A 57,671-nucleotide genomic window follows, 5' to 3' on the forward strand; every position below is an offset into this window, starting at 1 on the left:
CTGTCCTGGGGGAATTACTATGGTGCTCTTTATTTTTTATTTATAAACACCCTCTAAGACCCAGAAGGAATAGATGAATAACATCGACTACAGTACTTATTTCTTGGAGTTCAGCATGTACAGTCTTGTAGAGCCGTATTAGATGCGTCTTGCCATTTGGTTTCCTACGAATGAGTTTTAAAACTTGAACGGGTAATATGCCCGATGAGCCCGCGTAAATTGTCTCTGGAAACCACTGAATTGATTCAATTTCATTGAGAAAATAGTCTTTCTTATAATGCCAGAACAGATAGGTATACTTGATTGTTAAAAGATGACTATTACAGTCAAAGATAATAGTTCTAACTGGGAGATGAAAGTCTGCAATCGTCATAGCGAATAGAAAGCACCCACAAATAATTAGTGCTATGGAACTAAAATAATAAAGCGCAGGAGAAGCTACGATCTGATATATTGATTCCACAGCTTTTTGACTCAGACCAAATATTGTCCATTTTTTTAATGTAGAGATTAATAAAAAGTAAATAGCAACATAAATAAAAAGGACTATTATTTTGGCATCAAAATTTCTTCTTTCTTCCTTGATGACAAGTCGATTGGGTGTTGTTTCTAAAATTTTCAACATTTTGACTGATAATTTCTTCTTCAATCCTGCTCTGAATCAATAATTCGTGGGAAAAAATAACCGCTACCTCTTGCTGTAATAATGAATTCTGGGTCGTTGGGATCGGATTCTACCTTTGTCCGCAATCGTGAAATATGCACATCTACCACACGGGTGTCTGTATTCATCTCTGGTACAAAGCCCCACAATTGCTGTAATATTTCAACCCTTGAAAAAATCTTTCCCGAATGATTCACTAACAACTCTAATAAGCTAAACTCCACACCTGTCAACCGAATGCGTTGCTCATTTTTATGAACTTGCCGCTTACTTGCATCGATTTTGAGATTGCCCACATGGATTATAAGAGAGTTAGAAATAATATTGATACTGGTTTTGTGGGAGCGCCGTTTTAGTACACAGGCAATTCGAGCTTCTAGTTCCTTGGGTGAGAAAGGTTTCGCCATATAGTCATCAGCACCTAGCTCCAGTCCAGTGATTCGGTCTGCTACATCTCCTAAAGCTGTGAGCATAATAATTGGCACATCTGACTCTTTCCGTAATTCTTGACAGACACCATAACCATCTAGTTTTGGCATCATTACATCCAAAACTATTAAGTCAGGAGTTTCTCGATGAAAGGCTGACAAAGCTTCTTCGCCATCACTAGCTGTAACTACACTGTAGCCAATCATCTCAAGACGCGTCTGTAAAATCCGGCGGATGCTGGCTTCGTCATCTACTACCAGGATTTTTCCTTTCTCACCTGATAAGTTTTTCAACGCTGTTCCTCCACAGCGAGAACTATTAACCATCCATTATCTGCTTATTAGGAGTCAAAAACGCAAAACAATCTTGAAGTACAGTCATGAGGAAAGAAGCGATCGCTTAATACTTGCATCTGTGCAACAGATTATGCTGGGGCATCTACCCGAAAACAAATTTGTACACAATTAATAAATTCTTCAATAAGGGACTCGTATTTCCCATAGATTTGGTGTACCTTGTTAATTCTGTGCAAATTATTAATACCTACCTTCCCCAACTTTAGCCATCCAAATTTTAAGCCAATGCCTTTGAGGGAACAGCCAATGAATACTTTTAATCATATAGATACCAAGAAGATCATCAAAAAATCCGACAAGCTTACCCTGAGACAGATGAAGTTAATTGAAGAAGCAGAAGACCAACTTCAAGAAGCTAATACTGTCAAATATACAGCTCCTGTGGTTGAAGAAAAACCAGTAATCGCTCCAGAGCCTAGAATTCCTGACTATATTCCATTCTTTGACAATCCTCCAGTACAATCTGTGGGCAACTCTGGCTGGCAGATTTCTGACATTTGGCGGGATATCCGGGTGGATGATTTTTGTGGGTGATACCAGGGCGAAGATAGGCGCAAAAGAATATATTTCTCTTGTGGTGTACGTAACATCTGCTTATACAGCAGGTTTCAAGTCTGCTTGTGCCAAATTTCGCAATTGTCGTTGGTTGATCGCTATTGGAATTTGCCGACCATTGGTCGGCACTTTTGAAGATTATCATAAACCACTCTTAAAGACACTACTTTTTAAAATGTGATTAGTTCACAACCAATTAGCAATTCGTTGTATACAGTTAGTTGCTGTGTTTTTAAGTGGTTTGGCAATGAATCGTCATCAAAGGTTAAAGTAACAATATGAGTATTTTTGAGACTAATAGATGATTTGCTGATATCGGTTATTGCCGCGCTCATGCCGCTTCGAGTACCGATCAGATACTTCACCGATTGCCCGATCTTTAACTCTGCTGCCGGAATAGCCATAAATGTTAAAAGTGTACTTCAAGAGTAGCCTGGTTGGATGCGACCGTTGCTCCCATGTTGGGCATGGGTTTTATTAAAGGCGCACAACTGCGTCAATTGCTGTATCAATAGTTCCCTTTACGGATAATGATTTTAAAAATTTTCAAGCCACATCAGAATTAACAGACTCCTTATAGGGAAAACCACAGTAAGGACAGAAGCGGAATTTCACCGACGTAATCGGTTCGTTACACCTGGCACAACTATTACGTAACCCAGTCCCGCACAGAAAACAGAACTTGGAGCGTGGCGACAACCAAATATCTTCAAGTGTTGTTCCAGGCTGCCAACAGTGGGGACAAAATTTGATCACATCTGATGTCCCAAGAGCAACCCCACGGACAACCGCATCCAGGTACTCAGATGGAACCTGCAATGCAATTGCTAACCCACGCTGACTTTTGCTATTAAGCTTAGTCGTCATCCCTCGTTCAATCTTACCTAAACTTTGAAGATGAATTCCGGCTTTTAGCGCCAGTTCAGTTTGACTTAATGAAAGGCTGGTGCGTATTCTTTTAACGTACTCTGCCAGCGATTCTTGGGGTTGAGGGGTATTGTCCATGATAAAGTATGTATTAAAATATGTGTTTATTTATTTTACTTAAATATTTTTTTTGAAATCGTACACTGCTTATAACCTAAAAAATAGTAAAATATGACAACTACATTAGCACAAGTTGCTACAGCATTCCTCTCACGAGATGGACTAGCTATTAGTACACTTAAATCTTACGAGCAAACGCTACTATCTTTGCTCAAAGAACACGGCAAAACACCTGTAGAATTAGTAGACCGTCAACTACTTAAGGATTATCTCCAAAGCTTAGATGATTTAAACTACACAACCCATAATCGTCATCAAGCGATAATCAGCGCTCTGTTTAACTTTGCTGTAGATGAAGGCTACATTCAATCCAACCCAGCCAGCCGTTTAAATCGGAGGAAACCAGAACGAGAACGGGGAGAACACAAGACAGACGAAGTAATACGCTATCTCACGCCATCACAGCTAGATATTTTATATCACTTAGTAAAAAAATCTAATGCCAGACTGGAGACGATAGTCCGCTTGCTGCATCGGAGTGGAGCCAGGATTGGAGAATTACTCTCCTTAGAGTTAGCACACATAAATATGGAGCAACGCAAGTTTCAAGTTGTAGGTAAAGGTAACAAACAACGCTGGTGTTTTTATAGTAAAGATGCAGAAATTGCTTTACAAGACTATATCAAATATTATCGCCACTTCGCATCTAGGGCATTATTTACCGCCCAGCACCCAACGACCAAAGTTATAACGCCAGTAAGTTATGAAGCAGTTCTGGCAGACTGGCGAAAAGTAATTAACCAAAGCCATGATTTGAAAGGCATTCGGCTGCATGACCTGCGGCATACCTTTGCCACTGAACGGGTTGGACTAATGGCGATTGAGGAGCTACGGGCGCTGATGGGGCATGAAAATATCCAAACTACCTTGCGCTACCAGAAAATCACATCGTCACGGGCGGAATCAGTAGCTAAGTCAGCTTTAGATAACTTGGTAAATAATATATAATTTGTTTTTTATTATGTGTAGCGATTGCTTAGTAAAGTATTGCTTATTTAAGTCATAACAGAGTATAGACAATACTCCGCATCAACAAAATCAGAGATCACGAAACAAAACTCATAAAATCTGTATTTTTGCAAGTTTTTTAATAAAACTTTGCATTTAGGAAAAAAGCTTTATGTTTAAAACCGTACTGCGTCCCGCTACGCGCTAACGCCTGCAAGTGGCGCGTACTCCTACGTCCAAGCAAGCTACGCGCTAGCGTCTCGTCAGAGAAACAGTTCTTGTATCCCAAGGTAGATAGAAACCCTCTGCCCGTTGTGTCGGGCTTGATCAAAAAGCGAATGGGCGAAAAAGCGAGCTTGTACTGAGCTTTTCCTGAGCGTAGTCGTTCGCGGTAGCGTCTTTGAAGGAGAAGGGCGCAGCCGAAGTATTGCAAATTGCTTTCATCCCCCGTTCTTGTTGGCGAATTTAAAATTCAATCAGGCGATCGCTATAAACCGGAAGTGAAAAATTGTTTTAACCCGTGTATTCCTCTTCTGAGTACCCTACGAGCGATCGGCGTTGAGGCAGACTCCACAATCCTTGCAGCGATAGCATTGTTTACCCCGACGATGCCCGTTTTTGGATAACTGTTGCGATTGGCAATCGGGGCATATCATTACTTTCATTACATGGCTCAACTGATTGTCCCCTATATACGATAAGAACCATTGGTTCCCAACAAATAAGCTGCACAACCAAGAGTTAGCTAGATTCTAGGAACCATTAGTTCCCAACAGATAAGCTACATAACCGAGAGTTAACTGGATTCTAGGAACCATTGGTTCCCAACAGATAGAAATTCCCCTCTCTGTGCCCCTCAAGGACTTCTGCACAAGTGCAATCCCTACCCTGCCTACCCTTCAGCTTCACAAGCGTGCCATTCAACAGTTATCAGTTACCAGTTTTACTGCACGAAAAGATAACTGTTCACTGTTCACTGATTCAATTCTGACTCCTGACTCAATTTCAGCTTATTCTAGAAATTACCCTCTTTAAATCAGTCAACAGTTATCAATTATCTGTTATCGCGGTTTCTGACTGATAACTGACAACTGACAACTGACAACTGACTAATGCTTGATTATTTGACAGCAAATATTGCCTTTTGGATGACTTTATTTGGAGTACAAGAGTCTTTGTTAGAATTACGCCTGGGTTATCTCGGTCGCTACTGGTTTCTTGCGATTAGCGCTAGCTTATTTATCGGCTTTTTGCTCTCTGCTCTGGTTACTGTGCCACTAATCATTAACTTGACAGTAGATCCCTTCACTTTCCCAGGTAATCTGATTCTGTCTGGAATTGCTGCTTTCATCTTTGGTGTGATTCTCACTTCTTCACAGTGGCTGATACTTCGTCAAACCGAGATGACACCGAGAGTTTTTGCACTAATCAATACAGTTGTTGGAATTTTTGTCTACTTTCTACTTGTGTGGATCAATGAAGGTACTTTGGAGTGGAGCGGTAATCCCATTCAGGGCTGGAAAACTGCCCTCGTCTTTTTAGCTGGTGGCGCAATTACCGGAGCAACGACAGGCAAGGCTTTGGATTTCTACTGTGGGCAAGTGGAGCGGCGATTAATTCAGCTTGAAAGAGACAGGGTAGAAAGAGAAACAAGAGAGAGAGAACGAATAGAAAGAGAACGAATAGAAAGAGAAAATCTTGAAAGAGACAATCTTGAAAGGGAAGCCCTAGAAAGAAAAAGGATCTCAAGAGAAATCGCTTTGGAGGAAGAAAGAAAGTGGTATGAAGAACATGGCGATGATGATTTCGATTATGAGGATGAAGACGAGGATTGAAGAATACCCTGTTTTACTTGCACTGTTAACGCTCTCCATTATCTGTGTTGGTACGAGTTCTGGCGGGAGCACTACTGACAAATATCGCAGGGCAAACAGACAACCAAAAGGCCCCATCAGTTATTTTCTTTCTGCCCAAGGAACTCCCTAAGCCTGGAGTCGGCTGGGAAATTACCACAACTTCCGCCAAGGCAAACAGGCATTAACTGAAATCTTAATTAAGATATCATGTTATTTGCTGGTTATAAAATATTTTTGTCTTTTGATGCCCACATTCAGGTACAGAGATTAAATATATCCCTGAAAACGACAATCTTCTTGGGCAAGATTGGGGTACTGCCGAGAGCCAATAGGGTTTTTTCTTGATATTTACTCTCACATTGCTTAAGTTCAATGTCAGAGGATGTTTGAAAAGTCTTCCAGCATGTGTTTCACTACCCTGGCTACCGAGAAATTGCTACGAGAGAATAGGAGTTTTGGGATTTGAGATCGTGCCCCTGAGTTCCACTTGAGGCTCAAGCTGACCCTTTTCAAACAACCTCTCATAACCCCGATCTTCACTGGCGTAGACTTTCCTCTTGTGAGAGTTTTTTCTTATAAAAAGAATCAATTTTTAGATTGGTCAGACATGAAGAATACATCAGCAAAGCAAATATTGCTCCGCAGCAATGCGTCGGAATCATTTTTCATGTCGTGTTTCAACAACTACTTGGAAGCAGTGGAAGAAGAATTTTTTCTATTGAATTATGAGGACTAACGAGTGTATTCTATTTTGATAAGTTCCCGATTGATGTTCCCCATTAATGACCGCTAACTTCCCTAGAAAAATTTCTGCTCTGGGACTATTTGTATTACTTAACAGTATAGTTTACAAACCATTAAAAGCACAGGTTCCAGCACGCCCTCCTACAATCCCTCAAGTTATCCCTAGAGATATCCAACCACCTTCGACTGCCCCTCTGCCAACACCACAACCACAGCGATTGCCTCCACCTCAACAAATACTCCCGCCTTCTAACTTAAGTCCTAATCCTGAAGAGCAGTTTCCTGACGCAACTAAAGAAACTTTCATCGTGAAACGGTTTGAAATTCTTGATGGCACAGTTTTTAGTCAAATTGAGCTAGATAAACTTCTTGAAGAATTCATCAATCGCCCGATCACACTCAATGATTTGTATCAGGCACGACAGAAAATTACTGATCTCTACATCAGTAAAGACTACATTTTGTGTGGTGCTTATATTCCACCTCAAAAAATCCGGTCTGGTATCGTTAAGATTCAAATTGTCGAAACTAAGCTCAGGGATATCGAAATCAAAGGTACACAACGCTTAAACAAGAGTTATATTCGTAGTCGTATAGCAGCAGCAAACAATGGCCCTCTCAATCAACAGCGTTTGCTAAAGTCATTGCAACTGTTAAAGCTCAATCCTTTAATTCAAAACTTATCTGCTAATTTACAACCTGGGAATCTTCCTGAGCAGATTAAGCTAGTTGTAGAAGTTGTTGAGGCAAAAACCTTTAGTACCCAAGTAATTCTTGACAATGGACGATCCCCTAGTGTTGGCAGTTTCCAGCGCCGAATACAACTAAATGAAGCTAACTTACTGGGACTAGGAGATAGTTTAAGTGTCGGTTACAGCAATACTGATGCTAGCAACTTTTTTTATGGCAGTTACACGCTACCCCTCAATCCCAAAAACGGAACCCTCTCTTTTAACTATGGAACTGGCAACAGCAGTGTTATCGAACATCCTTTCGATACCTTAAATATCAAATCTGCTTCCCGATATTATGAACTAATATTGCGCCAACCAATATTTCAATCCCCTACTGAAGAATTGACTTTGGGTTTAACTGCCTCTCGACGAGAAAGCGAGGCCGATTATGCTCCACTAGGAAAACAAATTCCTTTTCCTCAATTAGGAGCTAACGACCAAGGAAAGACCAGAGTATCCGCATTGCGATTTTTTCAAGAATGGATTACTCGTGGCAGTACTCAAGTCTTTGCAGTGCGATCGCAATTTAACTTGGGGGTAGATGCATTTAATGCCACAGTTAATCAAGATGCTCCTGATAGTCGTTTTTTTTCTTGGCAAGGGCAAGCGCAGTGGTTAAGATTATTAGCTCCTGACACCTTACTATTATTTGGTTTCAATACTCAATTAGCGACTAGATCCCTTGTACCTTTAGAACAGTTTAGTCTGGGTGGAATTGAAAGTGTACGTGGCTATCGTCAAGATTTACTGCTAGCTGATAATGGTATTTTCGCTTCGGCTGAGGTACAAATTCCAGTACTTCGCATACCTAAGATAAACGGGATGTTGCAACTTATTCCATTTACTGATTTTGGTGTAGTCTGGAATAATTCAGTAAGCACAACTGCTAACACCAATAGCCCTAATACTCTTGCTTCCATTGGACTGGGATTACGATGGTCGCAGGATGTCAACTTTACCGCTCGTATTGACTACGGCATTCCTCTTGTATCTGTTGACCAGCCAGATCAAACATGGCAGGAAAATGGACTGTATTTTTATTTCCAATACAATAATTTTTAAGCTTGATCCACACACATCCCTTAAATTCTCCAAAATTAATCTTGGCTAAAGTTACGGTTTTTAATCAGACCTATTGATTTACTTCTACATCTGAAATGAAACACAATAGCAACCTTCATAGTTATTTTAAAGACGTTAAAAGTTTACATCCTGATTTGGTTGAATGCACAAATAAAGATATTCCTAAAGAAATAAATTTAGATTCTATTAACGCACTCCAGTTACTACCATTTCAAAATTACTAGGAGGTACCATAAGAATTCCACGTCGAATAGGCTTAATAGGAGAGGTCGTAATTAACCTTAATTTCAAACGCGACAGCATAGTTGCCAATACGAGTTTAATCTCAAGCTGCGCTAAAGCTGCGCCAACACATCGGTGATTGCCACCACCAAAAGGCAAGTATTCGTAAGGAGAAAATTGACGCTCCAAAAAGCGTTCGGGATTAAAACGTTTGGGTTCTGGGTATACTTCTTTTCTTTGATGAGCTAAGTAAATTGAAACATTCACAATTGTTTGAGGTTCAAGCTGATAACCTCCAATCTCCATAGGCTTTTGTACAACCCGTGTAAAGGCATTTAAGGCAATTGGATAAAGACGCAATGTTTCAGAGCAAACTGCGCTGAGATAAGGTAGCCGAGAAATTTCGCTCTTATCTTTAGTAGAGGCGAAACAGTTAAGTTCAGATAAAAGGCTTCTTTGAACTTCTGGCAAGTAGTGACTCCAGTACAATGCCCAAGAAATAGCAGATGCAGTAGTTTCGTATCCAGCGAATATTAATGTCAATAAGCAATCACGAAGCTCAATGTCTGTCATTGATTTACCAAACTCGTCCTGTGCCTCCATAAGCATACTCAGAATGTCTTTATAGGGAGAATTATTTTGTATTGCCCGTTCAGCAATCAGAGTATACACCACTTGATCTAACTGCTCTATTTGATGCATTAAATTTGCCTGTGGACTCCATATTCCCGAATCCTTTTGAACTCTAGAGAACAATAGCATAAAAATAGAACTCAAAGGATTATCAAAAAGCTCAAACAGCGAGTTAAGCATCTCTCGCAGTTTATTGTAATATTTACCCGTTTGCAATCCAAACACAACATTAAGGATGACACGCAAAGAAATTTCCTTCATGACTGAGTGAACTACAAAAAACTTTCCGGGAGCTAACTGGCTTATTACTTCTTCAGTAATCTCACAAATAACCTGACTATACAGACGCATTCGTTCTGAATGAAAAGGAGGCAATAACATTCGTCTTTGATGTTGATGGCGTTCATTGCCAAGAAAAATAATAGAATTTTCTCCTAATAATAGTTTCATAAAATCACTATTTTGAATAGAACTAAGATCCTCTAGAGAGGATGTAAAAATTTTTTGAATGGCTTCTGGACTGCTAAAGTAAATAAGAGCAGGAAGTTCGTTTCCTCTAAGTCTAAAAACACTACCATAGTCCTCAGACCAGGCATCTAAAGTCTCTAATGGGCGAAGTAAAAACTGAATATTCTGTAATAAAGGTGAGGTTTTTGGGCCATCAGGTAGATACATAAAAATATATTTTAAATTTACAAAAAATATTTTATCATATAATTAGTAGCTTTATATGCTAATTTTTCATAACTGCCATTAATAGGCTTTAAACTTGATTATGAACATTTTTTCTATCCGTAACTTAATGGTATCTATTTTGATATTTCATCCTTTTTATTTACCTATTCTTTCTGTTTCAGCCCAAATAGTTCCAGACAAAACACTACCTGTTAATTCGCTTGTTACCCCTGAAGGAAGGAACAATATAATCGAAGGGGGAAGTCAGGCAGGAAGCAATTTATACCACAGCTTTGACCAGTTTTCTGTTCTTACTGGAGACACTGCTTTTTTCAATAATCCTGTAAATATTAAAAATATTATTACTCGTGTAACAGGTGGTTCCGCCTCGAAAATTGATGGATTAATTAAGGCTAATGGGAGTGCAAATTTATTCTTTATTAACCCCAATGGAATTTTCTTTGGTCACAATGCACATCTAATTATTGGTGGTTCTTTTATAGCCAGTACTGCCAACAGCATCAATTTTCCTAATGACATTCAATTTAGCGCTAAAACTCTTGAGAACACTCCACTATTAAGTGTGAATGTTCCTATAGGGTTAGAGTATGGTGGTAATTCATCAGGATCAATTAATGTCCAGGGTCCTGGACACAGCCAGGTTATATACGGTAATCAGGTAGCTGCTTCAATTACCTTATTAGGAGCAGGAGAAAGTCAAAATGGTCTGCGTTCACAACCTGGTAAAACTTTAGCTCTAATAGGAGGTGATGTTTTATTTGATGGTGGACTAGTAACTGCTCCTTCTGGACAAGTTGAAATAGGTGCTGTTGACACTGGGATAGTTAATTTTACTTTTAATAATTCGGGTTTAAATTTAGATTACAAAGGAATAAATGGCTTTAAAAATATTAATTTCATTAAGCAATCTTTGTTGGACGCTAGTGGTTTTCTGCCAGGATATATTTCTGTTCAAGGTAAAAATATAAATTTTACAGATGGTTCATTAGCTTTGATTGCAAATCTCGGAACTTTTAGTTCAGGAGCTATACGTGTAAAGGCAACTGACACTTTAGATTTAACAGGAATAACATCTTTTAATATACAACCTTTTCTCAGTGCGACAAGAATTAATCGAGGTATTATTACTTCAACTAATTCTGGCAGAGGAGCGGATATTATCATTTCAGCATCAAAAATAATTGCTCAAGACTCAGAAATAATTACTCCTCTAACTTTTGGTAATGGTAATAGTGGAAATTTAACTATAGATGCTTCCGAAAAAGTAGTAATTCGTAGTGTAGCAGTTAATGAAAGTTCTGGAGTTGCTTCTGCGTTAGGGACTATAACTTACGGTTCTGGGAACGCAGGCGATGTAATATTATCGACCAAAGAATTATTAATTGAAGATGGAGGAAGCTTAGAATCTTTGACTTTTGGTGATGGCAGAGGAGGTAAGGTAACTGTAAATGCTTCTGAGCTTTTAAAAATTTCCGGTGGTCATCCTAACTTCGTGTTACTAGCTTACGGAACACCACCTATTCCTACTTTTTCGGCAAGCAATATAACCTCTCTCTCCGTTTCTGCTGGTGATGCTGGTGATCTAAGTATTAATACAAGACGATTGATTGTTGAAAACGGAGCTGGAATTGCAGCATCGGGGCTAAAAAGTGGTAATTCTGGTACTGTAAATATTAATGCCCTTGAATCTGTTAATATTAATGGTTCAAGTTCAGTTAATCCTTCTTTAAACCGTAGCAAAATAACTTCCTCTGTAGGTACTGGCGACCCTTTTGTAAGCTACATATACAATCTCAAGCAACCATCTGATGCTTTGTCTGGAAACATTTTTATCAAAACAGGAAACTTAAATTTAGAAAATAATGCTCAAGTTGAAGTTAGAAATGATAGTACAAAAAATGCTGGGATAGTGACAGTTATTGCAAATTCTATTAGCTTAGATAATCAAGCAGGAATAACTGCTTCAACTAAAAATGGTCAAGGTGGTAATATCAATTTGCGAACTAAAGTTTTGAATTTATATGACAACAGCTTTATTTCTGCAACCGCAGGTGGTATCGGGAATGGGGGTAACATTACTACCAATGCAGATATTATAAATGTTTTGGAAAATAGTCGGATTACAGCTGATGCTTATAAGGGACGTGGTGGTAACATTCAGATTAATTCTCAAGGATTTTTTGCTTCTCGTGACAGCCAATTTACAGCCAGTTCCGAGTTAGGAATTAATGGCAATGTCCAATTTAACATTTTAAACGATAATATTGTACCTCCTAAAGCAGTAGCAGAAACAATTCAATTACCTCCTGAGATTATTTCAGCTTGCCAAGGAAATTCCCGCAACGCAGCTAGTAAGTTTGTAATTATTGGAACTGGTAATCTCCCACGTAGTTATAAAACCCAAGTATCTAACAATAGTGGATGGCACGCTAATTCTGCTGCTATAGCCCCAACTTCTAACAATTTAGACAAACAAAGCTTACCAAATAATGAAATTAAACCAATTGTAGAAGCACAATCAGTGTTGATAGAACCATCAGGGGAAGTCAATTTATTAGCGTCTAGCAATCAGGTTGCTGCTGTTGCTTCACAGTTGCCTAAAAGTGCTTGCTTTGCTATAAATTCTACATCCAAATTATTTCCATAAACCAGAGCGATAAGTGAAAATTACTAGACGTAGATATTTATTTTGCAGTGTTGCAGGTTTCCTTATTGCAGTCAGCAAACCATCTCGGCTGATGGCTCAAAATGTCAATAAAATCACCGAACAAGCAGAACTTTTGACTGAAAAGGGGCATGAGCTATTAAATCAAGGTAAGTATTTGGAGGCGCTGGAGGCTTGGAAAGAAGCCACTAACATTTATCGTCAACTCCACTTCGATGAAGGCATTGCTGGAAATTTAATCAACCAGAATCTTGCGCTACAAGGGTTAGGCTTGTATCTTAATGCTTGCGATGTGCTTTTATCAGCTTTAAAAATGGATACTTGGAGATATTTTCCAACACTTAATGCGCCTGATAAATCTAGCAAAAAAGCACTTTATACTGCAATCTATCAAGTTAAACCAACCCCAGTAAATTTGTTAGGATTACAAAACTTGGGAGATATTTTACGTTTGCTCGGTAAGTTAGATGAATCAGAAATAGTTTTAAAAGAAACTTTGTCAATGGCTCAACAGATGACACTCAATGCAGATATTAGTTCAATTCTTCTCTCATTGGGAGATACTAAACAGTCAATGTATGAACGTTCGATCGTAGAGTATAGGTGGATAGGAGAACTATTGTTCCAAAAAGACACTGTTACTAAAATTCAGAAAAATGCGTTAATATCGCTTGACTATTACCAACAGGTAAATAACACAACAAACGCTCCAATAGCTATAAAACTACAAGCTCGTCGGGTTTTGGCTTCCTGCTGCCACTCTTGCTTTCAATGACTCAATCGTTTCATTTAAAAGATTTCTTGCCATAAACACAGCATCTAAATCCCATATTGCAGCTTCATCTGGAGGTAAATTTAATTCTTTAATCTGCTTTATCCTTTCTGCGAAAGCATCTTGTTCTTCTTGCCTCAAAACACTAACTACTAACGTTTCAGAGGAACTAATGGGAGTATCGCCTACATTAGCAAGGACGGTAAATTTATAAGTATTAAAAAATTGCAATTCTTTTTGTTCTTTTGGATAGGGTAGTGCAGTAATAGTTTTATCTACTGTCTTCTCCCAGTAAAACTCATAACCGCTAACAACTACTGTGTAACTAGTAGCTTGAGGTACAGCATACCAAGAAATTACAGGTCTGGTACTCAACATTGAACTGCCATAGGGACTAATTAGCATTGGTACATTTGTTGGGCCTTTAATGCCGTCACATTCAGTTGGGTTCAATCCCGTACATAGCCTTACTCTGTCGTGCGGTAGCCTACATTTATCTTCAATATCGAAAATGCTACTTTGTTTAAAATCTAGAAATTCTCCGTTCAAGTAACATAAAGTATTAACTGTTCGTCCATTCATTGGAGTAATGCGATCTCCTGAACACAATAAGCTATTTACTCGCCAGCGAACATCGCTCACGCTAGTAACTCGACCAATAACCTTACACCTACGTTTTGCTTCTGGCTTTCCCTGACCCCACGCATTACTCCAACCGAGAAGAAGTATCGTTGAGGCAACTACTAAAATTTGGAAGATGTAGATTTTTCTCCCAATTTTGTTCTTTTGTCTGTGTGTACTCAGCATCAAAAATTTTATATAGCTATATGTAAGTTAATAGCATACAAGAATTAAAGAGATAAAAAAAGGTGTTTAGACTTTTAAGTTTGAATAATATTTTGTTACTATTGAAACCTATTAAATTCAAGAAGCTTAATCTTCAATTAAATTAGGAGCTTTTTGTCTAATTCTTTCTATTATTTCGGCTCGCCAGATGAAAACCTCTGGTTCTCTAGATTCAGTTAGCAAACAGGCTTCCCAGGAAAGCCAAGAGTTATCAAAATCACCTAAAACTCCCTGCACTTTTGCCAGCAAACAGTGGGTAGATGTTCTTTGGATATCTAATTCTTTCGCTTTCTCTAAATATCGCTTCGCCTCGCTATATTTCTTCTGTTCAAATTTTGCCCAACCTAAATTTTTATACAAAACTGCTTGCCATCTGGAATTTGTAGTTTTTTGTAGTCCTTGTTGGGCGAGAGAAATTGCTGTATTATAATCACCTTGTAGAATTTTTACTCTAGATAAATTATTGATAGCAATTATCGCTTGTCTATTAATTTTTATGGCTAACTGGTATTGTTGCTCCGCTAAATCATATTTCATTCGTTCATCGTAGTAAGTTCCCAATCCATAATGCCCTTCCCAATTATCAGAGGTTAACTTAAAAGCCTTTTCATAACTATCTATTACACACTGAGAATCTTGTAATTGTTTACACACAATGCCTAAATTATTATATGATTCTACATTTGTGTCATTATATTTAATTGCTAATTCATAGTATCTTTTAGCTAATTCTAGACTCTTCGTACTACGAAGTCCTTTTTCAAAATAAAATTTGGAAATTGTGTATCTGGCTTGAGGATTAATTTTTATAGCTGAGTCAAAAAACTCTTGTGCGGTCTGAAAATTATTTGCTGCCTCAGCCTTCTCCCCTTGAGACAGTAAATATTTAGCTCTTAGTGGTAATAATACTTTGAAAGTCACAAGGACTGTCAAAATCATAAATCCAATTACTGCGCTGACTCTGAACGTTTTAGACTTCGTTACTCTATAAATTTTATTTTGCTGAGGAAGTATTTTTAACCGTTGCAGGATAACTTCAGTACTTTGCGGACGTTGCCCTGGTAAAGGAGCCGTCAACTCATCAATAAAATCAGCAAAAGGTTTGTCAATTTGCGGTGCTTTGTTTCTCCATATTAATCTTCCTGTCTGTTTATCCGTAGGTAAATCGATTAGTTGAATTGCAGTAAGTAGATGGACAAAAGTACGACCCAAAGCATAAAAATCTGATTGCGGTACTGCCTGTCCATCAGTTTGTTCTGGCGGAGAGTAACGAGGTGTGCCAACAGATGTAATTTCATATTTTCCTCCTCTAGACGTGCTGTCTCCTCCACTTCCGCTTATTTTAGCTAAGTAAGTACTAGTCACTCGCCGTGCTACACCAAAATCCACTAACGCTAATTGACCATTTGACTGGAGAATTATATTAGAAGGTTTAATATCTCTATGAAAAAAATTAGCACGGTGTACTGCGGCAAGAATTTCAACTAATTCTTTTAGCCATTCTAATGCTTTAGATTGCAAAATACGCCCATTAGATTCTATCCATTGCTCTAAATTCTGTCCCTCGATTTTATCCATAACCAAGCAATGTAAGGTTAAAGAACTATTGACAGGAACAAAAGTGAAAAAGTCATCTAAGGTACTTTTGGGAATATTTGAATGATGGATTAGCCGTAAACTAAGAGATTCCCGCTCGATTAACTCAACCAGTTTCGGCGAGTTCAATTTCAGAACTTTCATGACTCGCTGCTTGCGGACGGGATTCCATTGAGTACCAGCGTCCTCCACTTCAAAAACTTCAGTATAGCTGAATGGATTTTCATTTAGCGGTCTTAATGGCTTAATCAAGCGGATACGGTTATTAATTAGCAGCGAAGTACCACAAAAAAGACATTCTTCAATGTCTTTAGGATTTTGACGTTGCTCGCATAGGGGATTTATACAGTAACTCACATTCGCAGGAGGATAGCCAGATATAAACTACCTACCCTAAATCTAGTCTTTCTTCCTATCAACGATAATGTAAGTGAAGATTTAAAATTTTGAGTAGTCATTTTCAATAAAGAAAGTATAGTTTCTATCTTATTAATAAAGAATAACTAGGAAAGTTGTTAATATTTGTGTATTGGTGGTAATTTAACAGCAGCATTTAAAGTAATTCATTTGATAACTGCTACTGTGATCTAGTGTAAGCGTTCAGGGGGTGCAAAAAAGAGGAAAAACAGCCCCCAAAATAAACTAATAAAATTAAGCAGCTTTCAATAACTCAGTATCATCAGAACAAGTAGTAACTTCTGGAAGCAAAGAAGGCGCAGTTTTACAACCACGAGAAGCAACAACAATGCAACAAGAGCCACTACTCTTACTCCATAACCACTTGGGTTCACATCTAAGCGTAATGTTGCACGAGTCATAGCCCCGCATTCATTGCAAGTCATGGCCTTTTTTAACGATCACACTTCTACCCCCTGAACGGTTACGATCTAGTGACGGCAGTAGTTTTATTAACTACTTTTTCAAGATGCACGTAAGTAATGATTCTACTCTATCTTTCGTCCCCTTTGCATAATTGGTGACTTGAGTTATTATTTGTTTGGAGCAAACAGCTATTAAGTAGATAAATCAAGTATTACTGAGTTATATTTGATACTAATGGTTGGCGGCTGCATTGAGAAAAAGCGTATGGGGTTGGTCGCTTGATCGCTTGAACAACAGAATGAGTATAACTATGGATTCTAATGCTGTCCAGATACTAAAATCACCAGTCTATTCTCCCCTTGCTTCAAAGAAACAAGAGCTTTTAGGGCAAAAACACTCTTCTGTGACAGTAAGTTTTGATGAAACTTTAGTAATAGTTAATGATTTAGTGCTTGCCAAAAGAGGTAGATACTTATCTCAACCAGAGATACTTATTATGAGGGGAGCGTGGCATAACCGTGAGTTTGTAGAGATAGCAGAAAATTCAGCTTATAGCGTCAATTACTTACAACGAGGCGTAGCTACTCGGTTATGGGATATACTCACAAAAACAATTGGAAATGGCAAGCGAGTTACTAAAAAGAATGTACGGAATTTTTTAGAGCAAGTTGCACAAGAGTATTATGCTCAATCTGCTTTTACTAGTGAAGAGAAAAGCTCCCCTGTCAAAAATTGGATACAAATTCTAGGAAGTAAACCTCCTGAGATATCAAGTTTTTATGGACGTGCAGGAGAATTATCTTGCTTAAAAGAATTAATAATAAAGCAACGCTGCGTATCGTTAGTAGGGGTAGCAGGCATTGGTAAAACTGCATTAGCTGCAAAGCTAATACAAGATATTAGTGTAGAATCAAAACCCAAATTTGATTGCATAATTTGGAAATCAGTTGCCCATGCACCACTGTTTCAAGACTTTATAGCCGAGCTAATAGAGGTAATCCAACCTTTAGAGCCTAAGCTAGACTCACCTAGATTTACTCAAGCAATGGTTTCAGCATTGATCGAGCAGATGCAATCGCGCCGATGTCTTTTGGTATTGGATGAATCTGATTCCTTGTTTGAAACAACTAATTTAGAGCAACACCTAGAGTACAAACTATTTTTTCGCAGATTAATAGAGGAAATGGATCAAAGTTGCTTGCTCTTAACTAATAGAGTCTTTCCTGATGAATTTGAGGATCTTATAATAGCAGGACGTCCTATTCAATATCTAAAAATAAAAGGTTTAGAGACTGATCCTGCAATGCAACTTCTATTTGATCAAGGATTGGATGACGAAGAGAAATGCAACGAATTAATTAAAATTTACTACGGTAATCCTTTAGAGCTAAAGACGGTAGTTACCAGAATTCACCACTTTTTTGGCGGAAGTGTTCAAAAGTTTTTTGAAAATAGAACTACGCTTTTCAGTAGCCAATTTCAAGCAATGCTTGATAAAGCCTTTGGTTACTTATTAAGTAAAATTCAACAACAAATTATGATTTATCTAGCAGAAGAGTTAACTTTAAACTCAAAACCTGTTAAACTTACTAGCTTATTAAATGGCTTGAATCAAAAGGAATCAATATCGTTATCAATATCAGATTTAATTACAGCATTAGAAGGGTTGGAAAAGCAGTTTTTAATTGAAACTATTAAGGATTCTGCTTCTGAAGAAAGTAGTTTTACTCTTCAACCTATAGTCAAAAAATATATTAGGAAAAATATACCAGGACTGGTGCATACATCTAATGCTTCACCAGAATTAGCGCTCACATTTTAACAGAGGTAGCTATGATTGCAGGCAAATTAGAAATCACAATTAAAATCAATGAACTGCCACAACCCAAGATCGTAGAGAATGCTTGGCAGCAGTTTGACGTAGACTGTGACGGACGCATCACAGCAATCACAGTTAAACCAAAGATTTACAAGAAACTGACTAATGTAACCAGTAATTACCCACAATTGGTAGCAGCGATCGCTGGCAAACTTAGTCAGTCAACTGAGCATGGGTTCATGTTAGAAGAACCTAGCATACAAGTTTTCTTTTCGCAAGCCCAAGTCAGAAACAACCTCTGCCTTCGGTGCTGCTTCTTGAAAAAGTGATTACCCAACTAGGGTAAGCTGGAACCAATACTGATAAATATGGAGGAGTCAAACACAAAGTTGCAGAATCTGGCTACATACGGAAAGACGACAAGTTATGTAAAATCAAGCTAATTGATAGGAGGTATGAAGGTGAAAATACAACACTACGAGAATTTAACGCACAAAGCGCCACTAAGGAGTAGCGCTTCGTGCGTGGCTTAAATTTCATATAACCTCAGAGCGGGGTTGATCTCGAAGGAACAAAATCAGTGGTCGTTAAAGTTTGGCGACTAAGATTACCACTAAAAATGTCCGACTGAGTTTATCCGCGCTGCTTCCCCTATTGTACAGGGGTTGTTACCAGAACGTCGAATTTTTGGTGGCAAATTTTGGCTATTAAAATTCTTCAAGTTTGGGAAATGTTAAATTTAATTAATAAATATCCCGAATTTTGTAGTTAAAAGCAGTAGCAGCGCGAGTAACAGTTATCAGTTATCAATTGGAATTTACAGTCCTTGATAACTGTCAACTGTTGACTGATAACTGATACAACCCCCTCTGAAGCTTGTCAACCAAGTTATCAGGGGAAAATATCGTGAAAAATGACTTATGCCCAATACACCTTAGTGTCGGGATTAAGGTGACATCAAAATTTGTTTCAAGCCTCTCTCCTTATGATAATGACGGGAGAGAAATATGCTGACACTAGATAGAGAAACCAAATCAGAACTTCATTACGATGATCTCAACAGCAGTATCAAAGACACCTTCGCTACCATAGATCGATTTGAGCTGCAAGCAGTAGAACAAATTCGCCTCATGCATGACGAGCAGATGTACAGAATCGCTGGGTACAAAAACTTCTCAGAATATTGCCAAGGCGAATTGCATATATATGGCGGCTATCGGCGTATAAATCAACTCTTAGGAGCATCAAAAGTTATTGTTGCAGCAGGGGAGTTGGGGTCACAGATTAAAAATGAGCGCCAAGCCCGTCCTCTTTTGAGGTTAGCCAAAGAACCAGAAAAACTTATTGCTGCGATAAGACTGGCTTTAGAATCAAACCCAGAGCCTAGCGAATCAGATTTCGCAGCTGCGGCTAATATTGTTGCTCCCTTGCCAAGAGTAAGAAAGCCATTCCATCAGGAACCATTGGTTCCCAAAAATGTCATCACAATTTCATCACCATCACATCCCCGTTATGGAGAATCAGGAGTAATTGAGGCTTCGGCTCCGAATAATTCGCAGCAGATTGTCACCTTCAGCGATGGTGAAAGGCTGCTGGTAAACAACACTGATTTGGATGCCGCAATTGTGTCCGAATCGACTGAGCGTACATATCCTCAAGAATATGCCGAAGCTTTAGCAGCACTCAAAGAGCAACACAAGCTTGAGTTAGAGCGCCTAGAGCAGGAATTGAGAATTGGACTACAAGCAGAAGTGTCAGCTAGAGCCGAAGCTCAAGTAAGTGAGCAAATCCAATCCTTGCAACAACTGTACAACCAGCAAAAGGAGCAGAATATCCAGTTGCAGCAACGATTAGATGAAATGGAAGGGTTGAGAAAGCTCGATATTGAGAATCAGCAACTCCACCAACGTATCCAAGAATTAGAACACGCACTAGTTGAGCGCCCTCAACAGCAGTGGGGGAATACCATGACCCAACAGGCTACCAAAGTTTTGAACAAGCAGGTAAAAGAAGCGTTAGAAAAAACCATTGATTTGCGAACTCTTGCTCTTGAACCACCCAAAGAAAATGCGACTGAATGTCTACGCCTCATGGGCATGGCACTGAAAAACCTAAGCGTTGCTATGAACAATACTCAAGCTCTTGAGGCGGCGGCTCTCATTTTGGGTACTAGTCCCACACAGTCAGCGATCGCAATCAGGACGGAGCAATTACAACTATTACCTGTGGCTATTAGGGAAATTAGGCAAGTACTTGCACGTATTGAGTTTACATGGCTTGACTTTTGGGCTGTGGCACAGAAATACGAGGTGATAAAAGCAGACTACTGGGCTGAACTTACTACCTCAGAAAAAGAACTGATTTCTGCCCTGCAATCCGAAGCGAATGTTCCTTTAACGATTCAAGTTGGTTCCATTGTTTGCCATGCTGATCCAAATCATCCCTTATATATAGCGAAAGGAAAAGTTGTCCAGGATTTAGGTGAGCAAGTAGTCGTGGCATGGGATAACTCTCAGGATGAACCGAAAAACACCTCCATATACAACAAATACGAGTTGCGGTTACGCGATCGCAATTAAATCAGTGAACAGTTATCACAGTAACTCTCAAAGGAGTTTGACCAATTATTCCTTGATGGTACAGAGGAAGTAAATTCATTTATGGATAGATAAATTTTAAACCTTGCTTGGTTCAGAGCAAGCGGATTTATCCTGGGGCATTAATTGCGTTAGCGACGCGCAAAGCGAGTCCGCGATAGCGACGCTCCTGCGTCGCGTCATGGGCGAAAAAGCGAACTTGTACTGAGCTTGTCCTGAGCTGTGTCGTTCGCGGTAGCGTCTCCGAAGAGAAGGGCGCAGCCTCTCCAAGAGTTGTATTGCGAATTGTGCTGACCCCGACTGCTCCCATCAATGAACAGTTATCACAGACGATTTTCTTAACTGATAACTATTGATGCGGCGCTTACCCTGTTATGTTCACGCTCATTGCAGAACGAATTGAACAAGAAAGGCAGAAGTTCTCTTGCTGAGGGCAGAAGGTAGAGTTTCAGCGCTAAATCCTTACGTTCTGGCGACCGCTTGGATCTTCGGTCTGATTCCATTTCACGAAAAATCTGATCCAGACATAAACCCTGAAAGCTTTGCTGCATCTAAGTTTTTTAATTGCGAACTTGTACTGAGCTTGTCCTCTTGGTAGTCGTTGGCGGTAGCGTCTCCGTTCGCGTAGCGTCTCCGACAGGAGAAGGAGAAGGGCGTAGCCGTTGGCGCAGCCTCTGGTAAGAGAAGTATTGCGAATGGGTTGTTTTAATCATGGAAAATATTGGGAGAGATTGTGAATAAAAATAAAAATGCATTTAACGGTGGCAACAAAGAGTTCTTTGAGCCTAAACCAGATTCTAAGGTATCAGTTGAGCAGATATCACATCCTATTGTTTACCCAAACAACCTCTTGGCTGCCGAATACCATGAGTTGCTAACTGGCAGCGCGATTCATCCAGCGTTGATTAAGCGCAACTTCTTCCACATTGAAGGGGAAACAATCTACAACTACCTGTTTATCTCCAATAAAATCCCTCGCAAAAATGGCGGTCGAGTCACAGATACATACATCAAAAAGTATGATCATCTCTTACTGGGGGGGATATGGATTCAATCCCTTGACCCGTTGAATAATTGGGAAACGATGGAATGGGGGCGGATTAAGCCCAACTTTCCCCGCATTGATTGGCAATCACAGAAACCCGTCAAATACGAATCACCTCCCAAGACAGCTAACCGCGTCACCTACTTCGATATTCCCAACTGCATTTTGAATAAAGTTGCACGGCGCTACAACATCCCCGATATTCAAAAAGTACTTTTTGCAAAACGTGGTCAAAAGCTGCATGTTAAAAATCGAAGAAAAAACGCTCTCTATGCTGCCAACTTACGTAATTCGCTCTCATACGCGCAGTCTAGTTCTCTTTTAGGACTATGCAGACAAGGCTATCTCAATCCCCTAATGTTTTGGTTATGGGTTGGGCAGCACAAACTGAATTTCATCGACTCTGGGCAGAAAGATATACAAATCACTTTCTGGGAGTGGATAAAGCAGCATCCAGAGATTCCAATAATATTATGCGAGGGCGAAAAAAAGGCAGCTTGCTTGCTCTCTTTGGGGTTTGTAGCGATCGCACTCCCTGGAATTTGGAACGGGCGCGTCGGCAAACAAGATTTTGATGAACGGTTGCATCCTGACTTAGTACCAAGCGCTGGTGGCGTGACCAAAATCCTGATGCCAGATTTCTCAACAATGGACATCGGGTTAACTTGTTGAAAAATCTTGGCTTTCGCTTGCGGACGGCGATGTATTCAGACTTGGGTTACACAGGTTTAGCCCAGGCCCAAGCCCTTAGTATTACTATTGACAGCTTGCATAAGCTGAATACTCAGTCTCTCACCTACGGCTGCATATTTATAGATGAAGCCTGCCAATACCTCACCCACCTACTACACAGTAATACTTGCAAACAGCACCGTGCAGCAATTCTAGAAGTACTGGAATATATAGTATACAACGCGCCACTGGTCGTCATCGCTGATGCACACATGGATGACCTGACTGTGGATTTCTTCCGCTCCATGCGACCCAAAGGTGAAGTACCTTACATCATTAAAAACGAGTGGCGAAACGGGGAGCGCACAATTTATTGGTACGAGGGGGATAATGAGAGCGCTCTAGTCGCCCAAATCTCGGCAGCCCTGATGCTTGGTGAGAAAGCTATGGTTGCCAGTGACAGTAAGCGTTTTATCAAAAAACTCGACAAATCCTTTACTATCAACTACGAAGAATCTAACTCCGAAAAATCACATACACAAAAAAAATGGCGTATCTGGTCGGTTCATTCTGACAATTCTGGCAGTGATGAAAATGTTGCTTTCATCAAAGATATCACCAACGCCGTCAAAAACTTTGATGCCTTGTTCACCTCTCCCAGTCTCGGTACTGGTGTCGATATTTCGGAGTATCATTTTGATGCCGTATTTGGTGTGTTCCACGGCGTTTCCCAAACTGCTACTGAGTGCGCCCAACAACTGTACCGCTATCGCCCGAAAGTCCCGTTTCATATTTGGGTGGCCCCGCGTCCTCCCTTTGGTTACAAGGATACTAATGCTACTAAGATTAAAGAACGCTTGCTCCAAACCAATGAAATGACCGCTTTTCTGTTGCGGATTGACCGTCAAACAGGCAAACGCGGAGCCGAGAAAGATTGGGCCTTAGATGCTTATTGTCAAATTATGGCTAACCGCCACTATTCTCTAAATAATCTGCGTGATGACTTGCGATCGCTCCTTACCGAAATGGGCAATACATTTATATATGTGGGAAATGATTCAGATCCTCAAGCAAGAGAAAGTCTAAAAGCGGCAGCACAAGCTTTGGATAGCGCCCACAATTCGGCTGTTGCCAAGGCTAAGAATATTTCTTTGAGTGAGTACCGCGCCCGTCAGAGCAAAGATTACCTTGACCCTAATCAAATTTTTGAATGTGAAAAGTTCCGCATTTCTGATTCTTACGGCATCGAAGTAACCGAATCAATCGTAGAAATGGATAAAGGTGGCCGCTTAATTAGAGCGATCGCCGGACTTGAGGCCATTTTAGCCCCACCCGAAGAATCAATTGTTGACCCCAAAACTGGGCGAAGTTATCCTACCCCACCAAAAATTGTCACCCAAAAAGACCGCAGCGAACGGGACAATCTACCTTTGTGCATTGACTGGGGTAATTATTCGGCGCGGTGGCTGGCTAGATTTAACCTGGGGCTGCATCAAATTCTCTTAAGTTTAATGAGGGGTGAGGAAGTTGCCGCCTCGGATGCCACCTTACTCAAGATGACAGCGATTGCTAAAAACTGTGCTGCTCACGTTAAAGCAATTCTTGGGTTTACTATTCCCAGTGACTGTAAACCTATTTGGTTGCTGGCCACAATGCTAGAGCAGCTGGGGCTAAAGTTGACCTTCCGTAAGCAAGGTAAGCGGGGTCAACAGGTGAAACTTTTCTCTTTATCTAAAGAGGAATTAGAATTTGCTCTCCAAGTGATTGCTCATCGTGAAACGAAGCGTAATCAAAAAGAAAATCGAACCTATTATGCTCCCCAAACCCCTACTGTATATAGTGTAAACCCCAATCAGCAGCCCGTATCCATCCCCCCCCTTGATGCTATAGGGAACTCCCATTGCAAAGGGGAGGATACTACAGTTTATGTTCCACCCCAAACTGACCGGATTACTCTACTTCATTGCGTGGAAATACTACGAAGAGGTATTTCTCATGGAGTTGAGGCAATTAAAGGTATTCTCAAGCGATGGCAGAGTGATTTGCGCTGGGAGACGGTACTGGAACTTGAAGCGATCGCCGCAAATGAACTGCGACTTGTCGAGGATCAAGTCCCGGAATTTTACGCCTTGCTGAATGAAGATGTGTTGCCGATGGAGGGATAAAGTCGGCGATGTCGAAGGCGGGCAAAGCCTCGACTGAGCTACGTAAATAAAGAGCAATTTCTGCCTCATTTTTATCAGTGGCTATCGCTTGAGGTGTTGCTGATGGAATTGTAAATGGCTTTTTGGGAAAATCCTTATAGCCTTTATTTACTCTCAGTTCTGTCTAGATCAACTAACATGTATTTCCTGATCTATCACTCCAAGACGAAGTTAGTGTTATTCGCATTTGCGTTGTCAAAATTACTGCTGCTCATTGATGGTGGGGAGAGCATCGACAACGCCGCGATCGCACCCCGTACTTGGGATGGTTCCACCTCCAGGTAATGTTGCAGTTGCTCCAAACTGCGATGTCCGCTAATTTCTTGAATAACTCGCAATGGAATTCCAGCATTGCTCATCAGTGTCAGGGCAGTTCTCCGGCAACTGTGGGTGCTTGCTCCTTCGATGTCCGCACGTTCGCAAGCTTTTCGGAAGATTAGGCTTGCATATTCCGAGTGCAAGTGACCGCGCCCCCATCGGCCAGGAAACAAAAAACCGTCACGGGAGTTTGTCGGTTTGTAAGTAGCTAAGAAGTTCCTTAGTTCTGACAAAATCGGAATGCTGCGGGTAGCTAACTTTCCCTTTGTATTCCCTTTACGGATGATCAGCTCTGCTCTGATCCGTCCCTTGCTGTTATAAACATCTTTAATTTTTAGGGTAACTGCTTCATTGACGCGGCAACCCGTATACAGCATCACGCCTATTAGGGTTCTGTCTCGCTCTGTGGTTAACCCCGAAGTAAACAGACGCTGGATTTCTTCCGGCGATAAAACCTTTGCCTTCCCGTGACGGTCAATCTTCACTGCCCCGAACCCCCGATAGTTAATCATCCTATCAGCGATCAGAACAAAACAGTTTGTAAGTTAAAGAGTGCTGAGTAACCGCTTAGATTTATCTTAGGGGATTGAAGCAAGGATAAATGCATTATTTCTCGTGCAATAATCTCGAAATAACAATACCTTCCCCAATTTACGAGGGTGAGTTGATGACGCTTTCACTATTAACTCGCTGTTCTCGCTCGGTTTGGGAAAAACAATAAGTTCTAAAAATTCCTTTAAGGTTTCCCACAAGGTTTTTTTTAACGTATTGACCGTAGTATAAGGGTTTGAGATGACAAACTACCTTTTAAGCGAAACGCTTATGTATGGGTAATTTTGCCAGTTTTGCCAAAATTTTTCTAGGCTCTTATTTTGGCAAAGGTATTGAATAAATATTTATTTTTTTCAGGGCTTAAAAGCAGGGGCAACTTTTAGAGACGCTACGCGTAGCTAGCTTTTGAGTAGGGGTACAGACTGACTGTACTGAATGCAATTATTGCTTTTTTACTCAGCAATCTAACTAAGTACTCAGCACTGTTTCGGTGATCAAAAATTAGATAAGCAATCCTGCAAGTGTTTAAGCCTGAGATAATTTTTGATCGCCAATGGTAGCCGTTGGCGGTAGCATCTTTCCATAAAAGACATCGTTTGAAGAATGCGCTGACGCATTTGGCGATGATAGCATCAAGGTAATTCATCATGATGAATTACACGATTTAATAAGCGTGGACAGTCCCAGTTTACCTAGATGATACGTGAACATGAGCAATACAGGGCGCAAAAAAAAATTAGCATCTTTCAACTGTGACCAAAGGAAGTGGGAGCAGTTTATCGCCTGTTGCAACTCGAAAGGCACAACAGCAACAGCTACGCTGCTCGAATTTATCGATCTCTACTTAGGCGATTCCCAAGATAAGGTTGATGCAATAGGTGGAAATGATTTAGACGAACGCCTAGACTCAAAGATTAAGGCAAGTGTAGAGAAGTACTTAGTTGCTAGTCATAATAGTAACAGCAGTCCTACCAATGAAACGATAATAGCTATTTGCGAAAGACTTGATAAGCTTGAGTCAGAGTTATCAAGTGAATCTAATAGGAACCAAACCACAGCAATTGATAATTTCGCCAATTTAGAAGAAAAAACTGAGGGGATGTGTGCCCGAATGACACAGTTGGCTGAGGCGATCATTAAAGTTCAAGACTATCTCAACAACCAACAAAAGCGGGGACAGAAATCGTACTACAATAATTCATCATTCATTGTGCATAGTCCCCGAATGCAGCCATTAACCGAAGAAGGTAAAGCCCCAGAGACTTGGTGTAAGTGAGGAAACTGTACGCAAGGAGCGAATTAATCTTCCCCCACCGCTTTTTGTAGCATGGTGTAAGGGCAAAGATAGAGCAGGGCTAGGGTGGGAATTTAACGAAAATACAGGATTATATCAGCCAGCAAGTTAGTATTTTGATTAATTTCAACTTGTCGCGGCGGATGTGCGCTCTGCTGTTGCTGTTGCCAATTTTCATTTTTTAAAATGTGATTATTTCACAACCTTCAAGCAATTCGTCATAAACAGTTAGTTGTTGTGTTTTTAAGTGATTTGGTAGTGAATCATCATCAAAGGTCAAAGTAACAATATAAGTATTTTTAATGCTAAGAGATGATTTGCTGATATCGGTTATTGCCGCGCTCATGCCGCTTCGAGTACCGATCAGATACTTCACCGATTGCCCAATTTTTAACTCTGCTGCCGGAATAGCCATAGATATTAAATCAGTGAAAAGTCAACGGTTATCAGTCCTGGCGGCGTATAGTGGGGAACTTAAACCCAATTATCAAAACTTTTAACTGTTTACTGATAATGCGGATACTTGATAACTATTTAAGAGTAGTCTGGTTGGATGCGACCGTTGTTCCCATGTTGGGCATGGGTTTTATTAAAGGCGCAGAACTGTGTCAATTGCTGAATCAATCTCGTCAATTGCGGTAGTCTCATAGTGATAAGTATTAAAGCGAAACTTCCCGACAAGTTCGGGCTGTTTTGACGGACGATAACCATATTTAGACTCATACATTTGTAGTGCAAGACTACCAATAGTAGTCATCTCTCCTTGTGTAGCAGTCAGTTGGCGTTGTTTTAGCCTAGAAGCGACAGTAACAGTAGACGCAGATGTTGTCGCACAAGTGGTTTTTCTGGTGTTACTCAAACTCTGCCAGATTTCACTAAGTTGCTCAACAGGTGAAATGAGCAGATTGGTTAGTCCAGTAAAACGCTGGGCAGGTTTATCTGTAGCGACAGCAGTTTTCAATGCTTCATGCTGTCCAACTGCGATGAATGTACCCATTGCGCGAGTCATAGTCGTATAGAGCAACTGACGGGTTAACATCCGGTAATTAGCCCTGACCAATGGGAAAATCACATAAGGAAATTGGCTACCTTGACTTTTGTGGCAAGTTATACAAAACGAGTGCATAATTTGCTCGAAGTCTCCAGGATAATAATTAACAACTGCGCCGCCCTCCCAAGAGATCGTAACCAAAAATTTTTCCGGCTCCACAGCAATAACCTGACCGATCTCGCCATTCATCACAGGCGGGACAGTTTCATAACGGTTTTTCAGCTGGATTACGCGATCGCCGATTCGGTAGACAACCGACCCAGAGACAACTTGTGGTTGATTTTCTTGTTTGGGATTAAAGATGGGGGCAAGAAGCAGATTGAGATTGTGAACTCCACAGTCTCCTTGTTTTTGGGGCGCTAAGATTATTAGTTGTTGATTTAAATCAACACCTGACTGGGCAATAGCTTTAACCAACTCAACGATGGCTTGGGAGGTCGCTTGGGGCGAATCTTTTTGAATCATTGCACAGTCACCGACATCCATCCAATCAGAAACTTGATTAAAATTGTGCAGTGTGGGGACTATGCCAGAATTGACATCATTAGCTGCATAGATAATCGGGCTTTCGTGCCGTTGGCGATAAATCGTCTGTAAGAGAGTTGTAGGGACGAGTTCAGAAACAATTAAATCTCGCAAGACCATTCCTGCGCCAATACTGGGCAATTGATGAAAGTCCCCTACCAGTACAATTCTGGTTTTTTTGGGCAAGGCTTTGAGTAGCGAATTGAACAGAAATATATCAACCATTGAAAATTCATCAACGATTAGACAATCAAGATTTAGAGGATTATCCTCGTTATAAAGAAAAACCGCATTGTTTCCCTGCCATTGCAATAAACGGTGAATAGTAGTTGCTTCAATACCTGTAGCATCTTTCATCCGGTTAGCAGCTTTCCCTGTTGGAGCGGCAAGTGCGATTGCTTTATCAGTATGCATGAACCATTCAACCAAGGTTTTCAGTACATAAGTTTTCCCTCGACCTGGGCCACCAGTAATAATGCTAATTGGATGTTTGGCTGCCATCATCAAGGCGCTGATTTGTTCATCACTTAAACGTGAAAGTTGGCGATAGTCAGTAGTTTGGAATTGGGCTAACCAGTGTTCTAAATGTTCAGTGGGGTGAGTTGGTTGGTCAAGGAGAGCAAGAATTTTCAAAGTCACAGAAAGTTCAGCCCGATAAGCAGCTTTGAGATAAACACTATTACCAACATCACCCGAAACTAAAGTCCCCTTGGAGAGTAACTGTTGAATGATTGTATTTAAAAATTGAACATCGGGCGTATGCTGTGGTGAAGAAAGCAGGTCAGTGGCAATACTTACTAATTGCTCAAACGGTAAAAAACAATTCCCTTCACGCAAGCCGGATTTTAAAACATGGATTAAAGCTGAGATATAACGAGTATCGCTGTATAGTGGGATACCAAGAGATATTGCTAGCTCATCAGCAGTCTTAAAACCGATGCCATCAATATCATCAATTAATCTGTAAGGGTTGTTCTGAAGTACATTTGCAGTTTTGTGTCCGTAATAGTCACAAATTTTCAAAGCTAACTTCAATGAAGTTCCCACAGCCAAAAGTTGGGTAATTACTCCCAAGTTCGGATTCTTTTTACTCTCTGACCAAGCTTTGGTAATACCATCAATCCGATACTGAGTTAGTCCGGGAACAGTGTAAAGCTTTTCGGGGTTGTTATCTAATATCGATAAAGTCTCACTTCCAAAGCAATTGACCAAAGTTTGAGCAGTTTTCTTGCCAATCCCACGAAATAGTCCACTTTCTAAATACGCCTCGATTTCCGGCAACATCAGAATCGGAAATTTTTCGACTTGAAGGAGCCTGATCATGAGTCAAAGAGTAGTTGAGAGATTCTGTTATTCTACAAGGGTAGCTCTAAAGCTAACTCATCGTCTCAAATCGAAAATCCAATTGGCTTACGAACTCTAAAGAATCTCCTTGGGCGATGAAAGATGTTCATGGGCTTGAGCCTAAAATGGATGTGAAGAAATGTTTCTGTTAACGTCATCAAATTCAGCTTCAATACAAGGTTTAGTCATCTGCTAAGTTAATGGCAGTCAAGCGATGGCGTACCTGCCCGCCAAGAGTGCGATCGCCTGTTGCATTGCTCTCTACTTAACCCTCCCAAATATAACGATGATTGATTAAAAATCAAGAGATGGAAGTACGGATTAAAATCGTACTTTTATCTATTTCTTTGTCATTGCTCTTTGTGAGATAGTGGAAGCAATTCTCAGTTTGCAGTTAAGCATGGTAGTTTTGGTAAGAATAGATCGGGTATTGTGTGGGAATTTAATGAAACTTCGGGATTATGTGATCTGGGAAGTTAGTCGGGAGTATCCAAATGTTTCTTCAAAGTGTAGGGGCAATCAGGAGTTTTGATTCCACTGGCTTTCTGTAATTTATAGGATGCCCAAAGCTGCCACCGTAAAACATCAATCCCAATAGTTGAACTACCGAATTGTACTCGACAGTCTTTGTCTGGGTTTTGTATAACATTTTTGATGATGGTATTTATCGCTTCTATCTTGAGATTATTCGGTATGCCCATTAATAGTTTTGTAAGCCACTGTTTGATTTGTGGTGACTGTAGCCAGTCTTTGATTTGGTCATCAGTAGGAGTTAAGCGATTGAGTAATAGCGTGGGATTCTCGTTATCTTCATTAACTTGACTTTTGGGTTGAAAGAGTTGCTGAAAATTAGTATCTGTGTTGGACATAAAGTTGATTGCTTAAAAGAGAATATCTCTATTATAGATAAATTGGATAAATCCGATAATAGCTAATATATTTTAGAAAAATATTAAGATAAATAAATATAATAAAATTATTTATCCTCTGATACTAAATTATAAAGATTTGACTAAGTAATTATGTTATAAATATTAAATAAGTTCCTTATGCAAGTATCAAATAAATACTATGCACCCAATAGAGTTTAAGAAGAAGTGGAAATTAACTTATCAAGAGATGGCGTTCGTATTAGGATACGAAAGTGATTACACTGTTCGCTGCTGGGGAATGAAAGGAAGATTTAAGCGAAACCCTCAAAACGTTGTTCACGTAGCTTGCAGCCTTCTAGATGAAAAATGGGCGAGTCAGGGTAAGAAGCTAAATTCTTGTCTTTGAACAAAATTTTTCTCTTGTAGTTGCATTTGCGACTTGCCCGCCACGAAAAAGGCGGGTATTTTTATATGTAGTTAGAAGTGACAAGAAGTTCTCAGAATCATGGGGATAGGGGGGTTTACCTGGCAAAATGAAGAACTAACAAGACCAGAAGTTGCGGCGATGTTAAAGCCAAAGGTTTCTGCAAGACAACTACAAGCATATTTGAATATAGCTCGGAAGTACTTGCCAGAGTTCAAGAAATTCACCAACAAAAAAACAGGTGGTCTAAATGGCATGAGCAAGCTATACAAGTGTCATATTGCTCCCCTTCAAGAAATTCGCTCACTAGCTAGAGAGCATACTTTAGTTGACATAGAGAATGAGTTTCTTCAAAGAGGATCGAAAAAGTAATTTTTATCAAAACAGAATTCAGGAGTCAGTCGCCAGAATTCAGAATTGAATTCTGTGCGACACAACGACCGGCTCAGTGCATCGCTGGTGGATGTTAAGTATGGTGTAAAACCATACTTGATTGATTCTGACTTCTGAATTCTGAATTCTTGATTTTTATATGAAGAAAGGAGCAATTATCTTGGCATCTAATAATTCTGTGCGAAGAACACAATCTCAAGTTCTGGCTAAGGCGTTCGCGGCGATTGGGCGCAAGTATCAGCATCAAATTTACGCGGCAGGTACGGCGACAATCATTGTCATGCAGTCGATGCCTTCTTATGGGTGGGGCTTGTTCGATTCGGCTCAGACAGCAATGACTTGTATGTTCGGCGGCGCTGGTGGTATTGGTGGCGGTGGTGCGGCGGCGGCTACTACCGCGATTAAAGCACTTCCCGCAGTTATCAATGCAACCATCACAGTGCTTTTGTTTGTATACTTTGTGGCTTCTGGGCTTAAGGTTGCCAACGGCATTGGTGAAGGACAGGAAGTAACGCAGATGGTTCAACAGCCCGTAGGCGTGTTTTTCATAATCCTGGTGCTTTGGATTGCTCAAAGTATCTTATTTAACGGCGTTACAGCCGCTTGTTAGTGATGAGCGAGTACAATAAATCGCCCATCAAACGGGTGAATCAGTCACTTGGTCAAAATGCAACAATAGGCATTTTTACTGGCTTTCAGTTTGCAGTCGCCTTATTTATGTTTGGCGTGGGCTTCATCATAGCGATTATGTTTGGGGCAGGAATAGTTTGGGGACTGCTGGCTGGTGTTTGGTTGAGTGCAACTGTGATAGTTTTATCTGGCAAACGTCCTTACTTGTTCTGGTCAAGAGTGTTCCCAAGCGTTCCAGTTTTCACTCGTGGCTATGTCAGATATTCTTCGCCCCAAAACAAAAAAAGGGCGGGTTCAAAGGGGATGCCTAAACTATGGTAAAAAGCAGCATTCGTAATCAAAAAATAGTACCCTTTGAAGACTTTCTAGACCTAGCAACTTTAGTGAAATTCAAAAAGGGTAACTATGAAATTGGGGCTTACTTGTTGAGCAAAAAACAAGTAAGCGACACTAACAACACCCTGCAATTAGTATTCGGATATGAATGCACTGGCTTTCACCCACTGTTTAATTCATCAGAGAGACTAGAGGCGATGTCCAAGGCTTTTGAGAACGGCTGTAAAGAGTTCTCGTCGGGTGAGAAATTCACCTTTCGTTGGTCTTCGTTTTGCGACGAAGAGAAAGTGATTGAAAGCTATCGCCAGAGACTAGATAGCCCTGTATCTCAAGAGATAGAATTTTTGGATTGGGGGCAGGTTGCGCGGATGCAAGAACTGACGCGTAATTATCAGCGCAAGGATATCAAGCTCAGTATTTACACGACTTTTACTGTCCGCCCAGGAGGGACCGAAGGTGGTGACGCGGTAGATAGAGCGATAGTTAAGCTGGCGAACTTTTTACAGCGCAAATTCACCCCAACAGGAGCAACCGAACTCACAACAAAAAACTTAATTCAAGTTCTTGAAAAAGCGATAATTGTCTCTTTGCGCCATCAACAAATACTATCTGAGATGGGCTTGTTCCCCTCGCCAAAATCAGACAAGCAATTGTGGGGCGACCTAGTTGATAGAATGGGTGCGAAGCCGACAAAAGTGCCCCATGCTCTAGTTTATGATACTGGCGAATTAAAAGAGGAATTTAGCGAAGCCGCGCCCAACCCATCGCGGTATAACGACCAATTACACGCTACATCCGTACTTCTGAATAACGGCATACCCTACGCGGACAGACGCTGGGTATGTTTACCCCACCAGAGTACTGACAAAAAGAAGTATATCGGCGTAATGACGCTTGCCCAAAAACCAGAGATATTTGCTTCAACCCATCAGCAAGTACGCTTTTTATGGGACGTATTCTCACGCGAGGTTATTTATGATGTCGAGATAATTACAGAGATTAGCCCAGCCGATCAAAAAATGATTAGGCTTACCCAACAATTGATTACAAGACGGTCAATAAATGCCTCCGTTAGCGCCAGCAAAAAGACTATTGACGTAGGAGCGCAAATTAATACGGAGCGGTCAGTTGATGCTCAGAAGCAGCTTTACACGGGTGATGTCCCGGAAAATGTAGCTGTCATAATCCTTGTTTATCGCAACTCTCCAGACGAAATCGACGACGCTTGCAGGCTGATTTCAGGGTATATCAATCAGCCTGCCGAGTTGATTAGAGAAATGCAATATACATGGTCAATCTGGCTTGATACTTTGCTGTTGAGACAGCGACCGCAGCTGACTTTTCCTTTCAACAGACGCGCCACTTTCTTTGCCAGTGAAGTAATTGGTTTAACGCCAGTCGTTCAAACAGCGCACGGCGATAAACAAGGCTTTGAATTAGTTGCTGACGAGGGTCAATCTTCGGTTCACATTGACCTGTCAAAGCCGAAAAACATGATGGTAATTGGCACTACCGGGAGTGGGAAATCGATAATAATTGCCTCTATTATTTATCAATGCTTGGCGTTGGGAATGTCAGTATTAATGATTGACTTGCCAAATGATGATGGTTCAGGAACCTTTGGAGACTTCACGCCCTACTTTAATGGGTTTTACTTTGATATCTCTAAGGAATCAAACAACCTTGTACAACCGCTAGACCTATCAAAGCTTCCTGAGTCGCAGTGGGAGGAAAGAACAAAAGCCCATCGGAATGATATTAATTTAATTGTGCTTCAATTAGTTTTAGGAACGCAAAAGTTTGATGGGTTGCTATCACAAACTATCGAGTCTGTTATACCTCTAGGCACAAAAGCTTTTTATGAAGATGCCGAAATCCAAGAGCGATTTGAATTAGCGCACAAAGCAGGAATTAATACCCCAGAGTGGGCGAATACTCCCACCCTAGTAGATATGGAGAAGTTCTTTTCTCCTGAGTGTATTTACTTGGGCTATCAGGATGACAATGTAGAAAAAGCACTAAACTACATCCGCTTGCGCTTACAGTACTGGCAGGCCAGTAGCATTGGTAGCGCAATCTGTAAGCCTTCAACCTTCCAGGCAGATAGCCAGTTGATTACCTTTGCTCTGACTAATCTGCAATCAGGGAAAGATGCAGAAGTGTTCGGGATGAGTGCATATATCGCCGCGTCTCGGCAATCCCTTTCGTCGCCCAACAGCGTGTTTTTTATGGATGAGGCTAGCGTCTTGCTGGGTTTTTCCGCCTTGTCGCGGCTTGCGGGTCGGAAATGTGCTACGGCTCGTAAACAAGGCTGTCGGGTGTTTCTGGCGGCGCAGGATGTGATTTCTATTGCTAAATCGGAGGCGGGAGAACAAATATTACAAAATATGCCATTGCGATTGATTGGGCGCATTGTCCCAGGTGCGGCTAATAGTTTCTCTGAGTTACTGGGCATCCCTAGAGAAATTATTGATAAAAACGAAAGCTTTGTCCCTAATATTCAGCAGCTATATACTTTGTGGCTGTTGGATTATAACAACAAGTATGTGCGCTGCCGCTATTATCCCTCGTATCCCCTGCTGGCGTTGGTTGCTAATAGCAGAGAGGAACAAGCAACGCGAGATAAGTTCAAGAAAATTCACAGTGATAAGTTTACCTGGGTGGCAGAATTTTCTAAATATTATGTCGAGTGCATCAAACAGGGAAAACCATTATGAAGGTTCTATCGTCAGTCATTCATACGAAGCTATTGGTGGCAATACTCGCGGGTGTCGTGTCAATAGGAGGCTTTCAGGTTTGGCAATACAACCAAGCTCAATACGCAAAATTTATTAGCGATTCAAAGATAAATTGCGGTGTCGATATAGAATTAGGCGAAGATGCCGTCAAGCGCAGTCCTAGTCTAAGAGCATTGAAGTATCAGAATAAGCGCTTACGTGAACTAAGGCAGCCGGGGATTAACTCTGAATCCGCCAGCCCAGGTGCTTATGTTATGCTTCTTCGCTCCCCTGCTTCTACCCTTCCGCCTAATGCTTTGCCCTTTGACGATCCTTTCTTTACCAGTTTGTTGAATAAAGAAGAGTCGCCTAAAACATTAATAGTTCGAGCCGCTTCTTTTGATTTAGCAAAAAAACAAGCGACCGTAAAATCTGACTGTACTAAAAAACCTTTCGTAGTAGCCCTGGAGGACTTGTATCTTGAATACCAACCGATTGATCGTGATCTCAGGCGTAGTGATTTTGATATCCTTTTCTAGCCTTCCAGCCAACGCTCAAACCAATCAAAACCAATCTTTCTTAACTCAATTTCAACAAATCTATAGCAGCTTGCAGACTTACATTAGTAATTATCAGAAAGAATTTACTAAAAGTTTGGGCAAGTTGTCAGCTGAATTAACCCAGGCAATTGAATCTAGCGTTGGCGATTTGGGTATTCCTGATCCCCTAAAAGCTGGCAAGAATATCGAGAAAGTGATTCAGAAACAAGAAGGCGCGTTGCTGATATTAGACCCTCGCATTCAAGCCGACAATGCTATCAAGGATTGGAACCAGCAATATACACGCGGTCAGTCAGAATCAGTACTAGGAGTTGAGGGTCAACGAGTGCAATCGCAAGAGGCAGCAATAACTAATGATGCCACTGCTCAATCAAGCGAAAATGCTGCCGCCGCCCAACAGGATGTTATTACCCAAGACATTCTTAAAAAGGTCGCTATTCAAAACTTGCAAAATGTTGTGATTGCCAAGTCTATCCACTCAGAAGCACAAAAGCAATCCCGTTCCTTGGCTGTTGCAAATATTAACCTTGCCGATATTTCAGATAGGCTTGATGAGCAAGCTGCGGCGAAGGATCAGGAATCTAACGCCGCTACTCGCCAGATAATCCAATCTGCTGCCGCTAACGATTCATTCTGGAAGAATCAATAATCGAGTCACAATAACGTTACGATAACTCAAATGATAACGTTCTTAGTTATTCTTTTTGCCCAAACGACAGGGCAAAAAGCTGGAGAAGATACGGGTACTACGAATTCAGGCGAAATAGTCGAAGGCGCTATCTCAGGCGCAGACCTAATCTATAAATCGTTTGAGAATGATTGGCTAGAATTAGCATCTGGAACAAGCCCAATTTATACGGCTGTCGTCGCTGTTTCTACCCTCGCGGCTGTTGTGATGATTGGCTTTGCATCATTTGGCTGGTACAGGAAGTATGCAGAAGAAGGGTTTGGTTTTGATTTTATCTCTGAGATGGTTTTACCCTTGCTAGTAATTGCAATGCTTAGTAATAATGGGTTCTTTCTCGCTAATACAACAGTCGCATTAAAAAACGTATCGACCGGACTAAACAGGAGTATTTTAAATATTACGAGAAATGGAGTCAATTTGAGAGATGCGATACGGAATGTTAATGCTGATCAAAGCTTTGTTTTAGCCGCACAATTAGCTATAGCTAATTGCGAGAAGAAAAGAGAAAAAAAGCAGGAAGGTGAAGAATTGAGCGAGAAACAAGCTTGCATCAAAGATGCTGTGGAAAATGCACGAAAAGACGCGCAGAAAGCTAGAGAAAAGACTGGCGCGGGTTCTGGAGTCGGAAGTTGGAACCCCTTAGACCTTAGTGGCGAACTAATCAATAGCGCAATCCAAGGTTTGGTTTATGTCATCCTGAGCGGGGTATCGGCAGCTTTTCAATACATCGTCCAACTGTCATTCTTAATGATTGCATTCGCCGCCCCAATCTTCCTAGTTCTATCTTTGCTGCCTTTCCAAAGCAAGCCTATTTATGCTTGGCTTGCGGGCTGGCTAGGACTAACATTGGTTCTCATTTCTTACTCCATAACAGTAGGCATTATTGCCAGCGCAATAGTCTCCAAGCCTTCCAGCAATCCTTTGCTATTGCAACTTTTGCAAGCCATCTTTTCGCCATTACTCGCGGTAGCCATAGGCACTGGTGGCGGAATGGCTGTATTCTCAGCTTTCACTAGTGGGGTTAAATTCTCTGTGGGGTTACGAAGATGAAATTATTAGAGAGAAAAGAGTTAAATTTTACCCCAATTTTCTTAATAGTCAATGCTATTTTATTAACGCTTTTATTATTCATAGAAATTGTCAATTTTGCTCGGATAGTCACAATTTCTAAAACTAAAGCTTCCACCCTTGTGGAGCTACATGATGGCGAATCTATTAGAGTTCTCCCTATAGGTAGCGGCGAACGCTCCCCGCAAGCGATTACACGTTTTGTCGGGCAAACAATGACGGGTCTTTTGAGTTGGAATGCTCTACCAAAAGCGACTGATGATTACAAGAAAGACCCCACCAAACAATTGAAATTAGATCCTGGGATATCGACATCAAAAGCCAAGATTACTACTAGCGCATGGGCTTCAGGCTTTGCATTGTCAGAAGATTTTCGCGCCCCATTCCTTGAGGAGATAAGTAATCTCACACCGCCCGATGTCTTTAATGGGTCTACGCAATCAATCCTAAAAGTCAGCCTAATCAGTCAGCCTACTCGCATTAAGGATGGGCAATGGAAAGTAGATATGGTTGCAGAGATTGTTGTTTTTCAAGGCAGTAATTTAGTTGGTAAGCCCATCGCTTTTAACAAAACTGTATTTGTCAGGGCGATTGATACGGCTGCCATTCCTAGATTTGCATCCGATGTTCAAGAAACCGCTTCTCGCGTTCGGAAAGCTGGGTTGGAAATTTATAAAATCCAAGATTTAGACCTATGATCCAGAACAGCCAGGAACCCTTACCGTCGGCAACTATTGAGATAGAGTCGCAAGATTTTGCCGCCATGAACGGGGCTAAAACCTCTTCGATTAATGATTCAATTCAACCAGAACAGAACCCCGCACCAGAGGAAATCGTTACCACTCGAACAGTCTCGCAATCTCCACTCTTGAAGATTGGTGTCATTGCCCTGATCATACTTCTCTTTGTAGTGATAATTGGGGCAATGCTAGGCAACTCGATGAATGCCCTAAAGTTTTCTAGTAGCAAAGTGCAACCGCCCCCAGAAGAGCAAACGCCCCTAGCAGAGCCAGAAAATGAGACGGGCAAGGATAAAACAGCACTTGCCCTGACTAGCCAAAACTACGAATTTAAAAAGATTCGTGATCAGAAGCCAAGCCCAACGCCTACCTCTAGCCCAACCCCAGTAGCTGTAGCGCCTGTTACCCCCACCCTAAGACCAGTGCAGCGCGGACAACAGCCTTATTCCGTTACTAGCCATCCAGCGCCTAGAACCTTTCCCACAGCTAGAGTATTGCAACCTCAACCCCAGCCCCAAATTGCCCAGCCAGTCAGACAATCTCCTCAATCGATCCCTCTCCCCCAAGCGAACGTCGCAAAAATAGACCCCACTCAGCAATGGCTTATTGCTGCCAATGCTGGCAGTTTCAGCAGTTCAGCCGAGGAGCCAGAAAGTGAGGAATCTACTAAGACGAATGGAATAGAAGGAGGCACAGGAGGAGCTACGCAAATCGCCCAGAACACAACCATTAATTACAATACAAAGCGCGTATTCGTCGGCAGCACCGCAGAGGGCAGATTAGAAACGCCGATCGCCTGGGGTGCTGGTGATGCTGGCAACCAGAACTACTTAGTGAAAATATCGAAACCCTTAAAGGCTTCTGATGGTGGCGACGTACTAAGAGTAGGCGCTTATCTGGTTGTTCAACTAGCAGAGTCCAATGGTTCGGGTTTCGCCAAACTACGCGGCGTTTCAGTCCTAATTAACTCTAATGGCGATACCCAAGAAAAACCGCTACCACCAAACGCTGTTTTGATAATGGACAAGGATGGTGGCTTCTTAAAAGCAGAGTCTCGCAAAGGTAGCAACCTGGGTAACAATTTCATTGGAGCGATCGTCGCAGGAGTTGCCAAGGCTGCGGAGGTACAGAATCGCCCTGTAACTCAAATCAGCAGCAACTCTAATGGCTTCTCTACTAGCTCCACTACCAACGAACGAAAAGATTTATCCGCCGCTTTTGGAGAGGGTGCATTTAATAGTGTTCTTGACAATATCAAAAGCTCAAATGTCGCCCGTTCTCAACAGTTGAGCGGTAGAGAAGAAGTATTTGTGATCGACGCTGGCAAGTCAGTTCAAATATTCATTAATCAAACAATATCGCTTTAGGCTCTAGTCACAATAACGTTACGGTAACTGAGGCTAAACAAGGATTTCAGGAGGGGAATAGATGTTAAAGAAAACCACTATTATTGCAGCATTTTTAATCTTAACTAGCGCGGCAAAAGCAACGGCGATACCTGCTCGAACGGTTTACGAGAATGATGCAAACTCTAGCGCTATCGAATTAAAAGTATGGAAAGGCTATGGACTAACTATTAATTTAATGTCTACTGGGGAAACTATCAAGCAAGTTTGGATTGGCGATCCAAGTCGCTTCGCTTTTACCTCAAACGGTGGTTTATGCCCGTCATCAGGCGGCGATTCTGAATGCGTGGGAGGTAAAGCGACCGTAATCTTTCTTCGCCAGATTGACCCAATCGATTTTCCTGTGTCCACAAGCGGCGATGGTAGCACTCAAATTACACTACTTACCAGCCAAAAGCAATATCAGTTTAAGATAGTTCCCGCCACAGGCAACCCAGCCTATACAAGCTTGGTAGTTAAATCTGATTCGGATCGCCCATTGCCCATTACCCGTCCGCGAACGCCACTTCCCGTAACAGTTGAAAAACCGCAATCAGCGCCGCCAGTAGTCCACCAGCCCTCGCCGCCACCACAAACAATAACAGTCCAAAAGCCTCAGCCTGTTGCCGTTTTCCGCCCCAATCCTGGGACTACGCTAGACGGCGCGATTCAAAGGAACGATGCTAATGCCCTCGCTTTTGGGCTGGCAGAAGCTGGGCGGAAAGGTCAAGTTAAACCCGGATCTACCACCTGGAACAAGGTACAAGATGCAATTAAATTGTTACGGCGTGGCAAGACTAGAGATGAGGCGATTTCACTTTCTCAGGTTGATAAAACCACTTTTAACCAATTACTTGAATGGGGGCAATTATGAGCGATTTCTTGAGGTATATTCGTGAAGACTTACACGATTTTTTGTATTCTAAACTCTTTCTACTGACTGCTTTCGCCTCCCTGGTTCCACTTTCCGCCTCAATCGCAGAGACACCTAGTGAGGCTAGCAGCGCAACCCCGACAATCGATTATTCCCAAGGCTTGCACAAGACGGCTGCTCCCAATTGGTCAAAAATTACGTGGGACACTTTGCCAGCCATCCAGCAACCAGGATTTTTAAAGATACCTAAAAACCTGATTTCGACTTTTGGCTACGACCCCTCGCGCTCGTGGACAGCAGGGCAAAAAGTAGACTCTGTTGTGATGTTGGGCGATGCAGATGATGCCTTTAAGATGTCTGCCTTGAGCTTAAAGTCCATTAGCACGGTGGCTTTGCCCACTACAGCCACAACCACCAAACCCACCCTCAAAGACTTTGGATTAATGCAATGGCAAACGCCAAAAACATTGGTCAAGGCGATGCCTGAATTAAGCAATCTGAGCCTATCAGAAGTTCCCCCATTAGCGGCTCTATTTTCTAAGAATGGTGCTGGACTGGGTAGCAGCACTATTTCTCAAGCCATAGCCTCAAATCCTCAAGCCGCAAACCTGACACTAGATAAGATTGACCTAAGCAAATATTCGCTTGATTCAATTCCTGGATTGAGCAAAACTCAGTTAGGGAAATTTAAATCATGGCAGCAAGCTTATGTCAATCAAATTCCTAAATTAAGTCAAGTTCCCTTTGATAAAATGCCTCAGCCTATTAGCTCTCTTCTTGGTGTTGTGGGTATCGCATCCGTTGTACTTGGTACGGCAGAGAAGGGCGACCCAAAGACAGGCAACGACTACTTTGTATCTGGCAGCGTTGTCAGAGGCGATCGCACTGTGACAGTAGCCTGTCCTCCTGGCAAGGAATGCTCATACTTAGAAATGGGGGATTTTGCTGGCAGTCAAGGCGGCTTGTATGGCAAACGCTGGGCTTCTGGCTCATCCCAACAAGTTAAGGGCGGTTATGGAATTCTTGCCGCCGTTAACGGAGGAAGGGAACCCACGGGGCGGCTAGTTTATGGTAATGGGTTCAAAGTGGCGCTAATTGGAGTCAGTGAATCCAAGGGGACTGCCGACTTTGGCTTATTCTTTAGAATTTGTGCGCGACCGCCATTTATGCAGAAAACTTGCACCCCTTATTTCATTGGCCCAGTACCCTGGTTGCCCGTGAGCGAGAATGAATTAGTCATTGTGGGGACTGGGCGATGACAGAAACCGCAAACACTATTGTTAGCCCAAATCAATTTATTCCCCCAGGACTTGAATCAGCGCTATTTTCCCCCGCAGGGATAGGGATACTCGCTTGCGGTGCGGTGATTGTAATCGCCAAAATCATCGATAGCAAAGGAGGGAAAGCCAAGTTAGCGACCGCGAGATGGGGCGGCGCGGTGGAGAAAAAAGCTGCTCGTCAACTGGCAATTAAGCAAATTAAAAGCCGCAAGCATAACCGAGTATCTTTATATGTTGGCACTCCCAAGAATATAAAGAGCGAGATTATCAATGGAATTAGGAAAACGAGTATCCCTGAAGATTCAAAAACCCTTTATTTTCCAGAGGCACAACGAGGCATCCTAGTTTGTGGTGGTCCGGGGAGCGGAAAGTCATTTTCGATGATTAATCCTTTGATTCGTTCAACTATAGATCAAGGATTTCCATTAGTATTGTACGATTTTAAATATGCACAGCAAGAATCTGCTACAGCTGCATCTAAAGGGCAAGCCCCGATTCTGGCTGGATATGCTCTCGAACGTGGCTATCAAGTTACTATTTTGGCTCCAGGCTTTGCAGAATCCTCAGTTGCAAACCCAATAGACTTTCTTCGTGACAATGAAGACTCGGAGATGGCGCGGCAGTTAGCAATTACACTCAATCGCAACTTTCAACTCGGACAAAAGGATTCTGGCAACAGCTTTTTTACTAATGCTGGAGATCAGCTAGTGCAAGCTGTTTTCATGCTGGCGAAAGGAACTCCTTACCCAGATATTATGATGTGCCAAGCAATCCTGGGGTTGCCAAAGTTAGTTAAGCGTATGGAGCAAGCCGCCGAACTAAACTTCATGGTTAGAGAGGCTTTCGCACAGTTTGTATCTGTTGCAGGGTCGCCAGAAACAGCAGCTAGTATTGTGGGTACAGCTAGCGGATTGTTCAGCCGTTTTATGATTCCCTCTGCCTTAGCAGCGTTCTGTGGAAAAACTAATATTCCACTGGACTTGAAGGGACGACAAATGGTGGTATTCGGGATGAACAAAGAGAAGCGTGATGTAATCGCACCCTTGCTAGTCTCAATTCTTCACCTTCTGATTAGCCGCAACGTCGCCACCAAGCGCACCTCGCCTCTAGTATTAGCTGTTGATGAGTTACCCACCCTCTATTTACCCGCGCTCGTTGATTGGCTCAACCAGAACCGCGAGGACGGCTTAATCTCTCTGCTGGGCTTGCAAAACTTATCAATGCTGATTGAAGCTTATGGAGAAAACACAACTAATGCAATATTTGGTGGTTGTGCTACCAAAGCATTCTTTAACCCCCAAGATGATGTCGCCGCCGAACGATTTAGTAAATTTTTAGGTGAAGAGGAAATTAAATACAAGCAACGTTCTCGCTCATCAGGAGGCAAGGGTGGTGCAAGTATTTCCAACTCTGACCAAAACAGTACTCGGAAGTTATTTGACATTAACCAATTTAATACATTGCCATCAGGAAAAGCTGTAATTATTAGTCCAGGGTTTCGTTCTCGTGGACAGATAAGTTTGCCAATCTTGCAATCAATTAAGATTCCTCAGCATGAAATCCAATCTGAAGCTGACAGTGTGAAAGCTTGGTACGAGTTTCAAAAGTTCTTATCTAAAAAGTCTACTCTCTTAACTCCAGCAGATGAAGAAATGAAAATTCGCCGAGCCTCCGCGATAAAATTGTTACCTTTAATAGAAAACCAAGAGCAGTTATCATCATATGCAAGTCTGATTTAAAGTGAAATTTCCTGCCCTTAATCATCACAAATATTCAGGATAAATCCCATGTCGTCACGCGATTTTTACTCACTTAATGATTATGACAGACGAGAAATTGCAAAACTTCCACCTCAGATAGCAGCTTTAGCAGATAAATATCCATGTGAGATTGTAAATGTTGTCGATGCTTGGGACGATGAGCCTTTTGGGATTAATTATGTTCCTCAATATGTTGAAATTTATAGCGATGCTGGTGAAAAGGCTAGCTTGTGTATTTTAGACGGGGTTCTCACTGACTATACACCTGCTAATCCAGAAATTAATACCTCAACTGTCCAAGTAATCATTGATGGCAAGTTTGCTTATATCGAAATTGAAGGAAGGGTAATAATCAATCATCTGGGCGGAATAATTCTTCCCAAAGTAACTGTCAATCCTTCGGAGTTAATTCAAGTTTTACTAAAGGAATCAAATCATGATTGATGATGGAGATGCCAAAGAAATTAAACGTGACTACTTGGATATTCTAGAAGCCCTACTTAAAAATATTCAGCAAAAAGCAAAATCAAAAGAAATACCGACTAGCAACGATATAAGTATTTATGCTGGTGGTCAGCAGGTATATAAAGGACTTGTCGGACAATCACCATCTAAAAATTTATTGACTTCCGAACAATTAGAAAATATTAACAAAGCGATAACTGACCCCAAAAATTCTCAAGGTACTATCTTGATCAAGATTGGTAAATCGGAAGTTTTTCGCGTTCAAAATGGACGGATAACCAATGATTTATTAGGTTTAGCTCCCCCATCACAGCCAAATAAAGTTGTAACGAAGGAGCGAATTTATAGTGTAGAAGCTTTGCAAAAACAAGTGAAAGTTTTACAAAGTAAACTTCAAGCACAGCAAAAACTTGTTGAAAGTATCAAAGAGACGCAACAAACGCCTGAATCGCTGTCAAAGTTAATTGACCAAGTTGCCGAAATGGGTAAATCTTTGGAGAAACAACAGCAGTTGATTGAAAATACTCAAAAAGCATTGTCCCAGGTGAATGAACGTTCTTTACCACAAATTCAAAATACGGTTCTTCAAAACTGGGTGGGTACGGTTGAGAACCAGGTAAAACAAACTGCCAAGAATGTTTTTGAGTGGGTTAAAGATGCGCTAACACCTGAAGTTACCAAGCTCAGAAACGAAATTGCTTTACTCAAATCTCAAATTAATGAACAAATTACTAGCTTCAAGGATGAAGTTAAATATCAGACTGACAGTGTAAGAAATGAACTCAATCAACAAGTTGGTAACTTAACTCAAGAGTTACGTACACAAGCAGATAGTGTTAAAAACACTGTTGAGCAAAGCCTTATGGGTGTTAAGTCAGCTATTGACAATACTCGAACTGAACTACGAGCTGCTGTTGATGATGTTAAAGGTCAAGCTATCGAGCAAAGTGTTAAAGCACTGCTGAATATCTTGGGCAAAGATAACCCTGATGGTTCCAAGAGTTTTAAAAGTACAAATTTTGATTTTGAACGCCTTGGCGATAATGTAATTGTTCGTGCCAAAAACGGCGAGACTGTTCTCACTGATGGAGTTTTATCGCCTAACGTTTCAGAGAAACAGTTACAGGCACTTGATAAGGTTCAATCTGTTGTTGATATGCATCATCAAATTGAAAATAATGCTCAACAAAACTCAGAATTTAGAGCTATAAAGAGATAGAAAATTGCGTCTTTATATGTCTTTATATGGCGCATTGATAAAAGTGGAATGGGTAAGGGATGATGAGGGGAAATAGGATTGTGGGGAAAGGGGAAAGGTTTTGAATACATCCTTTCCCCTTTCTATCAGAAGTGTTTATCGTCTAAATCTACTTTGTTTGCTCTCATGGGATTGGGGAATTTCCAACAAGATCATAATCCGGGCTTTGTCCTCTCTAATTAATTGGCGAACCATATTCATTTTCTGTTCAAAAGTTAAAGATAAGTCAGCTTTACCGACAGGGTAAAATAACTTGTTGACTTGATCACCTTTGACTTTTTCACCTTGAGCATATTTCCCTACTTCGATAAATAAATCTGACATTTTTTGTTTATCTAAATGCTGGAGCATCTGCCTTAGAAGTGACTTTATATTTGTTGTAACTTGTTCCTTTTCTTCGACAGCACCAGCAGTTTTTTGTTTAAGGCACTCCGACAATTTATCAATTATGGCGACTACATTGGTGACAATCTTAGTAAATTCACTATTAGCAGGATAAAAGGATAGTTCCTTGATTACAGTTGGTAATGTTTCAGCCAGTGCAGACTCAACAGATGATTGGTCAACATAATCAACTATCGCATTTATGGCGAGTTGTGATATTTGACGTTGTTCTGATTGAATTAATGCTGTTGTCAGTTTGTCTAATGTAGTTGCTCCATTGGTTAAAGAAAGCTGATATTGAGAGAGTTCCTTGATTAGTATTGGTAAATTAACCTCAAGAGACTCAACAGATGACTGCTCAACATAATCAGTAATCGCATTTACAGCAAGTTGTGAGAGTTGGTGTTTTTCCTGTTCAGCTAGGGCTGATGAAAGTTTGTCTAATGTGATTTTTCCATTGGTTAAATCCTGCTGATAATGTGAAAATTCCTGGATTAGAGGTTGCAATGTTTCAGCTAGTGCAACCTCAAGAGACGATTGCTCAACAAAATTAGTAATTGCGTTTACAATTCGCTCACTACTTCTATAACTTGTTGTCTGGTCAAGAATTGCTGAATTTTTTCTGTCAGTGTCTCCTGAGATACTCTCTGTTCGCTGATTTGTACCCTGACCGCCTCCAAAGAAGAGGTTAATTCTTGTAATGTCGTCTCCAAGCTGTTCGACTTCTTGGAGTTCAATGTCTCGGCTAATTGCTGTAAGAAATTCCTCATTTCTTCGGCTTGGCTCTGTTCTAAATGTAGGATTTTTGCGCTCAATTCCTGACTCAGTTTCTCGTGACTGCTCAACAATTTCTCTATTTTCTCGGTTAACACTACTAATTCCTGTGTCGGTTTTGGGTTGTTGTCGGTTGATGTCATCGGTTTGTCCTATAGATTGGTTTTGCTGTAAAGAACGTTGTTCTGGTGTTAACTTTTGAGGTGGTGAGATCGTGGCAGCACTCTTGTATTGATTCTGGCGTTGCCAGTCTCTTAAATTCATAGCTTGATGACTCAATTTCTCGTAAGCCAGTGGCCCACGAGCGACTATAAAATCATCGACACCTTTAGAAGGCCCTGGCAAGCTGACGACCTTGACCCTAGCTCCAGCTTTTTGTAATAATCTTCCAGTTACGGAAATATCTCGCTCAATATTGAGCTTCGTTTCAGGCTTGGTTTCATAGTCAAAGCAGAATTTGATTTCTCGAGAAGGTGTGGCGAAAACTGCTAACTCTTCATGTAGGTAAGACTTGCCAATTTTTTTGCCAAACTCATCTTTGGGAGTTCGGTATCCCGCCGAAATCCCAGGTAGACCAATGGCAGCATGACCCTGACTCAACAGACTGGCTGCTTTTTTCGCGCCTTCTGCGATCGCACACGGGATATTATGTTTCCAGACACAGTACCAAAATCCTGATTTGCGCTCCTGTTGCGTGGGGTTAACTTTGTGTTTGGAGTAGATGCGCTCGGCTATCTCATCGGGGACATTAAGCAGGAAGATGCTTAAATCAACCTTCGGGGGATGCTCATATTTAATGAATTTCCCTTCAATTATTTGATTATTCTCATCTTTTTTGGGTCTTGGTTGATTTGGCTTGTAGCATCCCCATCGTTTAAGAGTTGGTTTATCACCTGGGGTTAAATCAGCGAATGAACGCGCATCAACTCCAGCATCACACCACCATCCTCCAGCATCAAGATGAGAATATGCTCTGATTAATCCCTCCGTTAACCTCCCGGTATTTGTACGATTAAGTTTTTCACTAACCATGAGTCTTTCCCAAGACTCATGCTCACCACCTGCATAGTTGAATTGAAGACTCTCAAAGTTTTTTGCCGTAATATCAGGATGAATGGCACTTGATTCAAACTCTTGCCAGTGCTTTGGTTCAATAAAATTAGGTATTTTTTCAGTCTGATTGGGTGTCCAGAATGGTTCTGTGGGGACAGGAGATTTCAGTACTGGCTTAGAGAAAACCGATTCAACAGTATTATAATTTGGTGTCTCTTTCAAGACGGGCAAGACTTTAGAAGCAGGGGTGCAGGGGTGCAGAGGGGCAGAGGAGAAGTTAAATTTATCCCCGGCATTTGGGTACAACCCCATACTATTGGGGTTTCTCACCTGCTCCCCATCTCCTCTGCCCCTCTGCTTCTTGTTGACTACAGGAACGAATGTTGATGAATCATGGCTTGTTGTCCGGCTAGATGCAACTGATTTCACAATTGGCTCGACAAAAGGAGTAGATACTGTCGTCTCTTGTTTTAGTACTGGCTTCTCAAAAGGGGCACTTATATTTATAGTTATTGCTTGCTGCTGCTTGAAAGTCGATTTCTGAATTTGTTTTCGTAACAATTCCAAAGCATTATCTTTGGCTTTCGACTGTTGCGCTAACCAGAGCAAGCGTGTTGGATCTTCGGTGTAAATCTTTAATTCATGCCTTGCACGGCTGGCAGCAACATAAAAACTTTCCTGTCCAATAGTGAAATCTGCCGAAATTAACACCCGATCCGCAGTTTTCCCCTGGCTACTATATGTTGTACTCACAAGGGCATAGTCTAAGTTTTGCGCCTGTGCCAAACTAATGCATTCAGTACGCTCATCAGCATATTTAATCTGGACTATGTTCAGGTCGATCCCTGTTACAGTAAACTCCTGTCCGTTACGTCGTCCCAATTGCCGATCGTTTTTCTTCCATTGCAGGCGATCGCCCACAGCAATTTCAATCTGGTGACTGTGGTAAACCGCTTTCTCAAAAGCCGTGTCTACATCCATTACCTGACGATCATCACTAATGAGTGTCAACTTATCAGTAGTTCGACCTACCACTTCATATAATTTGCCTTTATCCAGCCCCCGGCGTTTGTAATCCCGTGTGGGCATGATCACATCACCAATTTCAAAGTTATGGGCAAACCGCATCTGTACTTTTGTCAGATTTTTGGTTTGCAATTGGGTGATGGTTGCAGTTTCTCCCAAAGTTCCTTCACCCTTGAGCTTGTCTCGAATCGCTTGGGTAAGGGCAAGTCTTTCTGTATTTGTTCCAGCTAACACAAGAGTTTTGAGTCGCTGCTCTGGTGTCCCTACTATATAATCATTGGCGATCTGCTCTATTTTGGAAAAACTATCTATAGAAAGTATGGAACCGTTGGCTTCTAGTCGTTCAAATCCTGCTTCTATTCTGCCATCAGCGATTAAATCTACTGCCAGCTTCAGTTGAGGGTCTTTTTGGCGCAACGATTCATTGAGGTGTGCGGTTTTGATTCCTGCCTGTTGCAACGACTTGAATGGATTACCTGCTGATACTGCTGACAACTGCCGAGTGTCACCTACTAAAACCACCCTAGCTTGAAGTAAGGTTGCTCGTTGTAGGAGTGCATGAGCATCTTTAGCACTGAGTAAACCCGCTTCGTCCACAATCCAGATTTGATTTGGTTCAATCTCTGATGGTGGTTCCGAAACCAGTAATCGAGCAACAGTAAGAGACTGAATTTTTAACTCTTCGCTTAAAACCTTAGCAGCAGAGGAACTAGGAGCAAAGCCAATAATAGTGTATCCGGCATCCCTTGCGATCGCTTTGAGTTCTTTAAGAGCAAAAGTTTTCCCAGCACCAGCTACCCCCTGCCATGCAATGAACTGGTCAGATGTTGTTGCAGCTAATTCTACCGCTTGGCGCTGTCCAATATTGAGCAAGCTTTTCTCCAACAGACTTTCAACTACTTCTCTATTAGTTATTGGGACTACTTTTCCAAGACCCTGCTGCATCAACTCAATCGTCGCCAACTCCCGCCGCACTGCTGTCATCGTCGTAAATTGGTGAGTCAACCCTGGCAAAGCGATTAACTCCTGATGTTCTCTAATCAGGGCTGCTGTTGCTGTTACATCCGTAGCTAAACGTGACTCTAGGATGAATTTTTCTAAGTCCTCTTGTCTAAAGGCGACATTTCTCTCACTGCAATGTGCGATCGCTAAATCCAAAACCTCTGCCAAACTTTTCTCATTGGCTGGTATATCCTGCCTTGTAAAAGAAGGCTTAACAAACCTAATCCCTAACGCCGCAGCTTCTGACTTCCAGAATGCAAGTAACTCTGATTCTGGTAGTTTTTGCTTGCGCTGGCGGGTATCATCCCAAATTTTTTCACGTTCTGCCCAAGTAGAATTAGGACCCGATGAAGCGATGATTTGTTGTCGTCGCTTAGAAAATGTTTCTAAATCCTGTTCCTTAAACCCTTTGATATCAAATTGCCCATGTTTAAGGGGTTCTATTTCATACCCTAGTTTCTGCACCTCACGCGCCAGATAACTTTGATACGCCATTCCCAAGAATTTCTTGTTGGCGAATATCTCATTATTGCCCAGGCTCAACCATCTACCATCTGGGGTTTGAGTCATATTCATCAGCAAACAGTGTGTGTGCAGATGTGGGTCTAAGTCTCGGCTTTCGATGTGGTCAAACTGAGCGACGACAAAGTTACCAGTTTTAACTCTATGTCTGTTGTTATCATCGGTCACTCTGGTATAGGCATAACGTTCTTCCATCAGTTTTATTACTTCAAATAATGCCTGATGGTGAGCATCGATTAAACGTGTATCCCCACCTACCAATGCCATCAAGCTCACACTTTTGGGGGCAGAGAATGTACAGTCTAATGCGGCTCTCTTCGTTTTTGGTTTGACTGCCCTGGCATTTAACTGCTCATGACCATCAGGCGATCGCCCCTCAATGATATTTTTAAAAGCATCTTCATCATCGATTGCCCCTGACAAACCCAACTTTTCAGCACCTTGACCACTCCAAAGCGACTTCCCTTGATGATAGTAATTCTTGACGAAGTAGTTCACCGCCATTTCAGAGGACACGTTAGCCGCTGTTAGCATGGCTCACCTCGAAAAAGGAGTTTACAAAAGTTAATCCTTTTTCTATTCCATCTGTTGGTACTACCTACTCTCGTCAAGAAATTCTGATTATTTTCTCTGTTGGCAAGATAATCACCTTTGCAATAAGTATTGAAGTGAAAATCAATCACCGTCATCAAACTTAGTGGTGCTTGATGGCGACTGAAAAGATTTGCGTGATTCTTTGACTTCAACTTTTTTCCCAAATGGGTAATTGATATTTAATATAGCAAAAAACTACAGCATTATTTCCGCCAAATATGGCGTACTGTGCGTCAGAAAAAGATGGATTCTAAGGCTTCTGGTTATTTCAGCTAATTACTAGATAATTGGGAGAATCCTTGAAAAGATTGGGAAGTGTTGGGAAGTACTAGGAAGTCTTGGGAAGTCTTAGGAATTGTTGGAAAATATTAAGCTAATGAGAATTTGGTGACTAGATGATGTTGAATAGTTGAAAAGGTAAGAAATGAATGGGAGATTTGATAGATATTGTCTAGATATTGGGAGAGATTGAATGTAATTGGTGAAAATTGGGAATTTGGAGATTTTGTGGAGATTTTCTCTCAGATGCATGAATTCATGAAAAGTCAAAAATTAGTACCAAAACTGTAATGTTTCTTGATAAACATGTCAATAATCACGGTTTGAGGGGTTAATACTGAGAGTACTTATCAATTAGATAGACAAAAAAAGGGTCAAAAACAGGGAGAAATTTTCTTGTGGATTTAATGTTGAGTCTTGATCCGGGAACTTCAATGACGAAGATGGTTTATCGTGTTCTCTCGGAGATTTCGTACAAGTCAGAATTGCTGTGTATGGAACCAGAGTTAATTAAGATTTCCAAAGATTCGCTGGATTTATATGAGTCTGGGCAAATGAATCGGCCCAATCCAGAGAATGAAGCGTGGATAGAGTACAACGAAGAATATTATGCGGTTGGGTTTTTGGCACAAAAGTATTTTGAAGCGCGAATCAATTTTTTAGAACTCAAGTATGAGAACGCGATTCCAAAAACTTTGGCAGCAGTGGGGGCAATAGCGATTAGAGATTCTTTGAAGGCAAACTTTGATTTATCATTGGGACTGCTATTGCCTTACGGGGAGTGGGAAGATAGAGAGAGATTAGAGAGGGGTTTAACTAAGGCACTGTCTAGTTTTAGCTTTCGAGGGAAACAATTTTGTATAAATCTGATTAACTTTCAGTGCTTGCCCGAAGGTGGTGGACTGATATTGACGCGAAGTAAAAAACTTGGCACAGATTTTAATAAAATGAACATTGCTGTGGTGATGCTGGGTTTTCGGGATATATCAGCCGTAATCTTTGAGCGTGGTATCTCAACTGGAAAAACGGAAGGATTGGGCTTGGCGTGGATGCTGGAGAGAATCAAAAGCCGAACATCAGGGCAAAACTTACATGATCTGTTAAAGGCTGTTCATCTATCAGGCCCGACATTGAAACCGAGATACTGCAAACCTTTGGCTCGGAGCAAGAAGTCTGATTTTAAGGTTGAGGAAATAGCACAAATTATTGAAGTGGCTGACTTATCTCGTAAAGAATACTGGGAAAGGGTATCCACTTGGCTCAAAATTAATATTCCTGCCCATATTGAGCAAGTCATTATTGGTGGTGGAACGTCGGAATATTTAGGCTCGGAGTTGAAAAATTTGTTTACTCATACCGACATTTCATGGGCAGCAGAATTATCAGAGGATGTGCGTTTAGCTTTTAACCTACCGATTAAAAAAGATGCCTTGTGCTTGCGTTTCACTGATGTATATGGATTGTTTCGTTACCAACACGCTATGTCATCCATTTCAAAGCATTGTGCTTCTTAATTAAAGGAATATTAGAATGTTTTCAGATGTTGAGTTTCGCTTACGAAGTAGAGTTAAGGCTGATAGTTCCGAAGCCGTGGTAATTAAGTATCTAAACTCTAGGGACACTCTTTATCCTGCTAGGGATATGGCGATGATTGCGATTAGCAGCTATTGGTTGCCTTTAGCTTATCAAGCTGTGGATCAATCTGTGGATTTAGAGCAACACATTCGTGGTTGTCTTTACCGCCTTCAACTACACTCTTCATATCTGATGGGACTGCTGGGAGAAATCCCCTCTCAGGGAACGCCGATGATTGCAGTAGCCTCTAATCAATCACAACCACTACAACTAATACAATCAGAACCATTACAAATAGCCAGGACTTCAGCCAAAGAACCATTACAAATAAGCAGAACTCCCGTACCAGAAGAATTGGAGTCGGAAACTGACTGGTTAAATCCGTTTTAAGACTGACTATTTTTTGAATTGATTTGACGCATTGCTCCTTTCTTAGCATCTTTTTCATTAAACGCAAAGAAGTCGTTTCAAGCTTTTTAACTAGGAGTGCATGATTATGTATCAACCACAAGAACTTTTCAACAACCTCTCACCATCAGAAATTAGCCGGACTTTACGCTTGAGTGGGATACCTGAAAAAGAGTTGTATACCGAGAATGATGCAGACAGGTTTCGTGAGTGTCGCACCTTAATTGAGCAGGGTGGAAATGATGAGGAAGTAATGGCTCTATTATCTCCAGTTGTTGACAATGCACTGTCAGAAACTCAGGGCAATTCCTCGTCGTCAACGAAGAATGGGGGGAAAAAACAAGGGAAGAAAGCCCAATTACCATTAGACATCACTGAATTACTAGTTATTGCTCGTGAAAGAGGCTATAAAATCGCACTTTCTCAGGCTTTAATAATTCTTCAAGTCTGCGGACTATCTGAGCAAGATGAGTATAGCCCAGATGAGTGCGAGCGCTTTCTTGAAACCTACAAATCAATAAAAGAGCAAAACAAATCCTTTGAAGAAGTTGCATCTGAGTTAGCTGCTCTGAATGAGTCTGGGATTTCTCAGCAACTAAAATTAGATGCAGTGATTGAGAATGTTAGTGAAAAAGCTGTAGCTGCCAGAGATGAATTATCTAATCTTATTAATAGGATTACTGCCGCCGAAGCTGAAGAAATAACTGACTTAGTTCAATCACTTTACCTGAAAAATGTCGCATTGAAATTGCAACAGAGCGATTCGGGAAATAATCTGTTTGCTCAATTAGAAGAAAGAATCATGGCTCGAATCGCCCAAAAAAAGCAACAGAGGGCACAGTCATCTGGAATGACTTGGGAGACGACACCCTTATTGCCTTCTTCGCCAATGCCGATGCTGTCGCCCAACGTATCCAAGAATGGAATGAATACCGATTAAAACAAGAAATTGCAGCCAAAGAACGCACCATTGACATTCAAGTAGATAAAGCCTCTGATGCTAAAGCCACCCAACTTGCTGCCCAAAAGCTTTTAAAGCTCCAAGCTTGGAATGAAGCACAAACACAACGTCAGAAACTTCGTCACAAGCGGTTTGAACAATTCAAAGAACTTCTTTTCTGGGCTGGTGCTTGGGTCGGCTCTGGTCGTGAAGGTACTTTATTTTTCCTGACTGCCATTGTCACATTCACTACTCTTGGGCTAATCGCAGGACTCAACTGGCCTACCACCATCGCTTGTAAAAGTGACTCTGGGGGATGTTATTTACTGCGATTAGATAAGAAAACCGTGATTTTTCCCCAACAATTCAAAAATATCCTTGCTGAGTACGAACGTAATAAGAACAAATCCAAACGTCGTAAATAATTAAGAAATGCTCATGTCTGAACTACAACAAACCAAGCTTTGGGATGATTGGGACGATATTAATTTGTCTACTACAGAACGGCGGATAGAACGCTTAGAAATTCTGCTGTGCCAAAAAGTCCACAAAGGCGAGGACATATCTGAATGTCTGCAAGTTTTAGAGTACTTGAAAAATCGCACGACTCAGCAAAAGTTAGAGTCTGTTTTCTTTAGGCGAGTTCAGTCTCAAGTGACTTTCAACTCGTGGAAAATAATTGGTCAGGCTACCTTAATCTCCCTAGTTACTATTTCTTGCTGTTTTGCCATGTATAAAATAGCTACTTCATCAATATCTAATAATTCTTTGTCGGAATTATCTTTTAGCAAACAATTATCAAAAAATACCCCACCACACAGTAAAAAACATCATAGATAAGCACAGTGACAGTGCGGTATATTTATTTACTGCACTGCGATTACTGACTATGATACTCCATCAGCAATCTCTAAAATCTTTCAAGTCAACGGAGTAAAAAGGCAGTTTATAAATATTTATTTTCATACCCAAGGTGAGGCGATCGCTTTCTTTCACATATTCAAGTAAAATCACTGTATTTGATGGATAAAAACTTTCTTTACAGCGTAACTCACCTACTTTAATAAGAGGTGTACTTGTCGAAAGGCAAACTGTCTTCCGGCTCAAAGTTACGCAGGTCTTGCTCCATCATCTGACGACGTTGGACGTATGTTCTGCTATCTTCAATCCTTCGTCTCATCTGCCATGCACCAAAATTAATACCCTTTTCTGCGTATTTAGCAGACACTTTGTTGTAATCATCAACCTCAATTTTCTTGCGCCACTCAAGCTGTTCCAGCGCACTTTCACTGATGCCAATTTTCTGAGCATATTCTACATATTCAGGTCTGAGAGAACCATCTGGGTTAAATTCCTTTTTTTCTTGTTCAGTGAAGAAATCGTAGGCTGTGTAGATTGGCCACGGCTCTGGATCATTCTCATCCAGGTGCTTCCACTCGTCATACTCTTCTTTTGCTCGTAGAGCATAACTATCAATTGCTCCTGGATGTGCGCCTTTAGATAACTTTTGTTGTCTTACTTCATTTTTTAAAGTTCCATCTGCATTGAATTCTTTCTTATGCATATTTATCCAACGCTTAATTCTCGACATACAAACCTCTCAATATATTAACCAAGTTTCATTAACTTCTTAAAACCATGACTCTGGAAATTAAACATTTTGATCCCAGGCTCAATCAATGGATTTATACAGATGAGCGTAAAACTATTTTAACTGAAAAGCTCAGTAATACTTTACTAGAATCATATTTCCCTAACAAAGAGTTTTCATTTGGCCACTCAGATGAATACAGTACCGCCGAAGAATTAAAGAATCATCCAGATGGACAGATTTTATTGCTCTCTTCTAAGACTCGCTTACTTTATGGAGAAAAGGAATGTTTAGAAACGATTCAAAAAATTTCTCCAGATAGTAAAGACCGTGGGGCTTACGGTTCCATCTTCCTTGGGGCTTGTAAAAATGCGATTTATGAGAAGCTAAATATTCTGGTAGTAGATGATTCTACTGATAACAGGGGTGAAAATGGAGGGATATTATCGAATGATTTGGCATATAAATTAGTTGGTGACTGTTATGGGCAGATTTCAACACAACTTTATGACAAGCTAACCTTAAGAGAATCACAAATAGATAAAAGCTATCGTGTAATTCAGCATCGATTCGGTTGGGTGGATGGAGTTGGAGAAGATACTACTAAATACCGTTTTGGCAAAGGAACACTCCGACCATACAGACTAGATAGAATAGAATATGCAGATCCTAAAAATGAACCAAAAATCGATATAATTCTTCCTGTAAGCAGTTTTAAAGGAACAGACAAGGATAGACCCGAAGGCCCTACTAAACCGCAGATTCAACCAGGATTATATCAGCAAAATATTTGGTTAGCTGAAAAAGGACAATCTCAACAAGGACAGATGTCTATCTCCCAACTGCTGGCATCTTTCTCCCAAGGAATTAAAGATTTTTCTGAGGAACTAGAGGTACAAGCTCAAAGATTAGCCTCTATTCAAGATGACCCTAGAAATGTTGCTGCTTACTATTGTGAAAGATACGAAAAACGTAAAGAATCATTGAGCCAAAATAAATTAAAAACATCAAAAACTATTAATCAAGAAACAGATGTTAAAAACTTAGGGACAAATGATGACTTAGATGTAGATCAGGACTTGGATGACGAGAGTACTAAAGATGACTTGTTCATGTACAAACTCATTAAAGCCGATTTACTTGGGCATCAGCAGTTATTAGAAACTGAGAAGGTCAAACAGGAATTAAGTCGGTTTGTACAAAGTGAGTGGCGAGATATTGCTATTGGGAAAACGCTTACTTTTGACCGAGGGATGATTATTCCATCCAAGGAACTCAAAAATGGTGAAATTTGTGTATCTTGGCTTGATGAGCAAGAAAAAATTCTTAACTTCCGTTCTCCTTTCCTCAACTCTAATGGTTTGTGTGTTTCTAATAATAAATATGTTGAGGATCAGCTAGGGCCAGATGGTGAACCCTTAGAAGGCATAATTGTAGTCAATGACGAAGACCACAAGCGCATACAGCAAAGAATCACAGAGTTAGAAGCACGAGGAATCAATGCTGATTTTATCGACCCAGCAGAAACCGAATCAGAACGCCAAGCACGAGACTACGATGGTGACTGCATTGGTGTAGCAAAAGCCAGCTTATACCCTAATCTGACAGCAGAGGCAGAGCGAAGAAATCTTCCCCAAAACGCCTATTCGCCCACAGTTAAGCTCAAAAAACAATCATTTTATGATCCCACCGATGGAAGCCAGCCTCCATTTGAAAGAATCGCTATCCACATGAGTGATAGCATCAGCGTGGGCATAATCAACAATCAAGTTACTGCACTGGAAGCATTAGAATCAGAAATTGAGGTACTAAACACTTATGGGACTTTAGAACAAAAATCAGAATATTTAGAGCAAGTATCTAGCCACTATCAAAGTTTATTTGAACAGGAATATGACGAGAAGCCTAAACCAATTAGAGCAGAGTACAAACCCTTTATGCAATCTGTTGTAGCTCTAGCAGAGAATCCCAACAGAACTCCAGA

Annotated in this window: 44 protein-coding genes and 2 pseudogenes (1 of these 46 running past the window's edge); 31 read left to right on the top strand and 15 right to left on the bottom strand. The window is 41.1% G+C overall.

The window, feature by feature from the left end; all coding sequences use genetic code 11:
- Positions 1-40 precede the first annotated feature (40 nt).
- Together HWQ23_RS05150 and rpaB are read right to left on the bottom strand one after the other, a co-directional pair.
- Positions 41-649 (bottom strand): hypothetical protein, encoded by a 609-nt coding sequence (locus HWQ23_RS05150; protein WP_292824522.1) that lies wholly within the window; start codon positions 647-649, stop codon positions 41-43.
- Positions 646-1,419 (bottom strand): response regulator transcription factor RpaB, encoded by a 774-nt coding sequence (gene rpaB / locus HWQ23_RS05155; protein ID WP_292824525.1) that lies wholly within the window; start codon positions 1,417-1,419, stop codon positions 646-648. The genes HWQ23_RS05150 and rpaB overlap by 4 nt, the downstream gene beginning before the upstream one ends.
- A 276-nt stretch (positions 1,420-1,695) precedes the next feature.
- On the opposite strand from rpaB, the gene HWQ23_RS05160 reads away from it, so the two are divergent.
- Entirely contained in the window at positions 1,696-1,983 is a 288-nt protein-coding gene (locus tag HWQ23_RS05160) for a hypothetical protein (protein WP_292824528.1), read from the top strand.
- A 191-nt stretch (positions 1,984-2,174) separates the two neighbouring features.
- Here HWQ23_RS05160 and HWQ23_RS05165 read toward each other — a convergent pair whose 3' ends face one another.
- The gene (locus HWQ23_RS05165; protein ID WP_292824531.1) at positions 2,175-2,408 is read right to left on the bottom strand and encodes a hypothetical protein; all 234 of its coding nucleotides are present in this window, start codon (positions 2,406-2,408) and stop codon (positions 2,175-2,177) included.
- Positions 2,409-2,550: 142 nt separating this feature from the next.
- Entirely contained in the window at positions 2,551-3,009 is a 459-nt protein-coding gene (locus HWQ23_RS05170; RefSeq protein WP_292824534.1) for a double zinc ribbon domain-containing protein, read from the bottom strand.
- Between the two features lie 93 nt (positions 3,010-3,102).
- Here HWQ23_RS05170 and HWQ23_RS05175 point away from each other — a divergent pair, with 93 nt between their 5' ends.
- On the top strand, positions 3,103-3,999 hold the full coding sequence (locus tag HWQ23_RS05175) for a tyrosine-type recombinase/integrase (protein WP_292824537.1): 897 nt from the start codon (positions 3,103-3,105) through the stop codon (positions 3,997-3,999).
- Positions 4,000-4,541: 542 nt separating this feature from the next.
- Here HWQ23_RS05175 and HWQ23_RS33580 read toward each other — a convergent pair.
- Positions 4,542-4,664 carry a transposase-like zinc-binding domain-containing protein gene (locus HWQ23_RS33580; protein ID WP_472850384.1) on the bottom strand — a complete coding sequence of 41 codons (123 nt, stop codon included), beginning with the start codon at positions 4,662-4,664 and terminating at the stop codon, positions 4,542-4,544.
- A gap of 447 nt (positions 4,665-5,111) precedes the next feature.
- Between HWQ23_RS33580 and HWQ23_RS05185 the strand changes: the two genes are divergently transcribed.
- The gene (locus HWQ23_RS05185; protein ID WP_292824543.1) at positions 5,112-5,834 is read left to right on the top strand and encodes a hypothetical protein; all 723 of its coding nucleotides are present in this window, start codon (positions 5,112-5,114) and stop codon (positions 5,832-5,834) included.
- A gap of 803 nt (positions 5,835-6,637) precedes the next feature.
- Positions 6,638-8,395, top strand: coding sequence for a ShlB/FhaC/HecB family hemolysin secretion/activation protein (locus HWQ23_RS05190; protein ID WP_292824546.1), 1,758 nt, complete (start codon positions 6,638-6,640; stop codon positions 8,393-8,395).
- 207 nt (positions 8,396-8,602) lie between these two features.
- Here the strand turns inward: HWQ23_RS05190 and HWQ23_RS05195 are convergent, their stop codons facing one another.
- Positions 8,603-9,946 carry a cytochrome P450 gene (locus HWQ23_RS05195; RefSeq protein WP_292824549.1) on the bottom strand — a complete coding sequence of 448 codons (1,344 nt, stop codon included), beginning with the start codon at positions 9,944-9,946 and terminating at the stop codon, positions 8,603-8,605.
- Between the two features lie 100 nt (positions 9,947-10,046).
- Here HWQ23_RS05195 and HWQ23_RS05200 point away from each other — a divergent pair, with 100 nt between their 5' ends.
- Both HWQ23_RS05200 and HWQ23_RS05205 read left to right on the top strand, forming a co-directional pair.
- Positions 10,047-12,614, top strand: coding sequence for a two-partner secretion domain-containing protein (locus HWQ23_RS05200; protein WP_292824552.1), 2,568 nt, complete (start codon positions 10,047-10,049; stop codon positions 12,612-12,614).
- A gap of 13 nt (positions 12,615-12,627) precedes the next feature.
- Positions 12,628-13,407, top strand: a complete 780-nt coding sequence (locus HWQ23_RS05205) for a tetratricopeptide repeat protein (protein ID WP_292824555.1) — start codon at positions 12,628-12,630, stop codon at positions 13,405-13,407.
- Here the strand turns inward: HWQ23_RS05205 and HWQ23_RS05210 are convergent.
- The 3 genes and pseudogenes from HWQ23_RS05210 to HWQ23_RS33380 all read right to left on the bottom strand — a co-directional run.
- Positions 13,357-14,211 carry a hypothetical protein gene (locus tag HWQ23_RS05210; protein WP_292824558.1) on the bottom strand — a complete coding sequence of 285 codons (855 nt, stop codon included), beginning with the start codon at positions 14,209-14,211 and terminating at the stop codon, positions 13,357-13,359. The genes HWQ23_RS05205 and HWQ23_RS05210 overlap by 51 nt on opposite strands.
- Positions 14,212-14,337: 126 nt before the next feature.
- A complete protein-coding gene (locus HWQ23_RS05215; RefSeq protein WP_292824626.1) occupies positions 14,338-15,990 on the bottom strand; it encodes a protein kinase domain-containing protein in 1,653 nt (550 codons plus the stop codon).
- 141 nt (positions 15,991-16,131) lie between these two features.
- Positions 16,132-16,203: pseudogene (locus tag HWQ23_RS33380) on the bottom strand (4-Cys prefix domain-containing protein); the annotation flags it as partial.
- Positions 16,204-16,978: 775 nt separating this feature from the next.
- Between HWQ23_RS33380 and HWQ23_RS05220 the strand changes: the two are divergent.
- The 4 genes and pseudogenes from HWQ23_RS05220 to HWQ23_RS05235 form a co-directional block, all read left to right on the top strand.
- The gene (locus HWQ23_RS05220; protein ID WP_292824561.1) at positions 16,979-18,490 is read left to right on the top strand and encodes a helix-turn-helix domain-containing protein; all 1,512 of its coding nucleotides are present in this window, start codon (positions 16,979-16,981) and stop codon (positions 18,488-18,490) included.
- Between the two features lie 11 nt (positions 18,491-18,501).
- Positions 18,502-18,816, top strand: coding sequence for a fertility inhibition FinO-like protein (locus HWQ23_RS05225; protein WP_292824564.1), 315 nt, complete (start codon positions 18,502-18,504; stop codon positions 18,814-18,816).
- A 678-nt stretch (positions 18,817-19,494) separates the two neighbouring features.
- Positions 19,495-21,066, top strand: a complete 1,572-nt coding sequence (locus tag HWQ23_RS05230) for a hypothetical protein (protein WP_292824567.1) — start codon at positions 19,495-19,497, stop codon at positions 21,064-21,066.
- A 1,168-nt stretch (positions 21,067-22,234) separates the two neighbouring features.
- Positions 22,235-24,966, top strand: a pseudogene (locus HWQ23_RS05235) (plasmid replication protein, CyRepA1 family); the annotation flags it as partial.
- A 194-nt stretch (positions 24,967-25,160) separates the two neighbouring features.
- Here the strand turns inward: HWQ23_RS05235 and HWQ23_RS05240 are convergent.
- Entirely contained in the window at positions 25,161-25,808 is a 648-nt protein-coding gene (locus HWQ23_RS05240) for a tyrosine-type recombinase/integrase (protein ID WP_292824628.1), read from the bottom strand.
- A 776-nt stretch (positions 25,809-26,584) separates the two neighbouring features.
- Here HWQ23_RS05240 and HWQ23_RS05245 point away from each other — a divergent pair.
- The gene (locus HWQ23_RS05245) at positions 26,585-27,151 is read left to right on the top strand and encodes a hypothetical protein (RefSeq protein ID WP_292824570.1); all 567 of its coding nucleotides are present in this window, start codon (positions 26,585-26,587) and stop codon (positions 27,149-27,151) included.
- Positions 27,152-27,350: 199 nt separating this feature from the next.
- Here HWQ23_RS05245 and HWQ23_RS05250 read toward each other — a convergent pair whose 3' ends face one another.
- From HWQ23_RS05250 to HWQ23_RS05260, 3 genes are all read right to left on the bottom strand, one after another.
- On the bottom strand, positions 27,351-27,584 hold the full coding sequence (locus HWQ23_RS05250; protein WP_229563038.1) for a hypothetical protein: 234 nt from the start codon (positions 27,582-27,584) through the stop codon (positions 27,351-27,353).
- A 174-nt stretch (positions 27,585-27,758) separates the two neighbouring features.
- A complete protein-coding gene (gene recD2 / locus HWQ23_RS05255) occupies positions 27,759-30,068 on the bottom strand; it encodes an SF1B family DNA helicase RecD2 (RefSeq protein ID WP_292824577.1) in 2,310 nt (769 codons plus the stop codon).
- A gap of 497 nt (positions 30,069-30,565) precedes the next feature.
- Positions 30,566-30,958 carry a hypothetical protein gene (locus HWQ23_RS05260; RefSeq protein ID WP_292824580.1) on the bottom strand — a complete coding sequence of 131 codons (393 nt, stop codon included), beginning with the start codon at positions 30,956-30,958 and terminating at the stop codon, positions 30,566-30,568.
- A gap of 508 nt (positions 30,959-31,466) precedes the next feature.
- Here HWQ23_RS05260 and HWQ23_RS05265 point away from each other — a divergent pair.
- The 14 genes from HWQ23_RS05265 (at position 31,467) to HWQ23_RS05330 (ending at position 45,500) form a co-directional block, all read left to right on the top strand.
- Positions 31,467-31,757 carry a hypothetical protein gene (locus HWQ23_RS05265; RefSeq protein ID WP_292824583.1) on the top strand — a complete coding sequence of 97 codons (291 nt, stop codon included), beginning with the start codon at positions 31,467-31,469 and terminating at the stop codon, positions 31,755-31,757.
- A 160-nt stretch (positions 31,758-31,917) separates the two neighbouring features.
- Positions 31,918-32,388 (top strand): hypothetical protein, encoded by a 471-nt coding sequence (locus HWQ23_RS05270; protein ID WP_292824586.1) that lies wholly within the window; start codon positions 31,918-31,920, stop codon positions 32,386-32,388.
- Positions 32,389-32,390: 2 nt separating this feature from the next.
- Positions 32,391-32,729, top strand: a complete 339-nt coding sequence (locus HWQ23_RS05275; protein WP_273770085.1) for a hypothetical protein — start codon at positions 32,391-32,393, stop codon at positions 32,727-32,729.
- On the top strand, positions 32,723-35,461 hold the full coding sequence (locus tag HWQ23_RS05280) for a VirB4 family type IV secretion/conjugal transfer ATPase (protein WP_292824589.1): 2,739 nt from the start codon (positions 32,723-32,725) through the stop codon (positions 35,459-35,461). The genes HWQ23_RS05275 and HWQ23_RS05280 overlap by 7 nt, the downstream gene beginning before the upstream one ends.
- A complete protein-coding gene (locus tag HWQ23_RS05285; protein WP_292824592.1) occupies positions 35,458-36,000 on the top strand; it encodes a hypothetical protein in 543 nt (180 codons plus the stop codon). Before HWQ23_RS05280 ends, HWQ23_RS05285 begins: the two co-directional genes overlap by 4 nt.
- Complete coding sequence (locus HWQ23_RS05290) at positions 35,978-36,670, top strand: hypothetical protein (RefSeq protein WP_292824630.1); 693 nt, start codon at positions 35,978-35,980, stop codon at positions 36,668-36,670. Before HWQ23_RS05285 ends, HWQ23_RS05290 begins: the two co-directional genes overlap by 23 nt.
- A 30-nt stretch (positions 36,671-36,700) precedes the next feature.
- Positions 36,701-37,759 (top strand): hypothetical protein, encoded by a 1,059-nt coding sequence (locus HWQ23_RS05295; protein ID WP_292824595.1) that lies wholly within the window; start codon positions 36,701-36,703, stop codon positions 37,757-37,759.
- Positions 37,756-38,475, top strand: a complete 720-nt coding sequence (locus HWQ23_RS05300) for a hypothetical protein (RefSeq protein ID WP_292824597.1) — start codon at positions 37,756-37,758, stop codon at positions 38,473-38,475. The genes HWQ23_RS05295 and HWQ23_RS05300 overlap by 4 nt, the downstream gene beginning before the upstream one ends.
- Positions 38,472-39,884, top strand: a complete 1,413-nt coding sequence (locus tag HWQ23_RS05305; protein ID WP_292824598.1) for a hypothetical protein — start codon at positions 38,472-38,474, stop codon at positions 39,882-39,884. The genes HWQ23_RS05300 and HWQ23_RS05305 overlap by 4 nt, the downstream gene beginning before the upstream one ends.
- A 61-nt stretch (positions 39,885-39,945) precedes the next feature.
- Positions 39,946-40,776, top strand: a complete 831-nt coding sequence (locus HWQ23_RS05310) for a hypothetical protein (RefSeq protein ID WP_292824600.1) — start codon at positions 39,946-39,948, stop codon at positions 40,774-40,776.
- Positions 40,773-42,035 carry a hypothetical protein gene (locus HWQ23_RS05315; protein ID WP_292824602.1) on the top strand — a complete coding sequence of 421 codons (1,263 nt, stop codon included), beginning with the start codon at positions 40,773-40,775 and terminating at the stop codon, positions 42,033-42,035. The genes HWQ23_RS05310 and HWQ23_RS05315 overlap by 4 nt, the downstream gene beginning before the upstream one ends.
- On the top strand, positions 42,032-43,795 hold the full coding sequence (locus HWQ23_RS05320; RefSeq protein WP_292824604.1) for a type IV secretory system conjugative DNA transfer family protein: 1,764 nt from the start codon (positions 42,032-42,034) through the stop codon (positions 43,793-43,795). Before HWQ23_RS05315 ends, HWQ23_RS05320 begins: the two co-directional genes overlap by 4 nt.
- 48 nt (positions 43,796-43,843) lie before the next feature.
- Positions 43,844-44,260, top strand: coding sequence for a hypothetical protein (locus HWQ23_RS05325; RefSeq protein WP_292824606.1), 417 nt, complete (start codon positions 43,844-43,846; stop codon positions 44,258-44,260).
- Positions 44,253-45,500: a GumC domain-containing protein gene (locus tag HWQ23_RS05330; RefSeq protein ID WP_292824608.1), complete on the top strand. Its 1,248-nt coding sequence runs from the start codon at positions 44,253-44,255 to the stop codon at positions 45,498-45,500. The genes HWQ23_RS05325 and HWQ23_RS05330 overlap by 8 nt, the downstream gene beginning before the upstream one ends.
- Before the next feature lie 135 nt (positions 45,501-45,635).
- Here HWQ23_RS05330 and mobF read toward each other — a convergent pair whose 3' ends face one another.
- Positions 45,636-50,834, bottom strand: coding sequence for a MobF family relaxase (mobF, locus tag HWQ23_RS05335; RefSeq protein WP_292824610.1), 5,199 nt, complete (start codon positions 50,832-50,834; stop codon positions 45,636-45,638).
- Positions 50,835-51,580: 746 nt separating this feature from the next.
- On the opposite strand from mobF, the gene HWQ23_RS05340 reads away from it, so the two are divergent.
- The 5 genes from HWQ23_RS05340 (at position 51,581) to HWQ23_RS05360 (ending at position 54,936) form a co-directional block, all read left to right on the top strand.
- Complete coding sequence (locus HWQ23_RS05340) at positions 51,581-52,687, top strand: ParM/StbA family protein (protein WP_292824632.1); 1,107 nt, start codon at positions 51,581-51,583, stop codon at positions 52,685-52,687.
- Positions 52,688-52,703: 16 nt separating this feature from the next.
- On the top strand, positions 52,704-53,138 hold the full coding sequence (locus HWQ23_RS05345) for a hypothetical protein (protein WP_292824612.1): 435 nt from the start codon (positions 52,704-52,706) through the stop codon (positions 53,136-53,138).
- Between the two features lie 106 nt (positions 53,139-53,244).
- Complete coding sequence (locus HWQ23_RS05350; protein WP_292824614.1) at positions 53,245-54,096, top strand: hypothetical protein; 852 nt, start codon at positions 53,245-53,247, stop codon at positions 54,094-54,096.
- Complete coding sequence (locus HWQ23_RS05355) at positions 54,012-54,521, top strand: hypothetical protein (protein WP_292824616.1); 510 nt, start codon at positions 54,012-54,014, stop codon at positions 54,519-54,521. Before HWQ23_RS05350 ends, HWQ23_RS05355 begins: the two co-directional genes overlap by 85 nt.
- A 13-nt stretch (positions 54,522-54,534) precedes the next feature.
- Positions 54,535-54,936 (top strand): hypothetical protein, encoded by a 402-nt coding sequence (locus HWQ23_RS05360; protein ID WP_292824618.1) that lies wholly within the window; start codon positions 54,535-54,537, stop codon positions 54,934-54,936.
- Between the two features lie 220 nt (positions 54,937-55,156).
- Here the strand turns inward: HWQ23_RS05360 and HWQ23_RS05365 are convergent, their stop codons facing one another.
- On the bottom strand, positions 55,157-55,687 hold the full coding sequence (locus tag HWQ23_RS05365; RefSeq protein WP_292824620.1) for a hypothetical protein: 531 nt from the start codon (positions 55,685-55,687) through the stop codon (positions 55,157-55,159).
- Between the two features lie 47 nt (positions 55,688-55,734).
- Between HWQ23_RS05365 and HWQ23_RS05370 the strand changes: the two genes are divergently transcribed.
- Positions 55,735-57,671, top strand: the 5' portion of a protein-coding gene (locus HWQ23_RS05370) for a hypothetical protein (RefSeq protein WP_292824622.1). The gene runs 2,854 nt beyond the window's last position; 1,937 of the gene's 4,791 nt are visible here — the first part of the coding sequence; the start codon lies at positions 55,735-55,737; its stop codon lies off the right edge, out of view.

Origin of the sequence: Nostoc sp. JL33 (assembly GCF_017114985.1) — a bacterium.
GTDB lineage: Bacteria > Cyanobacteriota > Cyanobacteriia > Cyanobacteriales > Nostocaceae > Nostoc.

Coding starts and splice junctions, on each gene's coding strand:
- rpaB (WP_292824525.1), bottom strand. CDS start 1,419: ATGGTTAATAGTTCTCGCTGTGGAGGAACAGCGTTGAAAAACTTATCA.
- HWQ23_RS05160 (WP_292824528.1), top strand. CDS start 1,696: ATGAATACTTTTAATCATATAGATACCAAGAAGATCATCAAAAAATCC.
- HWQ23_RS05165 (WP_292824531.1), bottom strand. CDS start 2,408: ATGGCTATTCCGGCAGCAGAGTTAAAGATCGGGCAATCGGTGAAGTAT.
- HWQ23_RS05170 (WP_292824534.1), bottom strand. CDS start 3,009: ATGGACAATACCCCTCAACCCCAAGAATCGCTGGCAGAGTACGTTAAA.
- HWQ23_RS05175 (WP_292824537.1), top strand. CDS start 3,103: ATGACAACTACATTAGCACAAGTTGCTACAGCATTCCTCTCACGAGAT.
- HWQ23_RS33580 (WP_472850384.1), bottom strand. CDS start 4,664: ATGAAAGTAATGATATGCCCCGATTGCCAATCGCAACAGTTATCCAAA.
- HWQ23_RS05185 (WP_292824543.1), top strand. CDS start 5,112: ATGCTTGATTATTTGACAGCAAATATTGCCTTTTGGATGACTTTATTT.
- HWQ23_RS05190 (WP_292824546.1), top strand. CDS start 6,638: ATGACCGCTAACTTCCCTAGAAAAATTTCTGCTCTGGGACTATTTGTA.
- HWQ23_RS05195 (WP_292824549.1), bottom strand. CDS start 9,946: ATGTATCTACCTGATGGCCCAAAAACCTCACCTTTATTACAGAATATT.
- HWQ23_RS05200 (WP_292824552.1), top strand. CDS start 10,047: ATGAACATTTTTTCTATCCGTAACTTAATGGTATCTATTTTGATATTT.
- HWQ23_RS05210 (WP_292824558.1), bottom strand. CDS start 14,211: ATGCTGAGTACACACAGACAAAAGAACAAAATTGGGAGAAAAATCTAC.
- HWQ23_RS05215 (WP_292824626.1), bottom strand. CDS start 15,990: ATGAAAGTTCTGAAATTGAACTCGCCGAAACTGGTTGAGTTAATCGAG.
- HWQ23_RS05220 (WP_292824561.1), top strand. CDS start 16,979: ATGGATTCTAATGCTGTCCAGATACTAAAATCACCAGTCTATTCTCCC.
- HWQ23_RS05225 (WP_292824564.1), top strand. CDS start 18,502: ATGATTGCAGGCAAATTAGAAATCACAATTAAAATCAATGAACTGCCA.
- HWQ23_RS05230 (WP_292824567.1), top strand. CDS start 19,495: ATGCTGACACTAGATAGAGAAACCAAATCAGAACTTCATTACGATGAT.
- HWQ23_RS05245 (WP_292824570.1), top strand. CDS start 26,585: ATGAGCAATACAGGGCGCAAAAAAAAATTAGCATCTTTCAACTGTGAC.
- HWQ23_RS05250 (WP_229563038.1), bottom strand. CDS start 27,584: ATGGCTATTCCGGCAGCAGAGTTAAAAATTGGGCAATCGGTGAAGTAT.
- recD2 (WP_292824577.1), bottom strand. CDS start 30,068: ATGATCAGGCTCCTTCAAGTCGAAAAATTTCCGATTCTGATGTTGCCG.
- HWQ23_RS05260 (WP_292824580.1), bottom strand. CDS start 30,958: ATGTCCAACACAGATACTAATTTTCAGCAACTCTTTCAACCCAAAAGT.
- HWQ23_RS05265 (WP_292824583.1), top strand. CDS start 31,467: ATGGGGATAGGGGGGTTTACCTGGCAAAATGAAGAACTAACAAGACCA.
- HWQ23_RS05270 (WP_292824586.1), top strand. CDS start 31,918: ATGAAGAAAGGAGCAATTATCTTGGCATCTAATAATTCTGTGCGAAGA.
- HWQ23_RS05275 (WP_273770085.1), top strand. CDS start 32,391: ATGAGCGAGTACAATAAATCGCCCATCAAACGGGTGAATCAGTCACTT.
- HWQ23_RS05280 (WP_292824589.1), top strand. CDS start 32,723: ATGGTAAAAAGCAGCATTCGTAATCAAAAAATAGTACCCTTTGAAGAC.
- HWQ23_RS05285 (WP_292824592.1), top strand. CDS start 35,458: ATGAAGGTTCTATCGTCAGTCATTCATACGAAGCTATTGGTGGCAATA.
- HWQ23_RS05295 (WP_292824595.1), top strand. CDS start 36,701: ATGATAACGTTCTTAGTTATTCTTTTTGCCCAAACGACAGGGCAAAAA.
- HWQ23_RS05300 (WP_292824597.1), top strand. CDS start 37,756: ATGAAATTATTAGAGAGAAAAGAGTTAAATTTTACCCCAATTTTCTTA.
- HWQ23_RS05305 (WP_292824598.1), top strand. CDS start 38,472: ATGATCCAGAACAGCCAGGAACCCTTACCGTCGGCAACTATTGAGATA.
- HWQ23_RS05310 (WP_292824600.1), top strand. CDS start 39,946: ATGTTAAAGAAAACCACTATTATTGCAGCATTTTTAATCTTAACTAGC.
- HWQ23_RS05315 (WP_292824602.1), top strand. CDS start 40,773: ATGAGCGATTTCTTGAGGTATATTCGTGAAGACTTACACGATTTTTTG.
- HWQ23_RS05320 (WP_292824604.1), top strand. CDS start 42,032: ATGACAGAAACCGCAAACACTATTGTTAGCCCAAATCAATTTATTCCC.
- HWQ23_RS05325 (WP_292824606.1), top strand. CDS start 43,844: ATGTCGTCACGCGATTTTTACTCACTTAATGATTATGACAGACGAGAA.
- HWQ23_RS05330 (WP_292824608.1), top strand. CDS start 44,253: ATGATTGATGATGGAGATGCCAAAGAAATTAAACGTGACTACTTGGAT.
- mobF (WP_292824610.1), bottom strand. CDS start 50,834: ATGCTAACAGCGGCTAACGTGTCCTCTGAAATGGCGGTGAACTACTTC.
- HWQ23_RS05340 (WP_292824632.1), top strand. CDS start 51,581: ATGTTGAGTCTTGATCCGGGAACTTCAATGACGAAGATGGTTTATCGT.
- HWQ23_RS05345 (WP_292824612.1), top strand. CDS start 52,704: ATGTTTTCAGATGTTGAGTTTCGCTTACGAAGTAGAGTTAAGGCTGAT.
- HWQ23_RS05350 (WP_292824614.1), top strand. CDS start 53,245: ATGTATCAACCACAAGAACTTTTCAACAACCTCTCACCATCAGAAATT.
- HWQ23_RS05360 (WP_292824618.1), top strand. CDS start 54,535: ATGTCTGAACTACAACAAACCAAGCTTTGGGATGATTGGGACGATATT.
- HWQ23_RS05365 (WP_292824620.1), bottom strand. CDS start 55,687: ATGTCGAGAATTAAGCGTTGGATAAATATGCATAAGAAAGAATTCAAT.